Source organism: Nocardia cyriacigeorgica, from assembly GCF_029868385.1.
Taxonomy (GTDB): domain Bacteria; phylum Actinomycetota; class Actinomycetes; order Mycobacteriales; family Mycobacteriaceae; genus Nocardia; species Nocardia cyriacigeorgica_F.
On the sequence record NZ_JARWNX010000052.1, the window covers coordinates 1 to 57,671 of the forward strand.

At 66.5% G+C, this 57,671-nt stretch carries 46 protein-coding genes (1 of these 46 running past the window's edge); 22 read left to right on the forward strand and 24 right to left on the reverse strand.

The genetic code is table 11. The features are described from left to right. The first annotated feature begins 21 nt into the window (after positions 1–21). The 8 genes from QH168_RS16405 (at position 22) to QH168_RS16440 (ending at position 11,244) form a co-directional block, all read left to right on the forward strand. Entirely contained in the window at positions 22–7,353 is a 7,332-nt protein-coding gene (locus QH168_RS16405; RefSeq protein ID WP_280235524.1) for a toxin glutamine deamidase domain-containing protein, read from the forward strand. Next, complete coding sequence (locus tag QH168_RS16410) at positions 7,350–7,805, forward strand: hypothetical protein (RefSeq protein ID WP_280235525.1); 456 nt, start codon at positions 7,350–7,352, stop codon at positions 7,803–7,805. Before QH168_RS16405 ends, QH168_RS16410 begins: the two co-directional genes overlap by 4 nt. Before the next feature lie 3 nt (positions 7,806–7,808). Continuing rightward, positions 7,809–8,393, forward strand: a complete 585-nt coding sequence (locus tag QH168_RS16415) for a hypothetical protein (RefSeq protein ID WP_280235526.1) — start codon at positions 7,809–7,811, stop codon at positions 8,391–8,393. A gap of 241 nt (positions 8,394–8,634) precedes the next feature. Next, positions 8,635–8,973, forward strand: a complete 339-nt coding sequence (locus QH168_RS16420; protein WP_280235527.1) for a hypothetical protein — start codon at positions 8,635–8,637, stop codon at positions 8,971–8,973. 229 nt (positions 8,974–9,202) lie between these two features. Then, a complete protein-coding gene (locus QH168_RS16425; protein WP_280235528.1) occupies positions 9,203–9,598 on the forward strand; it encodes a hypothetical protein in 396 nt (131 codons plus the stop codon). Between the two features lie 33 nt (positions 9,599–9,631). Next, positions 9,632–10,381, forward strand: a complete 750-nt coding sequence (locus QH168_RS16430; RefSeq protein ID WP_280235529.1) for a TNT domain-containing protein — start codon at positions 9,632–9,634, stop codon at positions 10,379–10,381. Beyond that, positions 10,378–10,647: a hypothetical protein gene (locus QH168_RS16435; RefSeq protein ID WP_280235530.1), complete on the forward strand. Its 270-nt coding sequence runs from the start codon at positions 10,378–10,380 to the stop codon at positions 10,645–10,647. Before QH168_RS16430 ends, QH168_RS16435 begins: the two co-directional genes overlap by 4 nt. Before the next feature lie 51 nt (positions 10,648–10,698). Further along, positions 10,699–11,244, forward strand: coding sequence for a hypothetical protein (locus QH168_RS16440; RefSeq protein WP_280235531.1), 546 nt, complete (start codon positions 10,699–10,701; stop codon positions 11,242–11,244). A 23-nt stretch (positions 11,245–11,267) separates the two neighbouring features. On the opposite strand, the gene QH168_RS16445 is transcribed toward QH168_RS16440, so the two are convergent. The 9 genes from QH168_RS16445 to QH168_RS16485 form a co-directional block, all read right to left on the reverse strand. Further along, on the reverse strand, positions 11,268–12,371 hold the full coding sequence (locus QH168_RS16445; protein WP_280235532.1) for a Fic family protein: 1,104 nt from the start codon (positions 12,369–12,371) through the stop codon (positions 11,268–11,270). A 27-nt stretch (positions 12,372–12,398) separates the two neighbouring features. Then, positions 12,399–13,703, reverse strand: coding sequence for a helix-turn-helix domain-containing protein (locus tag QH168_RS16450; RefSeq protein WP_280235533.1), 1,305 nt, complete (start codon positions 13,701–13,703; stop codon positions 12,399–12,401). A gap of 800 nt (positions 13,704–14,503) precedes the next feature. Beyond that, the gene (locus QH168_RS16455) at positions 14,504–15,277 is read right to left on the reverse strand and encodes an ESX secretion-associated protein EspG (RefSeq protein ID WP_280235534.1); all 774 of its coding nucleotides are present in this window, start codon (positions 15,275–15,277) and stop codon (positions 14,504–14,506) included. 15 nt (positions 15,278–15,292) lie between these two features. Further along, a complete protein-coding gene (locus tag QH168_RS16460; protein ID WP_280235535.1) occupies positions 15,293–16,663 on the reverse strand; it encodes a hypothetical protein in 1,371 nt (456 codons plus the stop codon). Further along, the gene (locus tag QH168_RS16465; RefSeq protein ID WP_280235536.1) at positions 16,663–17,037 is read right to left on the reverse strand and encodes a hypothetical protein; all 375 of its coding nucleotides are present in this window, start codon (positions 17,035–17,037) and stop codon (positions 16,663–16,665) included. Before QH168_RS16465 ends, QH168_RS16460 begins: the two co-directional genes overlap by 1 nt. A gap of 14 nt (positions 17,038–17,051) precedes the next feature. Further along, a complete protein-coding gene (locus QH168_RS16470) occupies positions 17,052–17,567 on the reverse strand; it encodes a DUF3558 domain-containing protein (RefSeq protein WP_280235537.1) in 516 nt (171 codons plus the stop codon). 132 nt (positions 17,568–17,699) lie between these two features. Next, entirely contained in the window at positions 17,700–18,494 is a 795-nt protein-coding gene (gene cobM, locus QH168_RS16475) for a precorrin-4 C(11)-methyltransferase (protein WP_280235538.1), read from the reverse strand. 177 nt (positions 18,495–18,671) lie between these two features. Then, a complete protein-coding gene (locus tag QH168_RS16480) occupies positions 18,672–19,097 on the reverse strand; it encodes a PPOX class F420-dependent oxidoreductase (protein WP_280235539.1) in 426 nt (141 codons plus the stop codon). A gap of 285 nt (positions 19,098–19,382) precedes the next feature. Further along, complete coding sequence (locus QH168_RS16485) at positions 19,383–19,676, reverse strand: hypothetical protein (protein ID WP_280235540.1); 294 nt, start codon at positions 19,674–19,676, stop codon at positions 19,383–19,385. A gap of 29 nt (positions 19,677–19,705) precedes the next feature. On the opposite strand from QH168_RS16485, the gene QH168_RS16490 reads away from it, so the two are divergent. Then, positions 19,706–19,864, forward strand: coding sequence for a hypothetical protein (locus QH168_RS16490; protein ID WP_280235541.1), 159 nt, complete (start codon positions 19,706–19,708; stop codon positions 19,862–19,864). A 699-nt stretch (positions 19,865–20,563) separates the two neighbouring features. Here the strand turns inward: QH168_RS16490 and QH168_RS16495 are convergent. After that, the gene (locus QH168_RS16495; protein WP_280235542.1) at positions 20,564–21,523 is read right to left on the reverse strand and encodes a LysR family transcriptional regulator; all 960 of its coding nucleotides are present in this window, start codon (positions 21,521–21,523) and stop codon (positions 20,564–20,566) included. Between the two features lie 100 nt (positions 21,524–21,623). Between QH168_RS16495 and QH168_RS16500 the strand changes: the two genes are divergently transcribed. Together QH168_RS16500 and QH168_RS16505 are read left to right on the forward strand one after the other, a co-directional pair. Beyond that, positions 21,624–23,033 carry an MFS transporter gene (locus QH168_RS16500; RefSeq protein ID WP_280235543.1) on the forward strand — a complete coding sequence of 470 codons (1,410 nt, stop codon included), beginning with the start codon at positions 21,624–21,626 and terminating at the stop codon, positions 23,031–23,033. A gap of 130 nt (positions 23,034–23,163) precedes the next feature. Next, entirely contained in the window at positions 23,164–23,910 is a 747-nt protein-coding gene (locus QH168_RS16505) for a 3-hydroxybutyrate dehydrogenase (protein ID WP_280235544.1), read from the forward strand. Between the two features lie 40 nt (positions 23,911–23,950). Here QH168_RS16505 and QH168_RS16510 read toward each other — a convergent pair whose 3' ends face one another. Beyond that, positions 23,951–24,544 (reverse strand): SACE_7040 family transcriptional regulator, encoded by a 594-nt coding sequence (locus tag QH168_RS16510; protein WP_280235545.1) that lies wholly within the window; start codon positions 24,542–24,544, stop codon positions 23,951–23,953. A 93-nt stretch (positions 24,545–24,637) separates the two neighbouring features. Between QH168_RS16510 and QH168_RS16515 the strand changes: the two genes are divergently transcribed. From QH168_RS16515 to QH168_RS16550, 8 genes are all read left to right on the forward strand, one after another. Further along, positions 24,638–26,254: a carboxyl transferase domain-containing protein gene (locus QH168_RS16515; protein WP_432421113.1), complete on the forward strand. Its 1,617-nt coding sequence runs from the start codon at positions 24,638–24,640 to the stop codon at positions 26,252–26,254. Positions 26,255–26,259: 5 nt separating this feature from the next. After that, positions 26,260–28,350 carry a biotin carboxylase N-terminal domain-containing protein gene (locus QH168_RS16520; RefSeq protein ID WP_280235546.1) on the forward strand — a complete coding sequence of 697 codons (2,091 nt, stop codon included), beginning with the start codon at positions 26,260–26,262 and terminating at the stop codon, positions 28,348–28,350. 8 nt (positions 28,351–28,358) lie between these two features. Next, the gene (locus QH168_RS16525) at positions 28,359–29,519 is read left to right on the forward strand and encodes an acyl-CoA dehydrogenase family protein (RefSeq protein ID WP_280235547.1); all 1,161 of its coding nucleotides are present in this window, start codon (positions 28,359–28,361) and stop codon (positions 29,517–29,519) included. Then, a complete protein-coding gene (locus QH168_RS16530) occupies positions 29,516–30,049 on the forward strand; it encodes a MaoC family dehydratase (protein WP_280235548.1) in 534 nt (177 codons plus the stop codon). The genes QH168_RS16525 and QH168_RS16530 overlap by 4 nt, the downstream gene beginning before the upstream one ends. After that, the gene (locus tag QH168_RS16535) at positions 30,046–30,861 is read left to right on the forward strand and encodes an HpcH/HpaI aldolase/citrate lyase family protein (protein WP_280235549.1); all 816 of its coding nucleotides are present in this window, start codon (positions 30,046–30,048) and stop codon (positions 30,859–30,861) included. Before QH168_RS16530 ends, QH168_RS16535 begins: the two co-directional genes overlap by 4 nt. 27 nt (positions 30,862–30,888) lie before the next feature. Further along, positions 30,889–32,838 carry an acetoacetate--CoA ligase gene (locus QH168_RS16540; protein WP_280235550.1) on the forward strand — a complete coding sequence of 650 codons (1,950 nt, stop codon included), beginning with the start codon at positions 30,889–30,891 and terminating at the stop codon, positions 32,836–32,838. 61 nt (positions 32,839–32,899) lie between these two features. Next, the gene (locus QH168_RS16545) at positions 32,900–34,147 is read left to right on the forward strand and encodes a TetR/AcrR family transcriptional regulator (RefSeq protein ID WP_280235551.1); all 1,248 of its coding nucleotides are present in this window, start codon (positions 32,900–32,902) and stop codon (positions 34,145–34,147) included. A 188-nt stretch (positions 34,148–34,335) separates the two neighbouring features. Next, positions 34,336–35,577: a TetR/AcrR family transcriptional regulator gene (locus QH168_RS16550; protein ID WP_280235552.1), complete on the forward strand. Its 1,242-nt coding sequence runs from the start codon at positions 34,336–34,338 to the stop codon at positions 35,575–35,577. A gap of 31 nt (positions 35,578–35,608) precedes the next feature. On the opposite strand, the gene QH168_RS16555 is transcribed toward QH168_RS16550, so the two are convergent. From QH168_RS16555 to QH168_RS16605, 11 genes are read right to left on the reverse strand one after another with little or no spacing between them, the layout of a single operon-like run. Next, positions 35,609–36,271, reverse strand: a complete 663-nt coding sequence (locus tag QH168_RS16555) for a hypothetical protein (protein ID WP_280235553.1) — start codon at positions 36,269–36,271, stop codon at positions 35,609–35,611. A 12-nt stretch (positions 36,272–36,283) separates the two neighbouring features. Beyond that, positions 36,284–37,462, reverse strand: coding sequence for an MCE family protein (locus tag QH168_RS16560; protein ID WP_280235554.1), 1,179 nt, complete (start codon positions 37,460–37,462; stop codon positions 36,284–36,286). Further along, positions 37,459–38,571 (reverse strand): MCE family protein, encoded by a 1,113-nt coding sequence (locus QH168_RS16565; RefSeq protein ID WP_280235555.1) that lies wholly within the window; start codon positions 38,569–38,571, stop codon positions 37,459–37,461. The genes QH168_RS16560 and QH168_RS16565 overlap by 4 nt, the downstream gene beginning before the upstream one ends. A 5-nt stretch (positions 38,572–38,576) precedes the next feature. Further along, on the reverse strand, positions 38,577–39,677 hold the full coding sequence (locus QH168_RS16570; RefSeq protein ID WP_280235556.1) for an MCE family protein: 1,101 nt from the start codon (positions 39,675–39,677) through the stop codon (positions 38,577–38,579). After that, positions 39,674–40,687: an MCE family protein gene (locus tag QH168_RS16575; RefSeq protein ID WP_280235557.1), complete on the reverse strand. Its 1,014-nt coding sequence runs from the start codon at positions 40,685–40,687 to the stop codon at positions 39,674–39,676. Before QH168_RS16575 ends, QH168_RS16570 begins: the two co-directional genes overlap by 4 nt. Beyond that, entirely contained in the window at positions 40,687–41,709 is a 1,023-nt protein-coding gene (locus QH168_RS16580; RefSeq protein WP_280235558.1) for an MlaD family protein, read from the reverse strand. The genes QH168_RS16575 and QH168_RS16580 overlap by 1 nt, the downstream gene beginning before the upstream one ends. After that, positions 41,706–43,358: an MCE family protein gene (locus tag QH168_RS16585; protein WP_280235559.1), complete on the reverse strand. Its 1,653-nt coding sequence runs from the start codon at positions 43,356–43,358 to the stop codon at positions 41,706–41,708. The genes QH168_RS16580 and QH168_RS16585 overlap by 4 nt, the downstream gene beginning before the upstream one ends. A 6-nt stretch (positions 43,359–43,364) precedes the next feature. Next, positions 43,365–44,228: an ABC transporter permease gene (locus tag QH168_RS16590; RefSeq protein ID WP_280235560.1), complete on the reverse strand. Its 864-nt coding sequence runs from the start codon at positions 44,226–44,228 to the stop codon at positions 43,365–43,367. Position 44,229: 1 nt separating this feature from the next. Then, the gene (locus QH168_RS16595) at positions 44,230–45,084 is read right to left on the reverse strand and encodes an MlaE family ABC transporter permease (protein ID WP_280235561.1); all 855 of its coding nucleotides are present in this window, start codon (positions 45,082–45,084) and stop codon (positions 44,230–44,232) included. A 3-nt stretch (positions 45,085–45,087) separates the two neighbouring features. Beyond that, positions 45,088–45,294: a hypothetical protein gene (locus tag QH168_RS16600; protein WP_280235562.1), complete on the reverse strand. Its 207-nt coding sequence runs from the start codon at positions 45,292–45,294 to the stop codon at positions 45,088–45,090. Then, positions 45,294–45,518, reverse strand: coding sequence for a hypothetical protein (locus QH168_RS16605; protein ID WP_280235563.1), 225 nt, complete (start codon positions 45,516–45,518; stop codon positions 45,294–45,296). Before QH168_RS16605 ends, QH168_RS16600 begins: the two co-directional genes overlap by 1 nt. Positions 45,519–45,851: 333 nt before the next feature. Between QH168_RS16605 and QH168_RS16610 the strand changes: the two genes are divergently transcribed. From QH168_RS16610 to QH168_RS16620, 3 genes are all read left to right on the forward strand, one after another. Next, positions 45,852–46,760: an oxygenase MpaB family protein gene (locus QH168_RS16610; RefSeq protein ID WP_280235564.1), complete on the forward strand. Its 909-nt coding sequence runs from the start codon at positions 45,852–45,854 to the stop codon at positions 46,758–46,760. A 13-nt stretch (positions 46,761–46,773) separates the two neighbouring features. Beyond that, positions 46,774–49,002 (forward strand): molybdopterin-dependent oxidoreductase, encoded by a 2,229-nt coding sequence (locus QH168_RS16615; RefSeq protein ID WP_280235565.1) that lies wholly within the window; start codon positions 46,774–46,776, stop codon positions 49,000–49,002. Positions 49,003–49,322: 320 nt separating this feature from the next. After that, entirely contained in the window at positions 49,323–49,934 is a 612-nt protein-coding gene (locus QH168_RS16620) for a hypothetical protein (RefSeq protein WP_280235566.1), read from the forward strand. Positions 49,935–49,987: 53 nt separating this feature from the next. Here QH168_RS16620 and QH168_RS16625 read toward each other — a convergent pair whose 3' ends face one another. Beyond that, positions 49,988–50,206, reverse strand: a complete 219-nt coding sequence (locus QH168_RS16625) for an MbtH family protein (protein ID WP_280235569.1) — start codon at positions 50,204–50,206, stop codon at positions 49,988–49,990. Positions 50,207–50,238: 32 nt separating this feature from the next. Next, on the reverse strand, positions 50,239–57,671 hold the 3' portion of the coding sequence (locus QH168_RS16630) for a non-ribosomal peptide synthase/polyketide synthase (protein WP_432421114.1). It continues 18,151 nt past the right edge of the window; the window shows 7,433 of its 25,584 coding nt (coding positions 18,152–25,584); its start codon lies off the right edge, out of view; its stop codon occupies positions 50,239–50,241.

Consider the following 57,671-nt stretch of genomic DNA (forward strand, 5'->3'; position numbering starts at 1 on the left):
CTGGTCATCTTCGCCGTCGAAATGGCCGCCGCACTCGCTGCGGCCGCCACCGGGGTCGGTGCCCCCGCCGGAGCCGCCGCCGGCGCCGCCGCCCGCGTCGCCACCCAAGCCGCGATCCGGTTGACGATGAAACAACTACTCCAGCGGATCCTGTCCCGAGTCGTGAAAGAAGCCGCGCTCGGTGCGTTGGAAGAAGGCGGCCTCGACCTCGGCATCCGACTACTCCAGGCCGCCAAAGGCGACCGCGAACTGTCCCGCGATGATTTCACCTCGGTCTGGCAGTCCGCCGCCGGCGGCGCCATCGGAGGCGCTCTCTCCGGTGGACTCGGCCGCGACGGGGGACTCACCAACGGCGTCGGCGACAACGCCGGCGAAGGCCTCAGCAACGCGTTGGGTAACCGGGCCAAACAATTCGCCACCGACTACACCACCGAAGTCGCCTCCGATGTCGGTTCCCAAGCCGCGATGGCCGCGATCACCGGTGAAGAGTTCGAACTCACCGCCGACACCTTCACCAGCGCCGCCGCCGGAGCCGCCCAAAACCAGTTCGACCGCGGCGGCAACGACAACGACGGCGACAACGCAGACGGCGACGACGGCCCAGACAACAACGACGACGGGCCAGACAACAACGACAACAACGACGACGGGCCCGACAACAACGACGACGAGAGCGGCAACAACGACCGCGGCGGCAACGACGACAGCAGCGGCGGCGACCGCAACGAAGACGACAACAGCAGCGGCGGCGGCAACGACGACCAGCCGAACAACAACCCCCAAAGCAACAACCCCGACCGCGGCAACAACCAGAACCCCGACAACAACGCGGACAACGACGGCAACCGCCCTGAGAACAACCCCACCGACCGCAGCGGAAACAACCCACCCAACACCACCAACAACGACCAACCCGGCCAAACCACCCCCGCCAACGCCAACAGCAACAACGACTCCGGCAACGGCAACGAGCCACCCGCCCGCACCCAACCCACACCCACCAGCGACCCCAACACCAGCGCAAACAACAACCCCACCCAACCCGCCTCCGCAGGCGACCCCACCAACACCAGCGCCGGCAACCCCACCCAACCGGCCTCTACCAGCGACCCGAACAACACCCCGACCTCCGCCGAAAACAACAGCAACGAACCTCCCACCCACACCGCCCCCGCTGACCACGACAGCGGCAACAACCACAACGACGACAGCCAGAACAGCAACAATCCCCCCACCGACGAACCACCACAGCCCACACCCACCACCGACACAGCCGGTAACACCAACGGAGACAACAACTCCGGCGGCAACAACCCACCCGCCGACCGCCCCCAACCCACCGCGCCGACCTCCGACGAGCCCACCACCACCGGCTCCGACAACGATAACGCCGCCGACTCCCCTGTACGGCCGGACCCGCAGCCCAGCTCCTTGGACCTGCCCACCCAAGACCCCACTTCACCCTCGACTCCCACCACGCCACCGCAACAAGCGCCGACCGAGCCTGGCAACGCCACTCAACCGAACCCCGGCTCATCCAACGGTGCGCAGCCCACCTCACCCACAACTCCGCCCGCGCCTTCGGCCCCCACATCGCCGACCTCCCCGGCCGAGTCGGCCCACTCGAGGCCGAGCCCCACGACCACACCGGACAGCCCTTCCGCGACCCAACCCGGCCAATCGACTCCGACCCCGGCAAACCAGCAACCACGCCCCGGCGACCTCCCCGCGCAGGATGCCCCCGTCGGCTCCTTGGATCTCCCAGACCAGGATTCCCCGAACACCTCTCCTGACCAGGCTCGGAGCCCGCTGGACCTCCCGCCCCAAGAACCAGCGCCGACCCAGGAACCAAGCCCGCTCGACCTCCCGCCCCAAGAACCAGCGCCCACCCGGGAACCGAGCCCCCTCGACCTCCCCGACCAGGAACCGACACCCACCCAACAACCGAGCCCGCTCGACCTCCCCAACCAGAACCCCGCACCGAATCGGACCTCCGATCCGCTCGATCTACCCGCCCAAGACGCCCCACCCACTCAAACGCCGCACCCGCTGGATCTGCCACCCCAGGACGCCCCTGTCGAGCAGCAACCAAGTCCCCTCGACCCGCCGAATCAGGACGCGCCGTCCGAGCACCCCTCGAGCCCACTCGACCTACCGGCCCCGAACTCCCCCACCGACACCGAGTCACAATCCACGACCGGCGCACCCCTCCCCAACGCCGCCCCGGCGAACACCACCGCCGCCGCCGCAACAGCCACCGCACCCCCACTCGACGCAGGCACCCAGCCGAGTTCGCCCGCCTCCCCGGCCACCGCCGCGCCGACCTCCACCACACCCCCGCAACCCCAGAACCCCACGCCCACAACACAACCCGGCCTCGCCCCACAGACCACTCCCACATCCGGCCGCACCCCAACGCGCACGAACAACACCGAACGCCCCACCACCCCCGACGCAATCACCGGCAGGCCGACCACCGGCACCACCCAGGTCACCGACGCCGCCCATCCGCCACAGTCACACCCGAACCCCACGACAAACCGCCCAGCCGCCACCCCCCGAACCGACTCCTCACCTCCCCCCAACCGCCCCGGCTACGACCCAACCATCCACAAATACGTAGCCCACTTCAACGACGGCCGCCCCATCCCCCGCGACCCCTTCTACACCGGCCAATACAACCCCCACACCGGCCGCTACCAACCCACCGAAGCCGAATACCAGGCCGAACGAGCCCACCTCGCCGCCAACCCACCCACCGCCACCACACCTTCGCAGCAGCCGAGCACCTCCACCGCGGACCCAACGCGCCCCGACACGGGCGCAACCAACGGCACGGAGCCCACCTCACCCGCACACAACGGCGCAAACGACTCCGTCCCCTCCGCCAACGACGACGCCCCCACCACAGACACCCCGACGAACTCAACTCCCGCCGCCGCACCCCTCCACGACTTCACCAACCCCGAAGCCCACCGCGCCCGCACCCAACTCCCCAGCTGGTGGCCCAACCCTGCCCGCGATCAAGCGAACAACCCCACCGACACCAGCCCCCGATCACCGGGCCCTTTCACCACAAACCGCCCGAACCCGACCTTCCCGGACGCCCGAGCCCCCGGGTCGGCATCGCCGCCCCGTCCAACTCGGAACGAATCTCCTTCGACGCCACCCCAGGATCGACTCAACCCGATCACACCCGCGCGCCCTACTGAAAGCGATCACACCAGCACGCGAACAACGGACCCTCGAAGCGCCACTCCCAGCCACTCTCGCGGCGATCTCGGCTCCCACTACCAAGGACGACCAACCCATCCAGGTCATGGGGCACCCGAATCGACTACTCCTGCAACCCATTCCAACGTCAATCAAGCACCCACGCGTAGCTCCCAACCGAACCCGAACGCCACCCCTCACTCCACAAACCCCCAGCGCGCCCACACCCCCGACCAGCCCCGCGACACCCCCAGGCCGGACCCAGGCCGCACCCGAAACCCCGACGCCAACTCTCCGGGCACACAACCGCATTCGCCCCGCCACCCCGCCACCCCCGCGCCCCAAACCCCTGCGGAGCAAGCTCGCGCGGTCCGCCAGTTTTACCGCAACCAACCACCGGTCGACGGCCGAGTCACGAGCGTCCCCTCGAACCACACCGGCCGCCCCGCATACGAAATCCGCCGCCACCGCCTCCCCTCCGGCGAACACGTCTCGGTCCTGACCGTCCGAGTCCACCTCACCCCGGGCTCGAACATCAGCTCCGCAGACATGCAACGCCTGATGGCCAACACCGAATACGCAATCGACCACTCCTTCAACACCGCACCCCAACTCCTCGGCGGTGATCGGCTTTTGGTCGATGTCGAATTCACCAGCAATCCCGCCGATGCACACCTACAGGCCGGTTCCAGCCGCGGGATCGGCGACTTCAACAACTGGTCATTGCACGACAATCCCACCCACCTTGCAGACAATATTCGAATTCAACTCGGTCTCGCCCCAACGGGCGACAGCTCCATCGGCCTTACGACGGGTGAACTACGCCAGCTCAGCAATGAGATCGCGATAGCCCGCGCTGGGTTCAATTTCGAGAACCCCTCAGACACTCGTATAGAGGGCCCGCAGCGATTGAGCCGGGTTGAGAATTCTTCGTACCAACACGACGTCGAAGACGCCCTACGTAACGGCAGCGACTTCACCGTAGGCGCCGACCCCCGCACCCACCCCTACGGCCGATTGATCAACGATGGCGGACCAACCGTCCAAGGCCGCGGGAACAACTGCCTGGACTGCTCGCTTTCTGCTCTATCGTCGTTCTACGGAAACCCCCAGGTCTCCGCCCCGCGCTACCCTGACGAACTCCCGGATGGCACCATCGACGACGACGGCGAACACGATGGCGACCGACGCGCCCGCACTTGGCTCAACAGTGACTGGCAACGCTTCGACAGCAGCATGTCTATTGCTGAGCAAGCAGCAGCGATACACGACCATATCGCTCGTCTCGGACCGGGTTCGTCAGCGCTTATCGGAAATGACTGGCACGCTCTCGACGCTGACGACAACCCGATGTTCGACGAGGACGGTCGGCCTATAGCTGAAGGCGGGCACGTCACGGTCATCGTCTATCCCTACGGCGCCAGCGGCCCGGTCTGGTGGGACCCACAGACAGGGGCGACCTTCGATGTTCCACCCGCCGCGCTAATAGACGAATCGTGCTTGCTGGAATTCATCCCAATCGGCCCCGGAGGACCAAACGATGCCGGAATCGCTCCAAACACCGGAACAAGTTCAGCAATACCTGGCTCGGGCACTCGAGACGACTCGAACATTCTCGGTTCGCCCGACCGAGTACGGATGGGTGTGCCGTCGAATCCTGACGCCGGAGGAACAAGCAGCGGGCAGGGGGCGCGGCCAGGGGAACTACGTCGTCAACAGGGCGACCGGAGTGATCACAGTTCACACCAGCCTGCATCCGCGGACGATCGGGCAGCAATACGACGAAGCGATTCGGACGGGACAACCAGTCCAAGGACGCCAGGTGTACCCACCGACATGGCGAGTGCACGTCGACCGGATTCAGGAGACTCCCGACGAGATCCAGTACCGAGTCCAGACCGAGTCGCTGACCCAACCACCCATGGAACTACCGGCACAACACCATCTCACGATCAACAAACGCAACCTCCAACACCACACGAACACCCCGGCAATCCATCCCACATGCACCCGAGCGATGGCATGGGCGGAAGCCCGCAGCCGCAAGAACGGGACCTGGCCCCAGACCGGGACCTTCGAGTTCTAGACGATAGTCATCGCCCGGAGACTGCCCCGCAGAACGCCCAGTCACTCGCGGCTCCGAGCGACCAGAACACCGCTGGGGCATCCCGATCTTCTGATCAAACAACCAGCCAGGACCGTAATTCGACGACTGGCCCTAGCGGCACTCCGCCAGCAGCCCCCGCGGGGCGACCCGGATCCTCCGCATCGGACAGCACGCCAACAGACCCCTCCCAACCATCGACCGCAGCTGATCACATGGATCTGGTGCCGCGCCGGCCGCTCGACGAGGTTCGCCCCTTCGAACAGCCCGGAGGACTGCGGCCTGTCGAACCCGAGTTTCAGCAGGCTGTCGAGAATGCGGTACCGCGGGGGCCCGACGGGGAACCGCTGGTACACCCTCCCGTCAGCCACCCATGGGTGGATGAGGTCAACGACGGCGGGCCATGGGCCGACTCGGGCCGCGGCATCAACTGTGTCGATGCGACCAGGGCAGGATTGTCAACATTTTATGGTGAACCGCACGCCGCTGCCGCGCGGATGCTGGAGACCGACGAGTTCGGTCGGCCGGATTGGGCCGGGGAGATCGATGGCATTTCCAACATGGAAGAGTGGGCGGGCGCGCGGTATTCGCACGCCGGAAGTGGCGACGACGGACTCGATGAGGCTATCCAGCAGGTAGCGGACGCCGGGCCGGGGTCGACCGCAGCGGTCCTCGTCGAATGGGCACCCTCGGATCCGCCTCAGATTGATCCGTACACCGGTCAGCCCAGCGATCCCGGATCGCATCAGCTCGCATTGATCAACGACAATGGCAGACTGCTGTGGGTCGATTTCCAGTCGAGGACGATAACCGACTACTTTCCGTTCACAGCTCCTGTCGGTGACGTGTGGGCGATAACGATGGATCCCGACCGGAATCCTGTTGTCGATCCTGAGCACAACTACTCGGATGCGCCCGACGACCCTCCCGAAGGGCCGCCGAAGCAACCCGGGGACAGCCCAGCCGACGACCATCCCGACGCAGCCGATCCAGCAGCGGACAGCAGGCCCACACAACCGTTGCTCAGCCCAGAAGAGTATCTGAGCCAGGCTCACGTAGTGGAGGCCCTGGATCGCGCTGACGGGCAAGGCACAACGATCGTAGTGGACGGCGTCGAGACGCCGATAGGCCAAGCGGTTCGACACCTTCTCCCGCAGCACCCCGAATTGGCTGTGTTGCTACAGGAAACCGGTTACCTCGAAAACTCACTCCTTGCACGCCCCAAGACACTCGCGTCTCTGATGAATCACCCCGAGTCGATCCCGGTTTTGGTAGATGCCGCGCATGAAGTGCGCGACCGCGGGCCCGACGAGATTCTGACCGAACACGAATCCGCGTCCGGACCTGAGCCGACACCACTCACATCGACACAGCGCGCCATATCGGAATTGTTGCGCACGGCAACCGAGGACTACTTGGAAACCGACCGTCGGCAACCGGATTTCGACGTGAATAGGCAAGGAGATCCCGACTACAGGCGCCAGTATCTCGATCGTCAATACCAACATTGGCAGTCCACACAGGATTCCCTGAACAACGTTGTCCGCGAGGTGTCTCGGGAAACAGATGGGCAGCCCGGATGGCGTAACGAGCCGAAAGACAGGAGCCGCGCCGAGGACAAAATTGCCGGGTACGGAGGAAACGTGTCCAGATTGACGGACCTCGTAGGCGCGAAGATCGTGTTCAACAGCGTGGCAGATATTTATCGCGCGGCTGATCTACTGGCAAGCGATGAGAGGATCGAGATCGTGGATTTCGACGACCGGTTCAGTGAACCCGTCGGCTCGGGATATCGCGATCTCCAGATGAAGGTGAGAATGCCTGACGGACACATCGCCGAACTCCGACTGCATCTCAGCCACATAGACGAAGTCGCAGACTACGAACATGCCCTGTACGAAGGAAGGCGTGATCTCAAGTCACTTGCCGAATCCGAAGGCCGGCAACTGACACCGAACGAATCCGCGCTGAATGCCGCGCTCGAACGCCGCTCGATCGAGATGTTTCAGACGGCACTGGAAAGGGGATTGCAATGATCGCGGGCCACCTGCGCTACTACCGCTACTTCGATCGACCGATCGTACTGGAAAGAACTCCAGACGGACGGGATATCGGCGCCATACTGAATATCAGGACAGGAAGATTCGAATCCGCACCTTTCGATATAGTGGAGGAAATCCTCGGCGCCCGATCCGAAAGCAATATCAGAACTTTCAGGTCCCAGCGAGAGTTCATCAGGGCAACCGAGGAGGCCCGGATGGAACACCTCCGCGGAACCGGTCCGGTTTTCGCGCTGTACGACACGATCACGGCAATCTTTGAACAGCGTCGGACGGAGCAGCGGCATCTGAGCCCCGACGAACGAGCACTCATCACCTCACTTTTCCAGCGGACTTACAAGATGTGGGAAGACGAGTTCGCGAGGCAGGATGCCGGTCAGGCACCGTCGTTCAGCTACACCAGCGCACTCCCGCCAACGAAGGAGTAATTCGTGCCCGGCCATGTCGAGTACTTCATCCGACGGAGTATCGCAGAACACACCGAAATCGTTCGGCGCCTATCTACTGACCGTATCGAATCGTTCGGCTCCACCGGGACCTGGGAACCAGTCGAGCCACCAACCGACGTCGAAGAATCAGCGTTGACGCCGATCAGCGCCGAAACGGCTGCGCTCGAGTTATACAGACTCCGCGAAAGTGGAGAGGTCCCGAAGGTAGAAGGCGTGGTGATCCCACTCCTTCCACGCAACACGGAACCAGCTCCTCGGCCTGGATCCGGCCCGGTCGACATCTACCAGGCTCAAGCCATAGCCGACGAATGGATGGGCCGCGGCAACAACCCTCACAACCCGATCCGCGGCGGGGTGTACGAGTTCGACCTAGGTTTCGTCGTCTATCCGCTGGCCCCTATCGTCCGGGACGACTCGGCCAGCGGGTCGAAGCCTCGCCCCAGATCCAGCCGAGTCGGATCAGGTGTCGGAGTGATCGACAGGCACACCGGCGAACTCTCACTATGGCCGAATCTCCCACATGGAAAAGTGGCGGAGATGTACCGCAATTCCCGCTCGCAGGAATGAGTTCTCTTCGACTGCCGCACGCCTGGCCACCCGAGCGCCGAGCGACCCCGACGCGGTTCAAGTTCCGAACCCAAGATCCCGGCCGAGCGAACTCGAAGGTCGCCGCCCTGCGCCCACTAGGCGGTCGCATGCCGACTACCGACATCCTCACCGGACCGTGTCCGAGACACCACCCCAGGGATGGTCGGTAACTCGGTGACTGTGGATTTCATCCCCATACCCGCCGACCAAGGAGTAATGAATGCCGACACCGTATAAAACCAAGGATCAGGTGGAACAGTATCTGGCACAGATCCTCGGTCCCAGCCAGAAATACCGCATCGGTCCGATTCAATTCGGGTGGTTGTGCAGTCCGGAGCCGGCCCCGGGAACGACATTCAGTCAGACCGTCGGGATGACCAGCCTGGTGGTCAACGCCGAGACCGGGGTGGTGACCCAGTATCCGAGCTGGCCGGGACCGATGATCGCCGAAGACTACGCCGAAGCGATGCGGACAGGTCGGCCGCCAGCAGGCGGTCAGATCTACCCACCACGAACACAGATCAGGAAAGATTTCACCGCTCGCCGACTGCGGGGGTGAAAGTGCAATACTAATCGCCGAAGACGAATCCGTCGTGCAGGAATGGTCCGGCGGTATTCGATTCCTTGGTGGAGACTTTCCCGAGGAACTTGATCTGGCGATCCGACGATATAAGTGGCCAGAATCAATAGTCGAGTTTCGCAACAGCGAGTGAAGCTTCGCGTTCGAAGATTCCGGCAGATGGTAGAGAATCGATCCGATTCGATTGGAAGGCCCTAGACCGATGTACATGCTGCCCGATTTCGACGAGGTCGTGGACCGGCTCGATGACGCAGATGACGAAGCCCCTTTCGAGCAGGTCTCCGTTCGCGAGCGCCTGGACCGACTCGATCAGGATCTACGCACTCCGCTGGCCGCCTACCTCGACGAATCCAGCGCCCTGTGGGTCACTGCATCCATCGACGACCCACTGAATCCGACCAAGAAGAGAGTGGTGTCGATCGGCTACTCGACCGATGGGACGTGGGCCTGGCCCTCGTACTGGGGATACTTTGTGCGCGAGTACGGAGTCGAGGTCCCCGCTGCGTTCATTGCTCATGCGCAGGGCCAGAACTTCGCCCCGGCTGTTCTCGATCCGGAGGCGTTGAGAGCCGCCGAACGAGAGTTCGACAAGCTATTCGATTGAGGCCGACCGAAAGGCCTTCAGAAAGGTCAGGACGTGGATTACAACGAGCTGGATATGATCCTGCGCGGCCTCGGCGTGCCGGAGTCGATCTTCTCGATCGGCAGATTCGCCGACGATCATTATTGCCTCGTCCCCATGGAAGACGGCACCTATGAGGTCTTCTGGTACGAGCGCGGGGGCCGCCACGACCGGTGCGTGTACAACAGGCAGGACGCGGCGTGTTGGGGCATGCTCGGAATGATCGGCGGCGGGTTGGACGGTACGCAGCCGCTCGCACCCGGCAGGGGAACCGCCGGTGCGCTCGGTGGAGTACCGATCACCCATCCCGCAGTGCAATCGCTGCTGCATGATGATTCCGGCGGTGTCTTCGGCGAACTCACCGAGAGCGACTGGATACAACAATTCGTGGTGGCCGAGGACCGTGGGCTGCCGATGGGCGAACGTCGGCTGGTCTGGCCGGACCCGAATCAGCATCCGGATGGTTTCGCCGACCCTGCGGGCCGGGCACCGATCCGTCTCGAACCCGGACGAATCGTCGACTCGTTCGGATCGACCTACACCCGCCTGTTGTACGACATCGGCACACCGTTCGTCGAACGCTCACTCCCCCTCGACTACGCGCACTCCGGCTACCGGCGATGGCGGGTCATCAAAGAGACGCCGGTGTGGTCGGGCGCGGTGGCGCCCTGGTTCGAACAGCCAGGCGGCGGCACCCAATACTTCACGCTCCTGCCCGCCGTCGACCTGGTGGGCTCGGGATTCATCGAGGAGATGGCACTGTGACCACCGGAGGCGAACTCTTCCCGCAGGACCCGACCAGCCAATTGGCGCAGTTCTCCAAGGTCAGCACACCGGATTCGCTTGTCTCCGAGGGCAGAACACGAGAACAGGCGTGGTGTGTCATCGAGGCCGAGGACGGCTGGTGGGAAGTCTTCTACTACGAACGCGGTTCCCGGACCCAGAACCTCGGTCGCGCGAACTCGAGATTCGCCGCCCTGCGACTGTTGGGCGGTCGCATGCTGACCACCGATATCCTCAATCGGAGCTAGCAGTTCCAGAACGAACCCGAGTCCACTTTCCCCGCGACGAAAGAGCCGACGATGCAGGCACAACCGGTCCCGACCAGGGAACAAGTGGAGCAGTACCTCGCCACGATCTACCCGAGCCGGGAACTGACGATTCTGGAGACCGAGTTCGGGTGGGTGGCTCGCCCGGTCCTGACCGCGGAAGAGATCGCGAACGGGCAGGGCCTCGGTTTGGGGAATTACGTGGTGAACAAGCAGACCGGCGTGGTGACGGCGCATCGGAGCCTGCCGCCGAAACTGATCGGTGAGGAATACGACGAAGCGATCAGAACGGGCGGGCAGGTTCAGGGCTACCAGGTCTATCCGCCGATGTGGCGAGCCCATATCGAACGGACTCGGGAAACCCCGGAGGAGATCGAATACCAGGTCCGAGCCCAGTCCCTGACCGAACCACCCGCAGAGTCTCCGACCGAACACCACCTGGTGATCGACAAACACACCCTGGCGACCAGAACCGACACCCGCGCGATCCACGTAACGGTCCAGCACGCGACAGCATGGGCGGAAGCCCGCAACCGCAAGAACGGAACCTGGCCCCAGACGGGAACATTCGAGTTCTAGAGAGGACGCGTCGCCGATTTCATTCAGAGTCTGCGTGAAGGGCGACGCGGTACCGGACGTTTGGGTGGTGATGGGCGTGTGTCACCGTCAGGGCTGGCGAGGCGGCGTTCCAGTGCGGTGAATGCTGTGATCACGTCGGGGGATTCGAATGCCCTGTTGCGGCGACCGATCGTGAGCTGTCGCAGGATTCCGGCGGCGGTCAGACGCTCGATGGCCGCGTTGGTGGCGGGGTAGCTGCGTTCGATCAGCGTCGCGGCTGTGGCGACGGTGAGGATCGGGGCGCCGATGAGTTTGCCAACCAATAGGTCGAGTGCGGAGTTCGCGCGCACGGGCGCTAGTCGAGTACGCCAGGAATGTTGCAGATCGGCAGCTCGATGTTCGAAATCTGTAGCGTCGCCGGCCGCGCGAGTACATGCGGCCGCGAAGCGCGCGACCCAGATGTTCAGGTCCTCGATTGCCTGCTCCGAGTCGGGCGGGCCGAGATGACGGAAGCGATTCAGCCCGTCGATGTAGCTGTCGCTCCATGTCGCGAGGATCAGCGACACCGGTACGACGATACGTTCGGCGACGCCGCGGCGACGCAGAACGAGGTGGAACAACGCGCGGCCGGTTCGGCCGTTGCCGTCGATGAATGGGTGGATCGTCTCGAATTGGGCGTGCGCGATCGCCGCCTGGGCGACAGCGGGCAGATCGTCGCTGTTGCAGAAGTCGAGCAGGTCCCGCATCAGCTCGGGCACATCTTCCGGGGGTGGCGGAACGAACTCGGCCGAGCAGGGATTGTAGGAGCTGCCGCCGATCCAGTTCTGCACCTCCCGCAGATTTCCGCCATGTGCTGCCAGCTTGGTGCCCGCGAGCAGTCTGCGATGCACCTCCAGGAGGGCGGTCTCGGTGATCGCATCACCGGGTCCGACCACGGTGGTAGCCAAGGCCATCGCGTCGATATTCGCCAGCACCTCGGCAGCAGTCACACCCGAGGATTCCCCCTCCAAGTCACGAGCCACTTCCGCGCGCAGCAGCCGCCGGGCGCCGATCTCCAGTCCTTCGATTCGTGAGGAAGCGATGGCCTCGGCGCGCAGCAGCAATCGAGACAGCGCCTCCGTCTCGACGAGTGCCGTCGCGACCCGCACGCACGAGACGATCACGGACCCGCCGCGTCAGCGCCGAACGCTGACCAGCCCGTCATATCGGCGACAGAACGAGGCGGCTCGATCGGTACGGTCGTGCTGGACCGCGCTCCGGATGGGGCGAAGTTCGGCCAGTAGCCGTGGGGATTGGACGGGGCCGTCGAGTAGATCGAGGGCCGAGTGGGCGGCGGTGAGGGCTTCGGTGGTGTCGCCGAGGCCAGCGAGAGAGGCGGCGTAGTAGGTGCGGTAGGAGGCTTCGTCTCGGGGGAGGTTGGTGGGGCGGTCGATGCTTTCGCGGAACAGGGTGGCGGCGCGGTGGTGTTGGCCGAGCATTTTGTGGCCCTTGGCTTCTTGGACGCGTAGCTCGGGTTCGGTGACGAAGGCCAGCCAGACCGGGTCGTCGGCGTCGTCGAGTCCGCGATCGACCTCACGCCAGACCAAGTTCGTCGCACGCTCGAACTCCCGGCGGTCGCCGACGGCAGCGTATGCACTCGCCGATCTCGCGGTTCGTAGCGCGTTGAGACGGGCAGAGGGAACTTGTCTGGCCAGCTCACTCGTCCGCTGGGTCAGACGGACCGGTTCGCGGCTGTTCGTGGGGCGGTCGGTCAGGATGATGCTCAACCCGCCCAGGGCGCCCGCCATCATGTCGTCGTCGCCGCTTTGTTCGGCCAGCACGATGGCGTCGGTGTAGCAGCGGCGGGCGATAACCGGCTGGTTCGCGTCGTACGAGAGCCACCCGACGCAGCTGGACAGGCGGCCGGTCGCGCCGATCAACGCACTACCTGTTCGCGGCCCGTACTCACCGAAGTCGAGCAATTTCCGCGCCAGCCGGTACTGCTCCAGCGCGTACCGCGCGATCGCTCCCCCACCGAATCGGTTGTCGTGGTCCCACAATCGACGGGTCACGTCTTCGATATAGGCGATATGCGGAGCGCCGATCTGCACCGGTTCCGCAGAACTTCCGGCCGCTCCGGCGAGGGCGACCGTCGTGGCCAGGCCGAATTGTCTGCGGTTCACGTCCTCGGCTCCTTCATCCCCGCTTCCGATGGTCCTCGGATCGGCGGATCCGAGCAAGAGCGGAGTCAGGGCCGAGCGAGGGATGCCCAATGCGTCGGCGGCGCGACACAGTTCGCGCAGATCGAAGATCGTGCCGACTTCGCCGCGCTCGACACGGCCTGCATGTGCGCGATCCCAGTGCAACAGCCGTCCGAAGTCGGCTTGCGACAAGCCCATGCGCTTGCGGACCAGCGCCAGCGCTCGGCCGGGCTCACCGGCGGCGAGCAGTCTGCGAAACGCTGGTATTTCCCATGCAGCCGTGAGCTTTTCATCGTCCATCAACTGCCCCCTGCGAATTGTGGTCAGCGAACTCTAGACCCGAAACCGCACGTCAGGTGTGTCAACGGCAGATTCTGCACATCTGGTCTGCGCACTTTCTGCCGTCGACTCACCCATGGCCGCCACGCGAGGCTGATTCCGCACCCGGCGCCGGGCCGATGCCGACACCCGATTTCGGCACACCGACCCGCACAGCCGCCGGCCGGTGGCGAAAGCCCCCGGCGCTGAGTGCCCGACTCGAAAGGCGACCATGACCCCGACACCACCTACGGCACTTCCACGACGTGGACACGAGGCTGGCGACAGACCCTCGAGCCCTTCCTCATGTCCACCTCGTACGAATCCGATGGACGAGACGAGCCGGCGAGAGGTCGCGTTGTTGCGGGCTGTTCGCGACGGGCTGCTGCGTATGGACGCGGTGGGTGGTCGGGGATGAACGCCGCGGATTCTTGGCATGTGTTGACCGCCATCGTGTCCGCGCTTGCGGGGTGCGGGGTCGCGGTGCTGATCGTCGGGTGCGTGTGGCCGGTCGATCGGCCGACGCCACCTGCGCCGGCGCATCGCCGGGAGCTTGCACACCGGTCGGCGGAGCGGGCCTTCGATACGACCGCGTGGACGTGCGGTCTGCCATTGGCGCCGTTATCGCTCGACGATGCACATCGCGCCATGCAGCACCACCGCGCGCATGACTGCGCCCGCAAACGGGCCGCGTTCGCCACGCTGATCGCGGCCGGGCGCATCACACCGGACTCGAGGCGGCAGCGATATCGGGTGGCGCGATGATCGCGGCGGCTCAGCACTCAGCGCGGCAGGTAGACGCCGTCGCGTACCGCCGTCACGGTCCGGGAGATCATGTCCTGCAATGTGGTGGTGATTCGGTCGCTGGTGGTGGGTTTGGTGACGATGGTGTTGTCGCCGACGGTGACGTAGCGGCCGTCGTCGTCGAAATCGGTGATCTGGAAGTCCTTGCGGCCCTCGGTGTGCCGGTTGTCGGGGCTGCCGAGTGCGTAGACGCCGATATGTGCGATACACGTGGTCGGGCGGGCGAAGAAGCGTTCGAGTTCTTGACGCGGGGTGGTTCGCCAGGAGTCGCGGACGGGCGGAGGGGGTTTGTCCAGGTCCTCGGCGGCGACCCGCAATTGCTCCGCACGGCCGGGACCGCAATCGGGCAAGACAGCGACGATTTCCCGTGCCACACCGGTATCGGGCAGAAAAGCCAGTGTGACATCGCCACCGTGGTCGTTGTCCGGGCCCGGTTCCTGCACCGCGATCGCGCCGTGCTCATGGTGTACACCGGCGTGCGCGCGCAGTTTCCGGTCCCGACCGGTGCCGGTGAAGCCCGCCAATTCCACTCTGGCCTCGGGGACGATGAGAACGTGCACCGCACGTAACAGGTCATCGTCGAGTTGCGGTTGCAGCGTTTTCGCGGCGGCCTGACGCAAACGCAGTGATTCCGAACGGAATTCGGTGGTGAATTGATGCTGCAACGGATAGGGCAGGACGTCACGGCCGGTGGCGTCCCACAGCGTCCGGAATTCGAGCGCGGTGAACCGCCACCGCCGCACAGTATTCACGCGGATATCCTCTGGTTACTCGCCGATGACCGGTGGCACCGTTTTTGCCATGGAATCGAGCCCGGTGAGTTCGTTGCCGTTCTCCTGATTGATCAGGTAGTCCGGCACGCCCTTCGACGATTCTTCCTCGGAGGAATTACCGCCGCGCGCGCCCGGCGACATCATGCCCGGCATACCGGACCGCCCGAGGCCACCCGCACCGGAACCCGCGCGGGCCGCGGCGGCATTCGCCGCGGTACCGCCGGCGCCCGGACCGCCGGCCAGCGATCGACCGGCCCCCGGTGCGGAGCTACCCGAACCGCCCGAACCCGAACCGCCACCTGCGGATCCACCACCCCGGCCGGGGAAACCGGTCGTCGACGCACCACCGGGCAGTCCGGAGGTAGACGTCGAAGCGGGGGTGGTCGATGCGGGCGTCGTGGACTGTGGGGTTGTGGTGCCGGTTTCGGTGCTCGCGGCGGTGGTCGACGGGTCCGGTGACTCGGTGGTCGTTTCCTCGCCCGATTCCGTCGGCTGCTCCGGCTCTACCGACGCGCCGCCGCCGGAAGTGCCGCCACCGCCGCCGTTTCCGTTTCCATTACCGTTTCCATTGCCATTCCCGTTCCCATTACCGTTGCCGTTCCCATTACCGTTGCCATCGTCCGACAGTGGGTTGTGTGGGCGCGGAATGTAGGGAACGCCGGTGTCGGACTCCTTGATCACCGGGGCGTAGACAGTGCGAAGCACCCGCAAAGCCTCGGCCTTGGCGTTGTAGTTGGCGACGTCGTCATTGCGCCAGCCGCGACCGGCGATGAAGGCGCGGGCATTGTCGGTGCCGCTGCGGTGTTCGGGCGCATGTGGCACGAGAGCGAGCGTCGGCTCGAGACCGGTCTGAAGTTCGGCGAGCTTGCTGGCAGTCAACTTCGCCGCATTGGTCAGCTGCGCGGATTTGGTGGTGTATTCGCGCACACCACCCAATGCGGCGTCACGGGAGGCGCCTTTCCAGATGCTCTCATCGGTGGCGCGCTGCATGGCGGTGTTGAAGGTGTCGATGGTCGTTTTCGCGCGATCGCCGATCGTGTTCCACGTCGAGACGAGGTTGGATACCGACTCGATGCTGATCTGGTCGACCTTCGCGCGCAGAGTGGCGATATCGTGGCGTTCGAATTCGTCGGGGCCGGCCACCACCATCGGTGGGCGAACCTCGCCGTCAAAACCGAGTTCACCCGCCTTGGTGCGCACCCCATCCCGTTGCAGGTTGTACTTGTCCTGCACGGCGGCGGCATCCACCTCGGGCTCCAGATCCTCGCCGGAGATGAAGTTGGTGATCGCGATACCGACATCCGACGCCATATCGCTGAAATCCCAGCCGAGGATGCCCAGTTTCGACGAGGGGATGTACACCATCACTTGACCCCGGTGGACGAGATGGTGGCCGTGTTCTCGATTTCCTGGCCGGTGATGCGTTTGAAGGAGAGGGCGAAGACTTCGCGCATGTCCTTGACGACCTCGATGTGTTCGCGGATGACAGCATCGATCGAACGGTCCTCGCCGGTTGCTTGAGCGAGGAACTTCTTGACCAGGTCGTCGGCCATCTTGAAGTTGCCGAAGCCGGAGACGTTCTGGACAGTCGCGGTCGACTGAAGGATGCCACGCAGGTCCTCGAGGTGCTGATCGCAGGCCTTCGCGCAGCTCAACGCAGCCTGCTCATCGTCAAGGTACAACTCTCCGGCGCGCGCCTTGCCCGCGAGTTGGTCCCATAGCGCTACGTCCTGACTCATTTCATTGCCCCCGCTCAGTTGGGAAGGATAGGAACTATCGATTTCCCGACGTCTTGAATGGTTACGCACGGATCGGCTGGATCGTCCAGCAATACATTGCTCATGACCCGCAGCTGGACAACTCCCTGCTCGGCGGGGAAGACGACGTCGCAGAGCAGGTCTTTCGATGCCCCGGCAACTCTGAATTGCCGGCCCTGACGTCCGCCGACTGTCACGTCCTCGAACTCGACATTCCCGGGCTTCTGCTCGAAATCCTGGACGGTCAAACCCGTCGAGAACACAGTCACTGAGTGTTGCCGCCCCTGCCACGTGCAGATCTCCCAACCGGCTTGATCCACTCCCGCCGCCCCCTTCTCGACGGCCGCTGGATCGACGCCGGCCGTGGTCAGCGCCTCGTCGGGAATCGCGGTGCAAGGATCGAACAGTGCAACCGGTGCGGCGCTCGCGCTCCCCTCCGCCGTCGGCGACCCCTCAGTACTCCCCCCACAAGCCACAATCCCAGGCACAACAACACCCGCAACCAGCATCATCTTGATAAGGCGCCCCATCCCCACCCTTTCGACCTGTGACGGCTCAGGACGCCCGACCTTAACAGACGACCAGTTGGCGGCCCGTGCCGATCCATGCGGGCCGGACGGGACGGAGACCGAACCAGAACGTCTCTACCTGCGGTGATATCCATCCGAGCCGTCCGCCGGGTCCGAATCGGTGTGATGCCGATCCCGTGCTGGGTCGTACAGATGGGAACTTGCACAGGAAATCCCCGATTCCAGCGCTCGCCCGACGAGAATCACCGCGGCCTGGCGTAGCCCCGCTGCCTCGACCTGATCGGCGATATCGGCCAGGGTTCCGCGCAGTACCAGTTCCTCGGGTTGGCTGGCTCGGTAGACGACGGCGGTGGGGCAATCGGGGCCGTGGGATTCGGCGAGTTCGGTGGCCAGGGGGCGGATTCGGGTGATGGCCAGGTGGAGGACCAGAGTTGCTCCGGTGCGGGCGAATTCGGTCAGTGACTCCGATTCCGGCATGGCGGTGGAGCGGGCCTGGGTTCGGGTGAGGACTACCGATTGCACGACTTCGGGGACGGTGAGTTCGGCGCCGAGGATCGCTGCTGCCGCGGCGTAGGCGGGGACGCCGGGGGTGACGTCCCAGGGGACGCCGTGGGCGTCGAGGCGGCGGGTCTGTTCGGTGAGGGCGGAGTAGATGGACGGGTCGCCGGAGCACAGGCGGGCGACGTCGCGGCCGGATTCGTGGGCGCGTACCAGATGGTCGGTGATCTGGTCGATGTCGAGGTGCTGGGTGTCGACGAGTTCGGTGTCGGGGGCGCAGTGGGCAAGTATCTCGGGGTCGAGGTAGGTGCCTGCGTACAGGCAGATCGGTGAGCTGCGGAGCAGGTTGACCGCGCGCACGGTCAGGAGGTCCGCCGCGCCGGGGCCCGCGCCGATGAAGTGCACCGTCATCGCATGCCGCCCGTCACGTCGGTGCGCGATGTTGCCGATGCGTACCGTGTCGCGGACGTATCACCACGGCCCGCGCGGCTGTCGCGACGGGGCGCGGGCACGCTGGTCGGTGACTCGGGCATGCGCTGTCCTCTACTCTTCGGGGCACCGGCGTCGCGTCGGCGCCGACGAGTCTATTCACCCCGTCATATCGAATGCCGCGATGACCTTGTCCGGCCGCACCCGCACTACCACCTCGCCGGGGACACCGTTGCGCTTACCGAATTCCTCCGCACGGTCGGCGCCCATATAACGGGCACCGATCGCGGTGGCGGTGCGCACCAACTCGTCCAGATCCTCCGACAGGGTCACCGTGCCCTGGACTTGCACGAACGCGTACGGCCGCTCCTCGAGATCGACGCACAACGCGATCCGCCCATCACGGGCGAACGCCTTACCCTTCGCGGAACTCTTGCCGGTGTTGAACACCAGTTCCTCGCCTTCGACCACGAACCAGACCGGAACCACCACCGGCCGCCCATCACTCGCCGTGAACGCCACCTTCGCGGTCCGCGTGCCGTATGTGAGAAAGTCCCGCACCGCGGGATCGGTCAATGCCGCCATCGCCCCACCCTAAAGGCGACCTCCACCCACACCCGCGCACGACATGACCCAGCCGACCGCCGATCCCCCGTCGCCGACCACACCAGCACCAGCCCGCGCCACGCACCGCCCGCCAGTGACGCGCGTCGAGTGGCACCCGAGCGCGGCAAACGTCGAGTAGCCCCCCGCTCAGGTGCCACTCGGCGACGGCCGTCGGAGCGCACGTGCTAGCGGACTGGCTTTTATTTTTTTCTGACGTATGGTCGAGGTGGTTGGAACTTCGAAAGCAGGAGCGACAATGTCTGATTAATCTCGTGGTAAGGCGCCGAAGAAACCCGCGACCACCATCAAGGAGCGGCGGGCGGCGAAGCGGGAGCGGGCAACCGGTGCATCGGCGATCAGCCGGAAGCGTAAGGGCTGAGCGATCTTTCGCCTCGACACACGTTCACACCCTCGGCTGCTGTCGCCGGTGATTCGGGGGGAAAGTTTCCGATTCGATATGCACCGAATCAATTTTCCATGGTGCCGGATCAGCACCTGACCGAAACCGGGATCAAGCGGTGTCAATTTTCTCGAGATCGACACGTAGAAAATAGCCACGCATATATTTTCACCTTTCAGGAGTAGCCATGACTTCATCCGGAACCGCCGACCGAACGGCCGAGCCCGGATCAGGCTTCAGCACCACCGAGATCAAGGCCCGGATCAAGGAGATGTTCGACGCCAGGACCCAGCCCATCCGAGTAGACGGGAACGGCAGTCGTGATCGCGACGAAGGCGAACCGTAAGGGCGAACGCGATACCAACCCCCGACGCCACCGGCCCTCGATGGACCGGACTCCCGGTCCATCACCGGTGATCATCGGCCGACCGACTCGGCTGCTGGATACCGTGATCACCGCCTTCCACCGCACCGGCATACCGGCGAGTTATGGTGGAGCACCGGATATCTCACGGCCACTGCCCGCATACGCGCAGGTTCACGATCGTAGCGTCCGACGACGAGACCCACTCCCGGCGGAGCAGGGCCCGATCGGCTCGGCCCACCAGACCGCAGGTGAAACCACCGCATCGATCATCGTCATCGCTGACAGGCCACTGATCGCCGACCTGTTCGGCGAACACACCGGCAGTGGAGCGGGAATCCGACTGTTCCACCGCGCCCGAAGAGTGCGGTCGGTCGAACGCCAGATCTGCGATATGGCCACCAGCACAGCGCTGGCGATCGCAGCGCGCCGACTCCTCATCGTGTGCGACGCCGGACGAACGTCCCCGGCCGAACGGACGCGCGCGATCCGCTGGGTTCGAGGCTTGGCGCACCGGATCGGCTATGAATGCGCGATGAACGGGCTGCCCGCTCTCGCCACGTCGTACACGATGGTGGTGTCCGAGACCGAGGTGGAACACTCCGCACGCATCGTCGTCGATTGGTGCCGGTGCGGGCAGGGCCGCTGATGTCTTCGGGGCATCGTCGGCCTGGTACGGCCCTACGCCTTGCCGAGCAGAACCGGTTGCTGTTCGCGGATCAACTGGACGAGCGCGTCGACCACCGCGGCCACCTCGGGGCGGCGCAAGGTTTCCGGCCGGGCGACCAGCCAGTAGGACAGCGGGATCGTGACGGCATCGGGCAGCACTCGGATCAGGTCGTCGTGGCGGTCGGCCATGAAGCACGGGAGTAGGCCGAGACCGGCTGCGGCGCGGGTGGCTTCGACGTGGACGAAGACATTCGTCGAGGTCACCGACTCGCGCATGGCGGGCGCGAAGCTCGAAGCCAGATCCAGATCGTCCACCTGGAGCATGGAATCGATGAAGTACACCAGTGGGTGAGCGGCGAGATCGGCGATGGTGCCCGGCGTCCCGTATTCGTCGAGGTAATCGCGGGACCCGTAGAGGCCGAGACAGTAGTCACCGAGCCGAATCGCCTTGGCGCGCTGCACCTGCGGTTCGCCGACGACGACCTCGATATCCAGACCGGACCGCTGCTGTGAGGCCCGCCGGGTGGTGGCGACGATCTCGACGGCGACCCGTGGATGCTCGCGCCGGACCCGCGCGGCGGCGGGTGCGGCGAGATAGGCACTGAACCCGTCGGTCGCCGACAAGCGCACCACACCCTCGAGCGTCCGGCGGTCCGGTGGGACTGCGATGAACTTGACCGCCGCCTCGATGGATTCCGCCGCAGCCAACGCCGCACTGCCGAGTTCGGTGAGTTCCCAACCACCCGCCGAGCGGGTGAGTACCCGACCGCCGAGGGCATGCTCCAACGCGGCGATGCGGCGGGCGATGGTGGTGTGGTTGATGCCGAGTTCGTTCGCGGCGGTGACGTAGCGGCCCGAACGCCCGACGGCCAGCAGCACCAGCAGATCGTCGGCGCTGGGACGACGAGCCGGACCGGACGCGGACGCATTCACGTCTGCATTTTTGCAGACATACCCTGCGCATCTGGCCATTGCCGCCGATAACCCTGTGCACTGATACTCATCGTCATGACCTGTGGCGGCCATCACATCCGATCGATGGGTTGGTCGCGCTGATGAGGGAGTTTCAACGATGAGCGTGCACGACGCGGCGAAGCAGACCGCCCCAGCAGCACCGACCGGCCTACGCAGAGTGGTCGCCGCGTCGATGGCGGGGACGGTGGTGGAGTGGTATGAGTTCTTCCTGTACGGCACCGCCGCGACGCTGGTGTTCAGCAAGGTGTTCTTCGCCGAGGGCACCAGCGATCTGGACGCGATCCTCGCGGCGTTCGTCACCTATGCGGTGGGCTTCGCGGCCCGGCCGCTCGGCGGCGTCGTCTTCGGCCACTTCGGTGACAAATACGGACGGAAGAAGCTGCTCCAGTTCAGCCTGCTGCTGGTCGGTGCCGCGACCTTCCTGATGGGCTGTCTGCCGACCTTCGGGCAGGTCGGCTATTGGGCGCCGACCTTGCTGGTCATCCTGCGCTTCATCCAGGGTTTCGCCGTGGGCGGCGAATGGGGTGGTGCGGTGCTGCTGGTGGCCGAACACAGCCCCAACCGCAGCCGCGGATTCTGGGCGAGCTGGCCGCAGGCGGGTGTGCCCGCGGGCAATCTGCTGGCCACGGTCGTCTTGCTGGCGCTGACCTCGACCCTCTCGGACGCGGCATTCCTCAGCTGGGGGTGGCGGGTCGCGTTCTGGCTGTCGGCGGTGGTGGTGCTCGTCGGCTACTACGTGCGCACCAAGGTCACCGACGCGCCGATCTTCGTCGCCGCGCAGCAGGAGGCCGAGCAGGCCCGCGCCACCTCGTTCAGCGTGGTCGAGGTGCTGAAGCGTTATCCGCGTGGCGTTTTCACCGCGATGGGTCTGCGCTTCGGCGAGAACATCATGTACTATCTGGTCGTCACGTTCACGATCACCTATCTCAAGGTGCAGGTCGATGTGGATACCGACACCATCCTGTGGTGGTTGCTGATCGCACACGCCATCCACTTCTTCGCGATCCCGATGGTCGGCAGGCTCAGTGACCGGTTCGGCCGGCGGCCGGTATATCTGATCGGCGCGATCACCGCAGGCACCTGGGGCTTCTTCGCCTTCCCGATGATGGACAGCGGCCATAACGCGATCATCCTGTCCGCGATCATCATCGGCCTGCTGTTCCACGCACTCATGTACGCCGCGCAGCCCGCGATCATGGCGGAAATGTTCCCCACCCGGATGCGGTACTCGGGCGTCTCGCTGGGCTATCAGGTGACCTCGATCGTCGCGGGCTCGCTCGCCCCGATCATCGCCGTGCGGCTACTGGACACCTTCGACTCCTCGGTGCCGATCGCCTGGTATCTGGCCGGTGCCTGCGCCGTGACCGCCGTCGCGGTGATCGTCGCCAGGGAGACCAGCGGCCTCGACCTCGCCGATATCGACTCGGCGGATGCGGCGAATCTGGCGGATGAGGCCGAGCGGGCCGCGACGATCGCGCCTACGCCCGTACCGGTGATCGCGAAATGAGCGCATTCGAAGGAGGCTGCGAAATCGTGTGGGGCCGCCGGTCGACCGGCCCGGTCAGTAGCACCTGTCAGTGGGTTCGCGGGAACACGCCCACCACGGCCCAGCACGTGCGAACTCGGGCGGCGGTTCGATGAGCACGCTCGAGGGGCGCCGCGCGCTGGTGACCGGCGGGGCGAGCGGAATCGGTGCGGCCTGCGCTCATGCCCTCGCCGCGCGCGGTGCCCACGTCACGGTCGCCGATATCGACGAGGTCGGTGCGAAGACGCTGGCCGAGGAGATCGGCGGCACCGCATGGGCGGTGGATCTGCTCGATGTCGCCGAACTCGAGGACTTGACCCTCGACATGGACATCCTGGTGAACAACGCAGGCGTCCAGCGCATCGACCCGATCACCGATTTCGCGCCGGAACGGTTCCGCACCCTGATGACGCTGATGGCCGAGGCGCCGTTCCTGCTGATCCGGGCCGCACTCCCGCATATGTACGAGCAGGGGTTCGGCCGAATCGTCAACATCTCCTCGGTGCACGGTCTGCGGGCCTCGGAGTACAAGGTCGCCTACGTCGCCGCCAAACACGCCTTGGAGGGCATTTCCAAGGTGACTGCGTTGGAGGGCGGCAGGCACGGCGTGACGAGCAACTGCGTCAACCCCGGATATGTGCGCACCCCCCTGGTCGACAAGCAGATCGCCGATCAGGCCAGAACTCATGGCATCGCCGAAAGCGAAGTCCTGGAACGGATTCTGCTCACCGAGAGCGCGATCAAACGGCTGGTGGAGCCGGAGGAAGTCGGTGCGCTCACCGCATGGCTGGCGGGGCCAGACGCTGGGATGGTCACGGGCGCCTCCTACACGATGGACGGAGGTTGGAGCGCCCGGTGATCGGTCGAATCCGGCGGTGAGGCGCCGAACAGCGACCGCGTCAGCTCAACGCCGCGATCGCCATCTCCCGCAGAATCGCCCGAGCACGTGCCGCGGTCGCCGGGGTCGCACTGTGTGGGGTGGAGTTCAGCAGGCCGAAGGTGGCGTGGGCCTTCACGCGGGCTGCGTCTTCGGGCAGGTCGGGGTGCAGTTCGCGCTGTACGCCCACCCAGATCTCGACGTAGCGGCGCTGGAAGCGGCGCACTTCGCGGCGGGCGGGTTCGGGGACGTTGTCGAGGTCGCGGTCCTGGATGCGGATGAGTTCGGGCTCACCGAGCGCGAAGTCCAGGTGGAAGTCGACCAGACGGCCCAGCGCCGTGAGCGGCGACTCCGCATCGGCCACCACGGCCTCGCCGCCCTCGAACAGGCGGCGGCTGACCCCGACCAGCAGTTCGACCAGCAGCGCCTCCTTGTTCGGGAAGTGCCGGTACACGGCGGGGCCGCTGATACCGACGGCCGCGCCGAGATCGTCGAGGCGCATGCCGAGGAAGCCGCGGTCGGCGATGAGCCGGGCGCCCGCATCGAGCAACTGCCGCCTGCGCTCGGCTTTCTGCTGTTCACGGCGCGTGAGCGTGCCGGTTTCCGTGCCGGTCATCGGCGCTCCTCCCAGCCGGTCTGGACAACTCGGTTAGTAAAGATTAACCTGAATTCCAGTTATCAGCGATTAACTGACTGGCAGGATGGCGTGATGACGATGACCATGGACCCGCGCGCGAGCGCCGCGGTCTCCGACAATTACGCGGCGCATCAGGCGCTGGTCGCCGATCTGCGCGCCCGGCTCGCCGCGACCGCGCTCGGCGGTCCCGAGAAGGCCAGGCAGCGCCATATCGCGCGCGGCAAGCTACTGCCGCGCCAGCGGGTGGATCAGCTGCTCGACCCGGGCAGTCCGTTCCTGGAGCTGTCACCGCTGGCGGCGACCGGGATGTACGACGACGAATGCCCCGGCGCGGGCGTCATCACCGGTATCGGCCGGGTGTCCGGGCGCGAATGCGTGATCGTCGCCAACGACGCGACAGTCAAGGGCGGCACCTACTACCCGCTATCGGTGAAGAAGCATCTGCGTGCCCAGGAAGTGGCGTTGCAGAACCATCTGCCGTGTGTCTACCTGGTCGATTCGGGCGGGGCGTATCTGCCGCATCAGGACGAGGTGTTCCCCGATCGCGAGCATTTCGGCCGGATCTTCTACAACCAGGCGAATATGAGCGCCAAGGGCATCGCCCAGATCGCCGCGGTGATGGGTTCGTGCACCGCGGGCGGTGCGTATGTGCCCGCCATGAGCGATGAAGCGGTGATCGTGCGCGATCAGGGCACCATCTTCCTCGGCGGTCCACCGCTGGTGAAGGCCGCGACCGGTGAGGTCGTCACCGCCGAGGAACTCGGCGGCGGCGCACTGCATTCCCGCACCTCCGGTGTCACCGATCATCTCGCCGACGACGATCAGGACGCGTTGCGGATCGTGCGCCGCATCGTCGCCACCCTCGGCCCACGCCAGGACAGTCCATGGGAGGTGCGGCCGCCGGTGGAGCCAGCGGCGCCCGCCGAAGGGCTGTACGACGTGGTCCCGGTCGATCTGCGTACGCCCTATGACGTGCGCGAGGTGATCACCCGCATCGTCGACGGCGATCCCGGCGGCGGTAGCGGCTTCCACGAATTCAAGGCCGAGTACGGCAAGACCCTGGTCACCGGCTTCGCCCATATCCACGGCCATCCGGTCGGCATCGTCGCCAACAACGGCGTGCTGTTCAGCGAATCCGCCATGAAGGGCGCCCATTTCATCGAGCTGTGCGATAAGCGCAAGATTCCGCTGCTGTTCCTCCAGAACATCACCGGATTCATGGTCGGCCGCGATTACGAGGCGGGCGGTATCGCCAAGCACGGCGCCAAGATGGTGACCGCGGTGGCGTGTGCGCGGGTACCGAAGCTGACCGTGGTCATCGGCGGCTCCTACGGTGCGGGCAACTACTCCATGTGCGGACGCGCGTATTCACCGCGCTTCCTGTGGATGTGGCCCAATGCCCGGATCTCGGTGATGGGCGGCGAACAGGCGGCCTCGGTGCTGTCGACGGTGCGCGGCGACCAACTCGACAGCAGCGGTAAGCCGTGGACCGAGGAGGATCAGGAGGAGTTCAAGGCGCCGATCCGCGATCAGTACGAGCGGCAGGGCAATCCCTACTACTCCACCGCGCGGATCTGGGATGACGGCGTCATCGACCCGGCCGACACCAGAACCGTGCTCGGCCTGGCCCTTTCGGTCTGTGCGCAGGCTCCGCTGGAACCTGTCTCCTACGGCGTCTTCCGGATGTGATGACCATGTTGAACAAGACTCATCCCGTCGGTTTCGACACCGTCCTGGTCGCCAATCGTGGCGAGATCGCGGTGCGCGTCATCCGCACGCTGCGCGCCATGGGCATCCGCTCGGTCGCGGTCTACAGCGATGCCGACGCCGACGCCAGGCATGTCCACGAGGCCGATATCGCGATCCGGCTCGGCCCCGCACCGGCACGGGAGAGCTACCTCGATATCAGCAAGGTGGTCGACGCCGCCGTGCGCACCGGTGCGCAGGCCGTGCATCCCGGCTACGGATTCCTGTCCGAGAACGCCGCTTTCGCCGCCGCACTGGCCGAGAAGGACATCGTGTTCCTCGGTCCGCCCGCGAAGGCGATCGAGGTGATGGGCGATAAGATCACCGCCAAGAACACGGTCTCGGCCTTCGATGTGCCGGTGGTGCCCGGTATCGCCGAACCCGGACTCGATGATGCCGCGCTCATCGCGGCCGCAACCGAGATCGGCTATCCGGTGCTGGTCAAACCGTCCGCCGGTGGTGGCGGTAAGGGTATGCGGCTGGTCACCGACCCGGCCGAACTGCCCGCCGCGCTCACGAGTGCGCGCCGCGAGGCCGGTGCCGCATTCGGTGACGACACCCTGTTCCTCGAGCGGTTCGTCACCCGGCCGCGCCATATCGAGGTGCAGATCCTCGCCGACCAGCACGGCAATGTGGTGCATCTGGGCGAACGCGAATGCAGTTTGCAGCGCAGACATCAGAAGGTCATCGAAGAGGCACCCTCACCGCTGCTGGACGCGACGACCAGGGCCAGGATCGGCACCGCGGCCTGCAATACCGCGCGCAGCGTCGACTATGTGGGTGCGGGCACGGTCGAGTTCATCGTGTCGGCGGACCGTCCGGACGAGTTCTTCTTCATGGAGATGAACACCCGCTTGCAGGTGGAGCATCCGGTGACCGAGATGGTGACCGGCGTCGACCTGGTGGAATGTCAGGTGCGGGTAGCCGCCGGGCAGCGGATCACGTTGGCGCAGGAGGATATCCGGCTCATCGGGCATGCCGTGGAGGCCCGCGTCTACGCCGAGGATCCCGGCCGTGGTTTCCTGCCGACCGGTGGCACGGTCGTCGATCTGGCCGAGCCGAGTGGCAATGGCGTGCGGGTGGATTCGGGGCTGCGCGTCGGTACCGTCGTCGGCAGCGATTACGACCCGATGCTATCGAAGGTCATCGCGCACGGTCCCGATCGCGCGGCCGCATTGGCGACGTTGGACCGGGCACTGGCCGATACCGCGGTGCTCGGTGTGACGACCAATATCGAATTCCTGCGCTTCCTGCTCGCCGATCCCGATGTGGTCGCCGGTCGGCTGGATACCGCACTGCTGGATCGCCGGGCCGTCGATTTCACCCCGGCACCGGTCACCGATGACGCGTTCGCCGCGGGCGCGGTCTACCACTGGTTGCGCCGCTGGCCCGCGACGGTGCGCGATCCATGGCAGTTGCCGACCGGCTGGCGGGTCGGGGCCGCCGCCCCCACCTCGATCCGGCTCGACGGCGGCGATCGCATCGAACACGTCTACCTCACCGGTACGCCCGCGGCCGCCGAACTGCGGGTGGGTGCGGATGGTGCGCCCGTCGCGCTGCGCGCCGAACTCACCGCACCGGATGCGCTGACGATCACCGTCGACGGCCTGCGCCGCGACTACCGCGTCGCCGAACACGATCATCGCCTGTGGGTCGGCGGCCCGTTCGGGGTCATCGCGCTACGTGAGGTGGCGGAGGTGAATGTCCGCGCCGGTGATGCCGAGGCGGGCGATACCGAGATCCGCAGCCCCATGCCGGGTTCGGTGATCGCGGTGGTGGTGGAGCCGGGTGCGGAGGTCGCCGCCGGTGCGCCCGTTGTGGTGGTGGAGGCGATGAAGATGGAGCATTCGCTCACCGCCCCCGCCGCGGGCACTGTGGAGCTGCTGGTCCGCCCCGGCGATCAGGTGAGCCTCGACCAGGTCCTCGCCACGATCCACGCCGCCGATCCGGCGCGATCCGGCCCCGAATCCACCGCCTCGGCAGTCACCGGCACAGCACCGGACACGGTATCGACCGCCGATCACGCCTCAGACCGATAGGACTCACGATGACCGATTTCCTTTCCACCGGAACACTTCCCGACGAGTACCGCGATCTGGCGCTCACCGTCCGCGATTTCGCCAACCAGGTGGTCGCGCCGGTCGCCGCCGAACACGATGCCAACCACACCTTCCCGTACAAGGTCGTCGAGGGCATGGCCGAGATGGGTCTGTTCGGCCTGCCGTTCCCGGAGGAGTTCGGTGGTATGGGCGGCGACTATTTCGCGCTGTGCCTCGCGCTCGAGGAACTGGGCAAGATCGACCAGAGTGTGGCGATCACCCTGGAAGCGGGCGTCTCGCTCGGCGCCATGCCGATCTACCGGTTCGGCAACGACAAACAGAAACAGGAATGGCTGCCGCAACTCACCAGCGGCCGCAATCTGGCCGCCTTCGGCCTCACCGAACCCGGTGCGGGCAGCGATGCGGGCGGCACCCGCACCACCGCGGTCGCCGACAGTGGTGATTGGGTCATCAACGGCAGCAAACAGTTCATCACCAATTCCGGTACCGACATCACCAAACTGGTGACGGTGACCGCGGTGACCGGCGAAACGGGCGGCAAGAAGGAGATCTCCACCATCCTTGTGCCCACCGACACCCCCGGTTTCGTGGCCGAACCCGCCTACAACAAGGTCGGCTGGAATGCCTCCGACACCCACCCGCTCTCGTTCACCGATGTGCGGGTGCCGGAGGAGAACCTGCTCGGTGAACGCGGGCGCGGCTACGCCAACTTCCTGCGCATCCTCGACGAGGGCCGCATCGCCATCGCCGCGCTGTCCACCGGCGCCGCGCAGGGCTGCGTCGATGAGAGCGTGCGCTATGCCAAGGAGCGCGAGGCCTTCGGCCGGGCGATCGGCACCAATCAGGCCATCGCGTTCAAGATCGCTCGCATGGAGGCCCGCGCGCACACCGCCCGCGCCGCCTACTACGACGCGGCCGCGCTGATGCTCGCGGGCAAACCGTTCAAGAAGCAGGCCTCGATCGCCAAACTGATCGCGGGTGAAGCGGCGATGGACAATGCCCGCGACGCCACTCAGATCTTCGGCGGCTACGGCTTCATGAACGAATACCCTGTGGCCAGGCACTACCGCGACAGCAAGATCCTGGAGATCGGTGAGGGCACGACGGAGGTGCAGTTGATGTTGATCGCGCGGGAGCTTGGACTGTGAGCGCCGAGCACGACGCCGGGTCCACCGAGCCGGGCGCCGAGATACGCCGAGTGGTCCAGACGGGGCTGTGGTTCGAGGAGCTGGAGACCGGGGTGATCTATGAGCACCGGCCCGGCCGCACCATGACCGAAACCGACAATGTGCTGTTCAGCACGCTCACGATGAATCCGCAGGGCCTGCACATCGACGCCGCCTACAGCGAGGCGCAGGAGCCGTTCCATCAGCGGCTGGTGAATTCGCTGTTCACCCTCGGCACCATGGTCGGCCTCGCGGTCGCACATCTGACCCAGGGCACCACAGTCGCCAACCTGGGCTTCAGCGAAGTGAAGTTCCCGGCGCCGCTGTTCCATGGCGACACCATCTACGCCGAAACGGTTGTACTGGACAAACGCCTGTCCAAGAGCAGGCCGGGTGAAGGCATCGTCACCTTCCGGCACACCGCGCGCAACCAGCACGGCACGGTGGTCGCGGTGGCGGTACGCAACGCGATGATCCGGGTGCGCCCACAGCCAGGCGATGGTGTGGCGTGACCGGGGCCTGGATTCCCGCTGGACCCGCCTGGCTGTTCTGCCCGGCGGACCGGCCCGAGCGTTTCGCGAAGGCGGCCGCCGCGGCGGATGTGGTGATCCTCGATCTGGAGGACGGCGTCGCCGCGAGCGATAAGGCAGCCGCCCGGACCGCGCTGGTGGAGACGCCGCTCGACCCGGAGACCACGATCGTGCGGGTCAATGCCGCCGGGACCGACGACCATCGCTACGACCTGGCCGCGCTGATCGATACCGGGTACCGGCGGATCATGCTGCCGAAATGCGAGTCGACGGCCCAGCTGGCCGCATTGTCGCCGTACGAGGTCATCGTGCTCGTGGAATCGCCGCTGGGCGCGCTCGAGGTGGAGCGCACCGCGGCGGCCGAGAACACCATCGGCGTCATGTGGGGTGCGGAGGATCTGGTCGCCGGGCTCGGCGGCACATCGAGCAGGCACTCCGACGGCGGCTACCGCGACGTCGCCAGACATGTCCGGTCGAAGGCGTTGCTGGCCGCCAAGGCACACAACCGGTTCGCCCTGGATTCGGTGTACCTCGATATCGCCGATCTGGGCGGGCTGCGCACCGAGGCCGAGGACGCGGTCGCCGTCGGATTCGATGTCAAGGTGGCCATCCATCCGAGCCAAGTGGCCGTCATCCGGGATGCCTACACCCCCTCCGATGATGAAATCGACTGGGCGCGTGGGGTTCTCGAACAGGCGCCGCAGCATCGCGGCGTATTCGCCTATCGAGGCCGCATGGTCGACGCCCCCGTGCTGCGCCACGCCGAACAGCTCGTCCGACGCGCCCGCAGCTGATCCACACACCGAACCAGGAGAACCACGATGCAGCCACAGTGGGTGCCCACCGACCGGGATATCGCCGAGGCGAGGGTCACCGATTTCGCCCGCTTCGTCACCGCACGCACCGGCGTCCCCACGCCCGACTACGCGGCGCTGTGGCAGTGGTCGGTGGATGATCTGCCCGGTTTCTGGCGCGCGCTGTGGGATTACTTCGACCTCGGTGAGGTCGCGGGCGAGGTCCTGGCCGAGGAGACCATGCCCGGCGCGCGCTGGTTTCCCGGCACCCGGCTGAACTATGTGGATCAGGTGGTGCGCCGGGCGCGCGCCGACCGGCCCGCGATCGTGCAGCTCTCGGATGGCGGCGAGGAGGTCACCGAGGTCTCCTGGACCGAATTGATCGACCGCACCGCCGCATTCGCACGGACCCTGCGAGCCCTCGGGGTGCGGCCAGGCGACCGGGTGGCCGGGTACCTGCCCAATGTCGCCGAAGCCGTGATCGCATTCCTGGGCACAGCGGCGATCGGCGCGGTGTGGAGCGCATGCGGGCAGGACTACACCGCCAAGGCCGCCCTCGACCGGCTCGGCCAGCTGGAACCGACCGTGCTGGTCACCGCCGACGGCTACCGTTTCGGCGGTAAGGCGCACGATAAACGCGCGGACATCGCGCAGTTGCGGGCCGGGCTGCCCACCGTGCGCGAAACCGTCGTGGTGTCGCGGCTCGGCCTGGAGGTTCCCGATGCGATGGCGTGGGCCGATGCCGTCACGACCACCGAGGCCGATGCCGTGATCGACACCGAGGCCGTCGATTTCGATCATCCGCTGTGGATCGTGTTCTCCTCCGGCACCACCGGACTGCCCAAGGGCATCGTGCACGGCCACGGCGGTGTGCTGCTCGAACATCTGAAAGCCGTGGCGCTGCAATCCGATATCGGGCCGCAGGACACCTTCTTCTGGTACACCAGCCCCAGTTGGATGATGTGGAACTTCCAGGTCGCCGGACTGCTGGCGGGTGCGACCATCGTCTGCTTCGACGGCAGCCCGACCCATCCCGAGCCGGACGCGCTGTGGCGGATCGCGGCGAAGGTGCGCGCGACGGTGCTCGGCACCAGCCCCGGCTATGTACTGGCCTGCATCAAGGCGGGCGCGGTGCCGCAGCACGAGCACGACCTGTCGGCCCTGCGGCTGATCGGCATCACCGGGTCCGCGCTGCCGCCCTCGTCGGCGCTGTGGTTGCGCGACAATGTCGGCGCGCATATTCCGGTCTCCTCGATCAGTGGCGGCACCGATGTGGTGTCGGCGTTCGTCGGCGGTGTGCGCACGGTGCCGGTGTGGCCGGGTGAACTGTCGGCGCCCTATCTCGGTGTGGCACTGGATGCTTATGACGAATCCGGTCGACCGGTGCGCGGCGAGGTGGGTGAGCTGGTGATCACCCGGCCCATGCCGTCCATGCCGGTGAGTTTCTGGCGCGATCCGGACGGAAAGCGTTATCACGACGCCTATTTCGACACCTATCCCGGTGTGTGGCGGCACGGTGACTGGATCACCCTGACCGAGCACGGCTCGATCGTGGTGCACGGACGCTCCGATTCCACCCTCAACCGGCACGGCATCCGAATGGGCAGCGCCGATATCTATCAGGCCGTGGAACGGCTGCCCGAGATCGCCGAAGCCCTGGTGATCGGCGCCGAGCAGCCCGACGGCGGCTACTGGATGCCGCTGTTCGTGGTGCTCGCGCCCGGCGCCGAACTGACCGATGAACTCACCGAGCGGATCAAGACGGTGATCCGCACCGAGGTGTCACCGCGGCATGTGCCCGACGAGATCCGGTCCGCGCCCGCCGTCCCACACACCCGCACCGGCAAGAAGCTCGAGGTACCCATCAAGAAGCTGTTCCAGGGCGCGGACCCGGCTCGGGTGGTCGAGCGCAGCGCCGTCGACGATCCCGATCTGCTCGACTGGTATTCGCGGATCCGTCCGCCCGGCCGCCGGTGATCCACGACGCACGGCGGGGAGCGCCACATTGTCGCTGGTTACCGGGCGATACCATGTCGGAATGAGTGTCGACAATCGCCGTACGGTGCGCGCGACGAGCAACGGCGACTCGGCGCCACGGGAGATCCGGCGCAGGCCGAAGAACCGGCGAGCCCAGATCGCGGCGGCCGCGGCGTCGGCTTTCGGCTCCCTCGGCTATCACGGTGTCAGCATGGAGGACATCGCCTCGGGTCTCGGTATCAGCTCGGCCGCGCTGTATCGGCATTACCCCAGCAAGTACGCCCTGTTCCGGGAGGAACTGCTGCGGGTGGGCCGGGCCATGACGGAGTCGGTGCGGCTACCGGACGACGTCGCCGACCACTCCCCCGAACAGCGGCTGCGCCGCGTGCTCGACGCGCTGATCACCGCGACCATCGACAACCGGGCCAGCGTCACCCTGGTGCGCTGGGAGGGTCGCTACCTCACACCGGAGGATCTGGATCTGCTCAACGAGCAGCAGACCACCGTCCTCGATGCACTCGGCGCCGAACTCATCGCACTGCGGCCCGCGCTCACCGAGGACGATCTGCGGGTGCTGCGCGCCGCCATGCTGTCCACCATCACCAGCATCGCCGATCATCACGCCGCACTGCCCGCGAAATCGCTTGCCCGCCTGCTGTCCTCGGCCTGCTGGGATATCGCACAGGCGGAGCTGCCCGCCGTCGGCGACGCGGTGGAACCCGCCGCGGCGGCGGAGATCCCGGATTCGTTCAAACACGAACTGCTGCTGCGCAAGGCCGTCGAACTGTTCCATGATCGCGGCTATCCGAACGTCAGCGTGGAGGATATCGCCACCGCCGCCGGACTGTCGGCGGCGTCGGCGGTGTACCGGTTCTATCGCGGTAAGAGCGATCTGCTCGCCGCGGCGTTCCGCCGTGCGGCCGAACGGGTTTCGAGCGCCATCGGTCCCGCCGTCGCCACAGCCGACAGTGCGGAGGCGGCGCTGGTATCACTGATCGACCAGTACGTGGAGGGCTCGTTCACCGAGCGCGCGCTGACCTTCGTCTATTACACCGAGTTCCAGCATGTGCCCGCCGAGGAACGTACGGTGTTGCGCAATATCCAGCGACTCAGCGTCGAGGAGTGGGCGCGGCTGGTGCGTGAGGTTCGACCGGAACTCGCGCCCGCGGAATCGCGGTTCCTCGTCCATGCCGCATTCGCCCTGGTGGTGGATCTCGGGCGGTCGTTCGGCACCGCGCCGATCGCCTCGCAGGCCCGCGTCGCGGCACTGATGCAGATCGTGCTGTTCGGGCGGCCCGCCCAGCTCTGACCGCGCACCATCCGGTGGTCGATCACGGCTGAAACCTGCCGACCCCGCGTCTCGTATGTTATGGCTCATTCTTTCTATACACATGGTAATAGTACTCGTTACCGGCATATTTGTGATTTGCAATTCACTTCTCCCACACGGCGGTGAAGTCGCCGTGAACCGGGGCGCGACAGGGCTATCATCGCCGCATGGGAGCCCGGAATCGCCGTTCGACGCGGGAGACGACCGCGGGCGAGACCACCGGATCACGGACGCCTCGCCGCAGACCGCGCGACCGCCGGGCACAGATCGCCGCGGCCTCGGCCGAAGCCTTCGGATCACTCGGCTATCACGGGGTGAGCATGGAGGACATCGCGTCTCGCCTCGATATCAGCTCGACCGCGCTGTACCGCCACTATCCGAGCAAATACGCGCTGTTCCGGGCGGAAACGCTGCGTCTCGGCACGCTCAGTGTCGAGGCGGTGCGCCTACCCGAGGACGCGGATCAGTGGACCGCGCGCAACCGACTCGACCATGAACTCGACGCCCTGATCAGCGCGTCCATCACCAACCGACGCAGCGCCGCGCTACTGCGTTGGCAGCGTCGCTACCTCGAACCGGATGACGCCGCGATGCTGGCGACCCAGCTGGCCCTCGTCGACAGCGCCTTGCGGACCGGCCTCGGTGAATACCGGCCCGCCCTGCCCGCGCGCGACCGGGCGGTGCTGTCGGCGGCGCTGTTGAGCGTGCTGAGCAGCATCGGCGATCATCACGTCGCCCTACCGGTGCGGGCGCTGACCGAACTGCTCGGCGCCGCCTGCCGCGCGCTCACCGACACCCGGCTGCCCACACCGGCCGACGACACCGAGACCACCACCGCGCGGGAGATCCCGCTGACCTTCAAACACGAACTGCTGCTGGTGCGCGCGGTCGAGCTGTTCCACGAGCGCGGATACCCGAATGTGAGCGTCGAAGACATCGCCGTCGCCGCCGGGCTGCCCGCCTCGTCTGCGGTGTACCGGTTCTACCGCGGTAAAGGCGATATCCTCGCCGCCGCGTTTCGCCGTGCGGCCGAACGGGTTTCGGCCGCCATCGGCCCCGCCGTCAGCGGTTCCGACGGACCGGAACAGGCGCTGTGCACGCTCATCGACCAGTTCGTCGAGGGTTCCTTCGCCGAACGCGAGCTGACCTTCGTCTACTACGCAGAGATGAGCAATGTGCCCGCCGAACAGCGCTCGGTGCTGCGAAACATCCAGCGGCTCAATGTCGACGAGTGGGCCAAGCTGTTGGTGGCCGCGCGCCCGGAACTCGCCGCACCCGCCGCGCGAGTGCTCGTGCACGCCGCGCTGGCGATGGTGGTCGATCTCGGGCAGCGGTTCGGCTCGGTCGACCCGAACTGTTCCCGCACGCGGGTGACGACACTGATGCGGCAGGTGTTGTTCGGCCGGTGAGGGATTCGCGCCGCCGCGCCGAGGCGGTGGGTCAGGGCCGCGGTGCGGGAGCCAGCGGTGCGTTCATCTCGTTGACCAACCAGCGATCACCCGATTTCTCCATCCGCATGACCATCGACAGCTGGCCGGGTGCGGGCTGGCCCTGGGTGCCGAGGCTGGTGATGGTCTGCCCGATCACCACGATGGCCTCGGCGGAGGTCTCGTCACCGGATGTGATCGCGCACTGCACATCACTCACGGCCGAGACCACCTGACCTTCGGCCAGCACCTCCCGCAATTCCTGACTGGTGGATTCGAACTGTTGATGCCAGTCGCCCGTCGCGCCGTCGAGCACGGCCGCGAAATACGGGTCGAGATTCTTCGCGTCGTAGTTGGCCAGTACCGGCGCGTACTCGCAGGCCGCCTGCCGCGCCTTCTCCTGCGCCGCGAGTACGGCGTCCTTATCGCGGTCCTGGAGGTAGAAGTACAGCGATGACGCGGCGGCCGCGACGAGCAGCAGCGCGACGGCGCACCGCGCGGCGAGCACACGCGGTGCGGGGAGCTTGCCGCGTGGTCGCTCGGTACCCGGCACCGCGGCCACCGGCTCGTCCTCGGTTCGGTGTGCGGATCGGTTCCGTTCGACGGCGACCGACAGCTCGTTCAGCGACGGCTTCCCGCTGGCCGCGGCGGCGGAGTCGATGTCTTTGGTACTCATACTGTTTCGGTCCTATCTGCCGGGGATCGGGCGGGAGAGTTCGTTGCCGGTGACGCCCGGTGGCGGGCCCGCGGTGTTATCGGGGATGTTCGGGCGTGGGGCGTTGGCGGAGCCGCGGATCTGCAAGGCCGGGTTGCTGGTGATGCAGTAGTTGTAGAGGCGGGTGCGGGTGTCGGCCGTCGGTGTGGTGGGAACGACGGGGATGGTGTCGTATTCGCAGGTCGGACGCGGCCAGGGGTCGACGAGGGTGTGGTACGCACCGTCGTGGGCCGGTATGCCGATGGCTGCCGCACCTTCCCGCAGCGCGGGGAAGAGCGCGGCGATGGCGGGGGCGCGGAGTTTGGCGGCCTTGGTGATGGCCACGAAATTGGTCACCAGGTTGGTGATCGGGTCCTCGGTGGCCCGCACGAACCCACCGAGGGTGGCGAGCTGGTCCGGTGCCAGCTCGAGGAATCGACGCACCTCCGCATCGGCGGCGGTGAGCTGCTCGAACAGCGCTCCGGCGCCGGTGGTGAGGGTGCTCAGATCGGGTTGGGCATGCGAGGTGGTCTCGGCGATGACGCCGAGGTTGTCGATGAGCTGACGGGTCTGCGGCAGCAGATCGTCGAGACCGGCCATGGCGCGGCTGATCCCGGAGATCATATTGCGCAGGCGGTCCGGGCCACCGGCGAGCGCCTTGTCGAGTTCGTTCACGATGACGGTGAGCCGCTGCGGGTTCAGTCCGCCGATGAATCCGCTCATATTCGTCAGCACCGACTGCACCGAGACCGGCGTCGAGGTTCGCGAAACATCCACCACCGCACCATCACCCAGATAGGGCCCGGTATCGGCGTCCGGCCGGAAGTCCAGATACTGCTCACCCGCCGCGGACAGCCGACCGACCGCCACCGTGCCGCCCACCGGAATCTGTGCCGAGGAGTCGATTTCGGCCACCGCGGCGATACCGGATTCCGATACCCGGACCTCGCTGACCCGGCCGACCCTGGTCCCGCGGAAGGTGACGTCATTGCCCGTCAGCAGTCCACCGGAACCATGCAGCTCGACGGTCACCGAATAGGAGTTGGGCAGCGGATTGATCCGCAGTACCTCGGCGCCCAGATACCAGGACCCGAGCACCAGGATCACCACCAGCCCGAGATTCGCGACCGCGACGCGACGGCGAACCAGGTAATTCCACAGCGGAATGTTCATCGGCCACCGTCCTGCGGGGCGGGCGCCGGTCGCGGTGGGCTGGTCACCCGGCCGATCACCTTCTGGATCACCTGCGCGAGGCTGCCGATGAACGCGGGCACGTCACCGAGTTCGGGCAGCCTGCTGCCGGTCGGGTCGGTGAGCGCGCCGACACTGAGATAGGACACCGTCGCGGCCACCGCCAGCGTCGGGCCCTCCAGGGTGGCGTCCAGCGATGGGTAGAGCTGATGGAACCGCTCGAGGGTCTGGCCGAGATCGTCGCCCATCCCGGTGAAACCCGACATCAGCCGCTGGATGCTGTCGAACAGGCTCACGAAATCCGGTCCGGTCGTCCCGGTGAAATCGCCGAGCGCGTCCATGGTGACCGCCACCTTGCCGATCAGCGCGGAGATATCGCGATTGTTCTCCGCGACTAGCCCGAGCAATGCGGGAAAGGTGTCGGCGGCCTGGCCGAGTTCGGCCTTGCGCGCGGCGAGTTCACCGGTCAGCACGTTCACCCCGGACAGCACACTGTCGATATCGCCGGTGCGGGCATTGAGCGCCGCCAGCACGGCGGTCAGCTCGGTGATCATGTGTGCCAGCTGCGGTGCGCGCCCGCCGAACATCGAATCCATCTGCGCGGTGATCTCGGCGGCCTGATTGAGCCCGCCGCCGTTGAGCAGCAGCGAGACCGCCACCATCAGCTCCTCCACCGAGGCGCCAGCACCGGTGTGCTCGGTGGTGATGACCTCTCCCGGTTGCAGCAGCCGGGTGTCCGGTGCGGCGGGTGGCAGCGTCATCGCGACGAAGACGTCACCGAGCGGGGTGGCCTGGCGCAGTTCGGCGGTGGTGCCGCGGGGCAGCTGGATGTCGTCGCGGATGAGCATTTCCACATCGGCCACGAAATTCGTGGTGGAGATGGCGGTGACGACGCCGATATCGGTGCCGCCGATCTTCACATGCGCGCGATCGGGCAGATTGAGCGCGTCGCGGAACGCGGCCCGGATGGTGTAACCGGGCCCGCCGATACCCGGTTCGGGCATCGGCACACTGTCCACCGTCACCCCGCAGCCGGTGGCCAGTCCCGCGGTGAGGGTCAGGGCGACGGCGCCCAGCTTCCGGCGAATCATCACGCTCATTTCGCGAGTCCGAGCAAGGCGGCGGTGAGCCCGAAATCGGGTCCGAAATCCTGGATCTTGCCGGTGCGGCAACCATCGGAACGCAGCTGCACGCGTTCACAGAACAGCGAGAGCACCTCACCGTCGAGCACTGCCTTGTCCAGCAGGCCGTGCAACCGCAGGGCCCGGTGTTCGCGGCTGACCGCATTCGAGAAATTCTCGAAGAACAGCGGCGCCACATCCACCAATTCGGTGAGCCCGCGCGCATTCGCCCGCATCTGCGCGGTGATGGTGGTGAAACGCTGTAGTGCGCCCGCCAACTGGTCGGAGTTCTGACCGACCACGGTCGAGGTGTTGTTCACGAAATCGTTGAGCTGGGTCAGCACCGCCTGTAGGCCGGGTGACTGCTCGCCCATCAACTGCACCAGTTCGGTCAGCCTGCCGCTGAAATCGCGGACGGTCTGATCGTTCTGGGCGATGATCTGGGTGATCTCGTTGAGCTTGATGATCGTATTGGCGATCTGGTCCTTGTTGGCGAAGGACACCTCGAACGCCGAGGACAGCGCGTCGAGGGTGTCGCGGAGCCGATCACCATTGCCCTCCAACAGCGGAAACAGCACCCGGCTCGCCATCGGCCCCTGTGCGTTGTCACCTTTCAACGCGGCGCCGAGCTGATCGAAATTCTCCAGGATCCGGTCCAGTTCCACCGGCACCCGCGTGCGTTCGAGCGGGATATGCGCGCCATCGGCGAGCAGCGGTCCCGCACCGGAATAGGCGGGCGCCAATTCGACGTGCCGGTTGGTGATGAGCTGCGGCGAGATGAGTGCGGCCATAGCGTTCTCCGGCACCGCGACGCCCTTGTCGATGGACATGGTGACCTGCACGTAGCTGCCCTTGGCCGTCACTGTCTCCACTCGCCCGACCGGTACACCGAGAATCGCCACCTCGTTACCCGCGTACAGTCCGGCGACATTCTCGAAATCGGCGCTGATCCGCAATTGTTCACCGAGGTACCGGTCGGGTAGCGAGCTGATGCTGTCGGGCAGCAACGCGCATCCGGCCGCGAAGGTGGCGGCGAAACACAGTGCCGCCGTGCGCATGATCGTGCGAATTCTCATCGGCCGCACCCCTCGACGACCTGCGCGAAACACAACCAGTTGTCGGGCAGGAACCACGGCGCCCAGACATCACCGTACGGTCCGTTGCCGAGCGCATTGTTGAACTGGCGCAAGGCCACCGGCATGATCTCGTAGAGCCGGTCCAGATTGTCGCGGTTCTTCTCCAGTCCCTGGGTCATGGTGTTCAGGTTCTGGATCAGCGGGCCGAGCTGACCGTTGTTCTCGATACCCATCTCGCTCAGCAGCCCCGACAGTGCGGCCACATTGTCGAGCAATTGGCGTAACAAGTTCTGACGCAACGACACCGCATTGCCGATGGCTTCGCCGCGGGTCAACAGCAGCAGCACGCTGTTCTGATTGTCGGCGGCCAGCTGCGAGACCTGGTCGAGGCCCTTCAACAGCACGTCGACCTCATCACGACGATCATTGATCACCTTGGCCAGTGCGCCGATACTGTCGAGCGCGGTCACCGCCAGTTCCGGTGACTGGCCCATCTGCTGGTCGAACAGATCCAATGCCGTGCGCAGTTTCGCCGGGTCGATGCGCTCGATCCGTTCGAACGACGAGGTGTATTTCGGGTCCTGGATGACTTTGCCGAGGTTGTACGGCACCGAGGTATTCGCCAAGGGAATACGATTGTCCGGCAGCCCTTTACCGTCACCGGGCGTGAGTTCGATATGCAGCCGCCCCAGAATGGTCGACATCTTGATCGCCGCACGCGCGTTCGGGCCGAGCCGCAGATCGCGGCGTACCCGCAGATCGACAACCACCTTGTCGTCGACGAGTGTCACCGCCTGCACCGCACCGACCTCGATACCCGAAACATCGACCGTTGCTCCGGGACGCAACCCGGCGGCCTGGGCGAATTCGGCCCGAATCGTCTTGTCCGACAGCCTCGCCTCCGATATCACACTGGAGCCGATCAGCAGCAACACCACCGCGGCCGCCGCGCCGACACCGAGCCACAGAAATCGGTTCGCCGAATAATTCGGCAGTCCTATCCGCGCCATCACCGGCACACCTCCGATTGAGAATCCCCGCCGACCTGTGAGAACAGTCCCGGCGGCAGCAGTACGCCCCACAGCGAGACATCGAGGCGGCAGATATAGGCATTGGCATAGGCGCCGTAACCGGTGAAACGGGCCAGCCCATTGAGTACATTCGGCAATTCGATCGCCGCTTGATCCAGTGCGGCGCCATTGAGCAGCAGCAGCGCCACCCCGCTGGTCGCATCGTTCTGCGCCCTGGCCATATCCGGTTTGACCTGGGTTATCAGCCCGACCAGCGCATCGGTGGAATTCGCCACCCGATCGACCGAACTCTTCAACGACTCCCCCTCCGCATACAACGCGTCGACCAGGGATCTGGCCTGTGTGATGAGCGTTTCCAACTCCTTGCTGCGATTGGCCAGACCGGCGATCACACTGCTCAGATTGGTGATGACCTGGCCGAGGATCTCGTCGCGCTGTCCGAAGGTGGTGGCCAACTCGGCGGCCTGGGTGATCAACGCGCTCAACGACACCCCGTCGCCCTGGAGGGCCTGGATCAGCGTCTCCGACAACGAATTCACCTGATCGGGTTGCAGCACACTGAACAACGGCTCGAAACCCGACAGCAGGGCCGACACATCGAAGGAGGGTTCGGTGCGCTCCAGCGGGATATGCCCGCCGGGTTCGAGCGCGGTGCCATCGCCCTCGCCCGGAACCAGCGCGATATAGCGCTGCCCGATCAGATTCTGATATCGCACCAGCGCCTTGGTCGTGGTGGTGAGCCGCTGCCGATCCTGGATACGGATTTCCAGCCTGGCCTTGTAGTCGGGTTCGAAGTCGATGCTGTCCACCCGGCCGACCCGCACACCGGCCATCCGCACATCGTCACCTACACGCACCCCGAGCACATCGGAGAAGGTGGCCGAATAGGTATGGGTGGGGCCGGGCACCGAACGCTGCAAGGTCGACCAGATCGTGTACGTCAACACCGTCGCGAGCACCGCGAACAGGCTGAACCCGAGCAGCGCTTTCCCTGATCTCACGCGTAGACCTCCACGGTTCCACCCGCCAGCAGCGGCGTCAGCAACAGCAGCTGCGCGGCATTCGGCCGACCGCCCACCACCTGGGCGACCGCGGCATGACCGCGCACCGTCGCCACGGGGGCCCTGCCCGGTGTCGGCACGACGCGCCTCGGCCCGGCGACCGTGGCGCCGGTCGAGCCGGACGCGCCCAGCGTCGGTAAGGCGGCCGCGGCACCGTTCGATGCGGACCCGGCAGGCGCGGTCGCGCCAGGCGACGCACCCACAGGCGCAACACCGTCTCGCGTGGACTCTCCGGGCGCGGCGTCAGCGGGCGGCCCACCGGCAGGCGCAATGCCGTTCGGCGTGGTCGCTTCCGGTTCGGCTTCGCCCGGCGCAACATCGGCGGACGCGGGTGCGCCGGGCACGGGTGCGGTGATTCCGGGGATCGCGGGCAATCCGGGTATGAACGGCAGACCGGGGATGGCGGGGGCTCCGGGCTGGGCCGCAGCGATGCCGGGAACCGGGACCGGTGCGGGAGCGGGCCCGGCCGAATCGAGCCGTCGCGGCAGCATCTGCGGTGGGAACTCCTGCGGCGGCGCCACCTGCGGCACGGTCGGTCCACCGCAGCGGGGGCCGTACATCTGGCCGTAGCGCGGGCAGTCCTCGGCCGTGTACTGCTGGAACGGGGTGAAGGAGACGTCCATCTTCCACACCATCTGCTTGCGTGGGCCGAAGCCGAAGACCGACTGCATCTTCTGCAAGGTCGCGTTGAGGTTGGCGGCGGTGGCGGGGATGGCGTCGGCGTCACGGGCGAGTGAGCCGAACAGTTCGTCGAGGCCGGGCACGAGTTCCTTGGCCGCGTTCGGATTGCGGGCGAACAGGCTGTTCACCGCGTCGACGGCACCACTGGCATTGGCGAGCAGCGCGATCAGATCGTCCCGGCGTTCGGTGAGGGTGCGCGCGGTGGTCACCGACTCCGACAGCACACCGACCAGTTCCGGCGCCGACTGACTCAACGCGGTGGTGGCGCGGCCCAGATCGCCGAGCAGCTCACCGATGCCGTCGATCGAACGCACCTGGGTGATCCAGTTGTCGAGTCGTTCGATCGTGGAGCCGGGCACGCGAGCGCCGGGATCGAGGGCAGCGGAGAAGGTCGCGAGGACGCGGCCGAGCTTATCGGGCTGGATATTGTTCAGCACATCGCGCAGCACCGTCAGCGTGGTCTGGAGTTGGACCGTACCGACGCTCGTATCCTCGGCGATGGCCGAACCCGCGTGCAGCACGCCGTCGGACGGGCCGTTGTCGACCAGTTCGATGGCGGTCACGCCGAACAGGTTGTTCGGGATCACCCGCGCGGTGACATTATCCGGGATGGTCTCGGCCACCATGGGTTTCAGATCGACGGCCACTTCCTGGCGTTGTCCGGCGGCCACCACGTCGACCGCGCTCACCGCGCCCACCACCATGCCGCGGAACTTCACATCCGCGCGGGCGGGCAACCCGTCGCCGGTGCTGGTCAGCGTGACGGTGACGGGCACCCTGGCCTCGAAATAGCCGGTGTAGCGCAAGGCCAGCAGGCCGAGCAACATGACGATGGTCGCCATGACCGCGAGCCCGGACAGGGTGAGCTGGCGTGCGGTGGGACCGCGTCCACTCGGATCGAGAATCATCGCCGCCTACCCGGAGATCCGGAATCCGGGGTCGATACCCCAGATCGCGAGGGTCAGGAAAAGATTCGCGAACACCATGACGACGATGACCATCTTGATCGCCCGGCCCGCCGCCACACCGACACCTTCCGGGCCGCCGGTGGCGAAATAGCCGTAGTAGCACTGGATGAACGTCGACAGCATCACGAAAACGATCACCTTGAGCAGAGAGAAGAACACATCGGGGCCGATGAGGAATTGGAAGAAGTAGTGGTCGTAGGTGCCCGCCGAGGTGCCGCCGAGAAACAGCACCGACAACTTCGTCGCGAGATAGGCCGTGGCCAGTCCGATGCTGTAGAGCGGGACGATGGTCAGCGTCGAGGCGATCATCCGCGTCGTCACCAGATACGGCAGCGGCCGGATCGCGATGGACTCGAGCGCGTCGATCTCCTCCGAGATCCGCATGGAACCCAGTTGTGCGGTGAAACGGCAGCCCGCCTGGATGGCGAACGCGAGGGTGGCCAGGATCGGGGCGAGCTCACGTGTGGTCGCGAAACCGGAGATCGCGCCGGTCAACGGCCCCATTGTGAGCAGATTCAACGCCGTGAACGATTCCATTCCCACGGTGATGCCACCGAAGGCACACAGGATGATCACCACGCCGACGGTGCCGCCGCCGACGATCAGCGAACCGTTGCCGAAGCCGACGTCGGCGGTCAACCGCAGCACTTCCTTGCGGTAGTGCCGCAGGACGAAGGGAATCGCCGCCACCGCCTGGACGAAGGTGATCGCCTGATGGCCGACCCGGCGATTGGCCTGGAGGGGAACCGCGGCCGCCGCGCCCGCCATCCGCACCGGTTTCAGCGCGGGCGGGGTGTAGGAGCTGCCCACCTCAGATCACCTTCGCCGGAAAGAGTGTGTTGTACAGCTGGGTCAGGATGATGTTGGTGGCGAACAACATCAGCGCCGAACTCACCACCGCGGAGTTCACCGCGTCGGCGACACCACCGGGCCCGCCCTTGGCGTGCAGTCCGATATCGCAGGCGATGATGGCGGTCAGCACACCGAATACGGCCGCCTTCACCAGGGCGACGATCAGATCGTTGGCGACGGCGAAGGAGGCGAACGAGCCGATGAACGAACCCGGTGTGCCCGACTGGGCGTAGACGTTGAACATATAGGCCGTCGCGAACCCGACGAAGACGATGAAACCGCACAGCAGCATGCTCACCAGCACCGCCGCCACCAGTCGCGGCGCGACCAGTCGGCGCACCGGGTCGACGCCCATCACCATCATGGCGTCGATCTCCTCTCTGATGGTGCGCGATCCCAGGTCGGCGCAGATGGCCGAGCCCACCGCACCCGCGATCATCAGCGAGGTCACCAGCGGGGCGCCCTGACGAATGATGCCGAGCCCGGCAACGGCGCCGATGAAGGTCGTCGCACCGACCTGATTCACCAGCGCGCCGACCTGAATGGAGACCACCACCGCGATCGGAATGGCGACGAATACCGTCGGCGCGGCGGACACACTGGCCATGAAGGCGCACTGTTTGATGAATTCCTGGAACGGAAAGCGTCGCGCGGTGATGGCGCGGAAGGTTTCCAGGAGCGCATCGCGGCCGAGGGTGACCTGGCGGCCGAGCGTTTCCAGTGAACGTTGCGGATGGCGTTGCCACAGGCCCTTGACATCGGCCATCGCCTTCTCGAGATCGGTTTGCTGCGAGGGCTTTTCGATGATGGCCATCGGCTATCCGATCCCGCGGGCGGTGACCTCACCGCTGAGCTGGTGCTGGAGTTCCACCAGCCCGTAACCCACCACCGCGATACCGGCGGCGACGGCACTGAGCACCGCGAGCCACAGCCCGAATCGCAGAACCGGATTCACTGTCGTCCGCCCACCGAGGATCTTTACGCCGCTCACCACGATGTCGATGAGCCACACCAGGATCATCATCAGGTCATGCACACATTCGCGAAGGTGAGCACGGGCCAGCACACGATGGCGCCGAGAAATGAGATGACGACGTCGATTCCGTGCATATCGCGTAGATGGCTGGTGTGCGTCAGCGTCCAGATGACACCGATCGCGCCGTATGGAATGCCGAGGATGACGAGGGTCCCGATGAATTCGGAGACCTTCATCTCGTAGCTGAATATTCGATCCAGCTTCTTGAGCATCGCCTGAGTCCTTTCCTACGCCGGTCGACCCGCCCGGCGCACGATCCCCGCCGCCGTGCGCACCGCTGCGTGCTGTCTGCCCGGCGCGTCTCCCCACCGGTCCGGCTGGATCGGTATGTTACGCACCATTCCGCTCGCGAAGGAAGAGATTCGACAAGATTCCATCCAGCAATGGCGTGATTGACCAGACCAGCCAGGCGATACGGGTTCGATGTGCGAGCAAAAGTTATCGACTGTTCACTAGTCGAACTGCCCTTGCCAGGAAGAATTACCAGTAACATAATGGGTCCGGTGGCACCCTTCGAGCCCCATCGGAAGCAGGAGAGTTCGATCATGACCGCAGTCGCGCGAACCCACGAGCACGATGACCTTCCGCCGCTGACCACCGAGCAGACCCGCATCCGCATCAGCGCCGAACATCGCCCCTTCACCAAGCGCCCGCTCGCGCTGACCGACGCCCTGGATTTCTGGAGCTTCGGTGGCGCGGCGGCCAATGTCGTGATGCAGATGGCGCGGCCCGGTGTCGGCTACGGGGTGGCCGAGAGCCGGGTGAAGTCCGGTGCGCTCATGGTTCATCCGTGGAAGCGGGCCAGGACCACCACGCAATATCTGGCCGTGTCGATCCTCGGCACCCAGGACGAGATCGACGCCTTCCGCGAGGCGGTCAACGTGGCGCACCGTCAGGTGCGGTCGGGACCGGACAGCACGGTCAAATACAACGCCTTCGACCGCGACCTGCAACTGTGGGTGGCCGCCTGCCTGTTCATCGGCTTCGAGGACACCTACCAGCTACTCAACGGCAAGATGACCGAAGAACAGGCCGAGCAGTTCTATCAGACCTCCTCGACCCTGGCGACGGGGATGCAGGTGACCAGGCAGACGTGGCCCGCCACCCGCAAGGATTTCGATACCTACTGGAACGATCTGGCCCGCCGGGCCGTGCTCGACGATTTCGTGCGCGGATATCTCGACGATCTGCTGAATCTGCGAATGATCCACTGGTATCTGCGGATCCCTTTCCGCGGGCTGTTGCGATTCCTGACCATCGGCTTCCTCGCCCCCTACTTCCGCGAACAGCTCAGGGTGGAGTGGACCGACGCCGATCAACGGCGGTTCGAACACCTTTTCCTGTTCGTCGGGTTCGTCAACCGGTTCATACCGCGATTCCTGCGGTTCGGCGGGTCCTATGCGCTGATGGCGGATCTGCGCAGGCGGATACGCAAGCAGAAGAATCTGATCTGAGCGACCATGAGATATGGCCACGCGCACGTCCTCGCTCCCAGCCTCCACCGCCGACCTCTCGCCGGGTGAGAACACCCGGCTCGGACTGCGCACCTGCCCGCTGTGCGAGGCGGTGTGCGGGCTCGAGCTGACTCTCGACCGCGACGACCACGTCCTCTCGGTCCGCGGCGACCGGCAGGACCCGTTCAGCGCGGGTTTCCTCTGCCCGAAGGGCGCCAGCCTCGGCGCCCTCGACGCCGATTCGGACCGCTTGACCGAACCGATGGTCCGCGACCGCGCCACCGGCGACTGGCGCACCACGTCATGGGATGACGCGTTCGACCTGATCGCCGAGCGGTTCCCCGCGGTGAAGGCCGAGTACGGCAACCAATCGGCCGCGCTGTACCTCGGCAACCCCAACGCGCACAGCGTGGCGGGCGCGCTGTACGTCCCGGCGCTGATTCGTGGACTCGGCACCAGGAACCTGTATTCGGCGAGCACCGCCGATCAGATGCCCAAACAGGTCTCCTGCGGCCTGATGTTCGGCGATCCGCTCGCCATCCCGGTGCCCGATCTGGATCGGACCGACTACCTGCTGATGCTCGGCGCGAATCCGCTGGAATCGAACGGATCGATCTGCACCGCGCCGGACTTCCCCGGCCGCTTGAAGGCGCTGCGGGCGCGCGGTGGGCGGCTGGTGGTGGTCGATCCACGCCGCACCCGCACGGCCGACGCCGCCGACGAGCATCTGTTCATCCGGCCCGGCAGCGACGCCTATCTGCTGTTCGGAATCGTGCACACCTTGTTCGCCGAGGGCCTCGTCCGGGTGGGCGTGGAGGTGCGCGGTCTCGACGAGGTCCGCGCCGCCGCAGCGGATTTCACGCCGGAATCGGTCGAGCGACGCACCGGGGTGCCCGGCGACACCGTGGTGCGGCTCGCGCGTGAAATCGCCGCGGCGGCCACCGCCGCCGTGTACGCCCGCATCGGTACCTGCACCACCGAGTTCGGCACGGTGACGCAGTGGCTCGTCGACGTGATCAACACGCTCACCGGGAACCTGGACGCTCCTGGCGGTGCCATGTTCGCCGCGGCCGCGGCGCTGGGCATCGTGCGCAGCAAACCGTTCCGCACCGGCCGCTGGGCCAGCCGGGTTCGTGCACTGCCCGAGGCCATGGGCGAACTCCCCGTGGCGACCCTCGCCGATGAGATCAGCGCACCGGGCGAGGGCCGGGTCCGGGCCTTGATCACGGTCGCGGGTAATCCGGTGCTGTCGGCACCGAACGGCGCCAGGCTCGACGCGGCGTTCGCCGAACTCGACTTCATGGTGAGCGTCGACTGCTATCTGAACGAGACCACGTGTCACGCCGATGTGATCCTGCCGCCACCGCGCCCCTTGCAGTCACCGCATTACGACTTCGCGCTGTTGCAGTTCGCGGTCCGCAATTACGCCCGCTATTCGCGGCCGCTGGTGCCGCTGGGCGATCGGCCGTCCGAGGCGGCTGTCATCGCCCGGCTCGCGGCGGCGGTCACCGGAGGTTCGCATCGCGGCGCCGATGGGCGCGACGCGCTCGACGCGTTCGACGAATTCGTGATCGCGGGCACCCTGCACAAAGCCGGGCTCGCCGAGCGCAGATCCGAACTGGCCGGTGCGAATACGACCGAACAGCGCCTCGACATGATGTTGCGGCTCGGTCCCTACGGTGCGTGGAACGGCGGCACGCTCACTCTGACGACGCTGCTGGACAACCCGCACGGCATCGACCTCGGACCCCTGCGGCCGCGGCTGCCCGAAGTGCTGCGCACCAAGTCCGGCCGAGTCGAGCTGGCGCCGCCGCAATTGCTCGCTGACGTCGAACGGCTGCGGGCCGGTCTGGCCGCGGTGGCGCCGGAGATGGTGTTGATCGGCCGCCGCCATCTGCGTTCCAACAACAGTTGGATGCACAATATGCCGCGTTTGGTGAGCGGGACGAACCGCTGCACCTTGCACATCCATCCCAGCGATATCGATCGACTCGGGCTCGGCGATCGGGCCGTGGTGAAATCGGCCGCCGGTGAACTCGCTGTGGATCTGGAACCCACCGAGGCGATCATGCCGGGTGTGGTGAGCTTGCCGCACGGTTGGGGACATACCGGCGACGGTCAGCGCGTGGCGCGTGCACATGCCGGGGTGAACACCAATGTGCTCACCGACGATGCGATTGTCGACATCCCGTCGGGTAATGCTGTGTTCAACGGTGTGCCGGTATCGGTGTCCCCGGCTTAGTCGATATCCAGCGGCTATACCGCTACGTACCGAAAATCTCGGGCCGCGAAATCCGCCACAGGCGTTGCGGCATCCGCGCCACACCAATCGAACGGCGCCCACGTCGAAGTTGTTCCCGTGCAGCGAAACACGCTGACAGCAGGGTCGATCGCAATGTCTCGGCTGTGGAGCGACGAATTGTCCGAGACGTTCGCAGCATTGTCATGATTGGCATGGAATCGGGTATATCCGTTATGTTTCGCACGGCACTGGCTGTGCTGTCATCGGTGTTCGGCACACGATGGCATACCCACATGATCTGGATAGCAGGAGCGGCAACGATGGCCAAGAGATTCACCGATGCGGAAAAAGCCAGGGCGGTCAAGAAGGTGGAAAAGGCCCGCGCCGAGGGAAAGTCGTTGAACGCGGCGTGCGAGGAAGTGGTGCAGAAGGCGGGCTGGCCGTCGGTGGGCGCGCTGACCAACTGGGTGAAGGCGGCCGAAGCGGCGAACTCGGCGCCCGCCGAGGAGACCGTCGCCGTCGAGGAGGCCCCGGCCCCCCGTAGGCGCGCCGCGAAGAAACCGCGCAAGCCGCGTCAGGCCACCACACGTAAGCGCGTCGCCTCGACCAACGGCTCCGCTCCCGAGAAGACCGCGGCCCCCGCCCCCGAGGCGCCGGTCGCCGCGACTCCGATCACGATCCCGGAACCCGTCACCGTCGACACCGCGACCGAGGCCACCGAGGCGTCCCCCGCCACGGACAAGCCCGCCGCCGAACTCGTCGCCGTGGCCAAGGCAGCACCCACCGTAACCCCGGCCGCGGACCCGGAATTCGGCCACCGCTCCCCCGACGATCTCGCCCTCGAGGTCCGGCGCCTACGCATCGCCCTCGAAGAACTGCACGGCGAGAACCGCGCCCTCAAAGACCTGGTGGGGATCTACGTTCGCCGGTGAACCCGACCAATACCCGGCGAACGCACTGAGCGTTCGCCGGGCCCGCGGCGCGTTCAGTTCGCTTCGGCGGACATGGCCCGGATGAGGGAGGCCGGGCGCATGTCGAGCCAGTGGGTTTCCACGTAGTCGAGGCAGGTTGTGCGGGGGGACGGGCCGTGGGCGATGGTCCAGCCGCCGGGGACGGTGGCGAAGGTGGGCCACAGGGAGTGTTCGCCTTCGTCGTTGATGAGGACGTAGAACGGGGCGTTGTCGTCGTCGAACGGGTTGGTCACGGTGGTGCCTTTCTCGATATGGCCGGTGCGGTTCATGGGCGGTCGTGGTCGGGGCGGCGGGTGGTGAGGACGTGGCCGATGCGGGCCAGTGCGGCATCGGTGGTCATCCGCCAGTGGGTGGTCTGGACGGCATGGTTGTGCACGGTGCCGTCGACGGCGTCGGACCAGGTGGCGGCGCCGGTGGCGCCGGTGGGGTCGTCGGCCGCGGCGGTGAAGTACACCAGCTCGCCTTTGTAGGGGCGGGGGTGGTAGCGGGCGATCAGACGCAGCGCATCGGCGCCGGAGTCCAGGATTCGGGTGAGCCGGTCGAGGCCGAAGGAGGCGAACGGTTCCGGGAGCCGGGACAGGTGGTCGGCCAGTTGGTCACGATCGAGTTCGGCGGTGCTCCGGTCGTCGAGCAGGCCGCCGAGCAGTTCGGCGACCGGGATCGGCGCCGAGGAATCGACGTCGATGAGCAGCGGGCTGTCCATCATGGCCAAGGTCGCCACGTGCTGGCCCTGGTCCTGCAACAGGACCGCGATGGCGTGGGCGAGCACACCGCCGAGTGACCAGCCGAGCAGATGGTAGGGGCCGTCGGGCTGCACCGCGCGGATCTCCCGGACGTAGCGCTGCGCCCATTCCTCGATCGAACCCGCCTGCGGTTCATCGGAATTCAGCGCGGGCGATTGGAGCCCGTACAGCGGACGGTCCGGTTCGATATGCGCGGCCAGTCCCGCGAACGACCAGGCCACACCGCCGACGGGGTGCACGCAGAACAGCGGTTCCCGTGAACCGCCGGGCCGTAGCGGCAGCAATACCTCGAACGCGGCATCGGCGTCGATCCGACCGCGACCAGCCCGGCGCTGTTCGATCTGGGCGACCACACCCGCCGGGGTGGGGGCAGAGAACAGCCATACGACCGGGATCTGTTCATCCAGTGCGGTACCGAGCTTCGCGGCCACACGGGTGGCCAGCAGGGAGTTGCCGCCGCGCTCGAAGAAGTTGTCATCGAGACCGATATCGGCGCGGGAACCGTCCCGAACAGCGGCTTCATCCGATCCCACGTCGAGCACTTCGGCGAAGATCGCGCAGACCGCACGTTCCAGCTCGGTGACCGGACCGCGGAATTCGCGCGTGCCCAGCTCCGGCCGCGGCAGAGCGTTGCGATCGACCTTCCCGTTGGCGGTCAACGGCAAAGCTGCCAACTGCCACAGCACCGCCGGAACCATGTAGCTGGGCAACCGCTCCGACAGCGCGGTCCGGAGAGCGGCTTCGGTGAGCGGCGCGACCGTAGTGAAATAACCGGCCAGCATAGCGTTCTCACCGCCGGTGCGGTGGGCGATGACGATGGCGTCCGCGATCTCGGGTCGAGAACGCAGGGCGTGCTCGATCTCGGCGAGTTCGATACGGTAACCGCCCACCTTGACCTGGAAGTCACGGCGCTCGACGTATTCGAGGTCGCCGCCGGTGTTCCAGCGCATCATATCGCCGGTGCGGTAGAGGCGGGCGCCGGGTGCGCCGAACGGGTCAGCGATGAAGCGCTCGGCGGTGAGGTCCGGGCGGGCGTGATAGCCGCGGGCCAGCTGCGCGCCACCGAGATACAGCTCGCCGATCACTCCGGCGGGAACCGGATGCAGGCGGTCGTCCAGCACGTACACCCGGTTGCCGGATTCGGGGGTGCCGATCGGCACGACCGGCTGCCCGGAGCCACGTTCGGTGCGGAACCTGGTCACCGATACCGCCGCCTCGGTGGGACCGTAGAGGTTGTCCACCCGCGCGGTGGTCTTCGCGGTGATCCGCGCGAGGGTCGCGGCGGGTAGTGCCGCACCGATCACCAGCAGCCTGCGCAGTGATGCGGGCAGCCGCCGGTCGCCCGCCGCCTCGGCCAGCATGGCCAGGAGCGACGGGACCACCGTCAGCGTGGTGACCGAGGTGAGGTCGAGCAGTCCGAGCAGCCGATGCGGATCGCGGTGCGCGCCCTGCGGTGCGAGCACGATGCGGGCTCCGGTGCGGGTGGCCCACCACAGTTCCCAGATCGACAGATCGAACGCGGCCGAGGTCAGGTGCAGGACCGAATCACCAACACCTAGGCCGTATTCGGTTTGCATCCAATCCAGCTGATGTGCGACGGCGGCGTGCGAGACCGCCACACCCTTCGGCGTGCCGGTGGAACCGGAGGTGAAGATGACGTAGGCGGTATTCGACGGCGTGAGCGGGGCCCGGCGCTCATGCGCGCGCACCGGCCCGGACTCGTCCGCGAGAGAGTCGACGGTGCGGATGTCGAGCACCGGCGGCTCCAGCGCGTCCGGCAGCGCCATCCGCGCACGCTCCGAGGTGAGCACCAGCGCGGGCGAGGCCGCCGCCAGCACCGCGGACGTACGATCCAGCGGATGCGCCGGGTCCAGCGGAACGTAGGCGCCGCCCGCGGTCACCACCGCGTACATGGCGACCAGCTGGTCGATGCTGCGTGGAATCGCCAACGCCACCAAGGTTTCCGGGCCGACACCGTGCCGGATCAGGACGCGGGCCAGCTGATTCACCCGTGCCCCGAACTCGCCGTAGGTGAGGCCGGCATCGGCGGCGAGCAGCGCGATCGACCGCGGCGTGCGCGCCACCTGCGATTCGAACGCCGTGGTGAGCAGTGCGGGAGCGAATTCGTGCTCGGCGTGGTTCCAGGTGCGCAGGACGCGTTCGGCCTCGGCCGGGTCAAGCAGCGTCAGATCGCCGACGGGCGCGTGCGGGGTCGCGCAGATCGCGGCGAGCAGGCGGTGCAGTCTGCCCGCGAACCCGGCGACGGTCGACTCGTCGAACAGTGCCGTGGCGTAGGTGAGCGAGGCCGCCATACCGGCGGGTGTTCCGTCGGCGTGGTAGCGGTCGGTCACCACCAGATGCAGATCGAACTGGGAGACCTCGGCATCGAAATCGGCTGCGGTGACAGTCAATCCGTCGAGGGCGAAATCGGCTTCCACCTGGTTGTGGAAGGAGAAACCGACCTGGAACAGCGGATGACGCGCGGTGGAGCGCTCCGGGTTGAGCACCTCCACCAGCCGTTCGAACGGTACGTCGGCATTGGCGAAGGCGGCGACATCGCCCGCGCGCACCCGATCCAGCAGTTCGGTGAATCCGGCGGCGGTATCGACCTCGGCGCGCAGGACGAGAGTGTTGACGAACATGCCGACGACCTCGTCGAGTTCGGCCTCTCCACGGCCCGCGACCGGCGTGCCGACCGCGATATCGGTCGTCCCCGACAGTCGGGCCAGCAGTACCGCGAACGCGGCGTGCACGACCATGAACAGGGTGGCGCCACCGTCGCGACCGAGTTCGGCGAGCCGGGTGTGCAGTGCGGCGTCGATGGTGAAATCGAGATGCCTGCCCTGCGTGGACACCACCACTGGGCGTGGCCGGTCGGCGGGCAGGGTGAGCTGGGCCGGGAGCCCGGCCAGCGCGTCGGTCCAGAAGTCGAGCTGGCGTGCGATCAGCGATTCGGCGTCGTCCTCGCTGCCGAGCAGTTCCCGCTGCCAGCGGCTGTAATCGGCGTACTGCACCGGCAGCGGCGCCCAGTCCGGTGCGGCGCCGCGCTTGCGGGCGGCGTAGGCGGCCATCACATCACGCGCCAGCGGCGCCAGCGAGGACCCGTCGGCGGCAATGTGATGCACCACCACCACGAGCACGTGCTCGTCCGGGCCAAGCGCCAGCAATCTGGCGCGGATCGGCACCGTATCGGTGACGTCGAAGCCGTCGCCGACGAAGTCGGCCACCGCGGCGGTGAGATCGTCGGCGGTGACCGCGATCGCCACCAGCACCGGTGTGCCCGCCCGCTCGATCGGCAGCACGATCTGCACCGGACCGGTCTGCCGCTGCGGATAGACGGTGCGCAGCACCTCGTGTCGTCGCACCACATCGGTGACGGCGGCATTGAGGGCGGCGATATCGAGGGCACCGGTCAGGCGCACGGCCAGCGGAATGTTGTAGGCGGTGGACTGGCGGTCGAGCCGGTTCAGGAACCACATGCGCTGTTGGGCGAGGGAGAGCGGGACGGGAGCGTCATCGGTGCGGCGAACGAGCGCAGGCCGTGCGGATTCTCCGGCACCTCGGGCGGTATCGAGGGCGGCGGCGAGTGCGGCGACGGTGGGGTGCTCGAATATCGTCCGCACCCCGACGGAGACGCCGAGCGCGCTCCCGAGTCGAGCGGCCAGCTGCGTCGCGGTGAGCGAATTTCCGCCGAGGGCGAAGAAATCGTCGTCCAGGCCGACAGCGGACGGCGAATGCCGGTCACCGGTCACGGGTGCGCCGTCGAGACCGAGTACCGCGGCGATGACGGCGGCGACCGTGTGTTCGGTCGACGTGACCGGTGCGCGGAACTCCGCCGTGCGAATCTCGGGCTCCGGCAGCGCCTTCCGGTCCAGTTTGCCCACCGGTGTCAGCGGCAGCTCGTCGAGGACCATGATGACGCTCGGCACCATGTAGGCGGTCAACGATTCGGCGGCGTGCGCAGTGAGATCCGCGGTGTCGATGGTGTGGCCGACCGCGGCGACGACATAGGACACCAGGGTGGTCGCCCCTGCGCTGTCGGTGTGGCCGACGGTGGCCGCGTATTCCACGCTCGGATGCGCGGCGAGCACCGCATCGATCTCACCGAGTTCGATGCGCAGTCCGCGCACCTTCACCTGCTGGTCGGAGCGGCCCACGTACTGGATGGCGCCGGATGCGGTCCAACGCACCAGATCGCCGGTGCGGTACAGCCTGCCACCGGCCGGGCCGTACGGGTCGGCGACGAACCGCTGCGCCGTCAGCGCCGCCCGCGCGTGATAGCCGCGGGCCAGACCGGGTCCGCGCAGATACAGCTCACCGGTGACGCCCACCGGCACCGGCTGCAACCGCGCATCGAGCACGACCCCGGACATGCCGTGGATCGGCGTGCCCATATCGAAGGGATCGCCGGGGCGCATGGGTGCGCTGATCGTGGTGATGATGGTCGTTTCGGTCGGGCCGTAGGTGTTGTGGAAGTGCCGCTCGCCGAAAGCCCAGCGCCGAACCACATCCGGGCCGAACGATTCGCCGCCGACGGTCAGTCGGACGAGGCAGTCGAGTTCGGTGCGATCGAGTGTCCGGAGGACCGCCGGGGTGAGGAAGGCGTGGCTCACCCGCTGATCCCGGATCAGGGCGGTCAGCTCGCTGCCGCCGTAGACACCGGGCGGTGCGATGACCAGTGTCGCGCCAGCGGCGAGCGCCAGCAGGAGTTCCAGCATGGACGCGTCGAAGCTGGGTGAGGCGACGTGCAGAATCCGCGAATCCGGGCCCACCTGATACCGATCACGTTGTGCGACGGCCACTCCGGCGATCCCGGTATGCGTGGCGACCACACCCTTCGGCACACCGGTCGAACCGGAGGTGTAGATCATCCAGGCCGGGTTGGCGACCCGCACCCGGCGCACCAGTTCGGTGGCGGCGATCGGCGCCGGACTCGAATGCCAGAGACGAGTCGCGGTGGCGGGCGCGTCCAGCACCAGCCATTCGACGCCGTCGGGCAGCGCCGGACGGGAGGCGAGGGTCGTGAGGCCGAGCGCGGCGCCGGAATCGCTCAACATATGGGCGATGCGGTCGGCCGGATAGGTCGGGTCGACTGGAACGAACGCGGCGCCGGTCTTGGCCACCGCCCAGACGGCGAGCATCGATTCGGCCGAACGGGGAACGGCGACGGCCACCACGTCTTCCGCGCCGATCCCCGCGGCGATGAGCAGGCGGGCAAGTCGCGAGGACTGCTCGTCCATCGCGCGATAGGTCAGCTCCCGCTCACCCGCGACGACCGCGATGGCATCGGGATCGGCCGCGACGGCGCCGGCGATGAGCTGGGCGAGGGTGCACGGCGGCACCGGTGCGGCACCACGGCGCGCGAGCAGTTGTGCGCGTTCGATGGGGGCGAGCAGTTCGACGGTGCCGATGGGTCGATCGGGCTCGGCGGTGAGCGCACCGAGCAGGCGACCGAATCGGCGTAGCAGACCGGCCGCGGTGGCGCGGTCGAACAGGTCGGTGGCGTAGTCGAGTTCGATGCCGAGGTGGCCGTCGTCATCGAGGTCGGCGGCGACGGTGAACTGGAGATCGAAACGCGCGACGGGTTCCTCGAACGGCACCGGCGTCAGGTCGAGGCCGGGGACCGAGAAGGTGTCACCGCCGGTGTTCAGGTAGTTGAGCGCGACGGTGAACAGCGGGTGCCTGGCCTGCGAGCGGTCGACACCGAGTTCGTCGACGACCTGGTCGAACGGCACCGTCGCATGGGCGAAGGCCGCCAGATCGACATCGCGAGTGTGCGCGAGGAGTTCGGCGAAGGACAGGTCGAGTTCGGGCCGGGTGCGCAGCACCAGGGTGTTGACGAACATGCCGACCAGATCGTCCAACGCCTCTGCCCCGCGTCCGGCGACCGGCGTCCCGATGGCGATATCGGTGCCACCCGAGAGCCGGGCCAGCAGCGCGGCGAGCGCGGCATGCAGCACCATGAACGGGGTGGCGTCGTGCGCGGCCGCGATCTCACGCACTCGCGCGCCGACACCGCCGCCGATCCGGGCCCGGACGCTGCTCCCCCGTGTGGAGGCGACGGCCGGACGCGGCCGGTCCATCGGCAACGCCAATTCTTCGGGCAGGTCACGCAAGGTTTCGGCCCAGTATGCGAGCTGCTCGGCCGCCACCGAATCCACCGCGTCGTGCTGCCACAGTGCGTAATCGGCGTACTGCACCGGTAGCCGCGGCCACATCGGCGCGCTGTCGAGCACTCGGGACAGGTAGGCGGCCAGCAGATCACGCAGCATCGGGTGCATGGAGTAGCCGTCGGCGGCGATATGGTGCACCACCGCGACGAGCACATGACTGCTGTCGTGCTCACGCAGCAGCACCGCGCGGATCGGCGCCTCGGCGGTGACGTCGAATCCCGCGCCGATGAAGGCGGCGATACGGTCCTCGACCGATCCGGTGAGCGATTCGACGGTGAGCCGCGACTGTGCGGATTCGACCGGCAGCACGACCTGATGGCCGGTGCCCGTGCCGTCGACGGGGTAGATCGTCCGCAGCACCTCGTGCCGGGCGACCACATCACCGAAGGCGGCTACGAGCGCGCCGGTGTCGAGTTCACCGCGGATGCGCATCGCCACCGGAATGTTGTGCGCCGCCGACGCCGGGTCGAGCCGGTTGAGGAACCACATGCCGCGCTGTACCGGCGCCAAGGGAATCCATTCCGGTCGTGGGCCCGCGACCAGGGCGATCACGTGTTCGTCGGCTTCGCCGAGGCGCGCGGCCAGCCCGTGCACCGTCGGCGCTTCGAACAGCAGCCGCACCGGCACCCGGCGACCGAGCCGCTCCCCGAGTCGCGCCAGCACCCTGGTGGCGGTGAGCGAGTTGCCGCCGAGGTCGAAGAAGCCGTCGTCGGCGCCGACCGGCCCGGTACCGAGCACGCTCTCGAAGGCCTCGGCCACCAGCCGTTCGGCCGTGGTCGTCG

Excerpts from the sequence above, each read along its gene's own strand:
- QH168_RS16405 (WP_280235524.1), top strand. The coding sequence starts at position 22 with ATGGCCGCCGCACTCGCTGCGGCCGCCACCGGGGTCGGTGCCCCCGCC.
- QH168_RS16410 (WP_280235525.1), top strand. The coding sequence starts at position 7,350 with ATGATCGCGGGCCACCTGCGCTACTACCGCTACTTCGATCGACCGATC.
- QH168_RS16420 (WP_280235527.1), top strand. The coding sequence starts at position 8,635 with ATGCCGACACCGTATAAAACCAAGGATCAGGTGGAACAGTATCTGGCA.
- QH168_RS16425 (WP_280235528.1), top strand. The coding sequence starts at position 9,203 with ATGCTGCCCGATTTCGACGAGGTCGTGGACCGGCTCGATGACGCAGAT.
- QH168_RS16440 (WP_280235531.1), top strand. The coding sequence starts at position 10,699 with ATGCAGGCACAACCGGTCCCGACCAGGGAACAAGTGGAGCAGTACCTC.
- QH168_RS16450 (WP_280235533.1), bottom strand. The coding sequence starts at position 13,703 with ATGGACGATGAAAAGCTCACGGCTGCATGGGAAATACCAGCGTTTCGC.
- QH168_RS16460 (WP_280235535.1), bottom strand. The coding sequence starts at position 16,663 with ATGGTGTACATCCCCTCGTCGAAACTGGGCATCCTCGGCTGGGATTTC.
- QH168_RS16465 (WP_280235536.1), bottom strand. The coding sequence starts at position 17,037 with ATGAGTCAGGACGTAGCGCTATGGGACCAACTCGCGGGCAAGGCGCGC.
- QH168_RS16470 (WP_280235537.1), bottom strand. The coding sequence starts at position 17,567 with ATGATGCTGGTTGCGGGTGTTGTTGTGCCTGGGATTGTGGCTTGTGGG.
- cobM (WP_280235538.1), bottom strand. The coding sequence starts at position 18,494 with ATGACGGTGCACTTCATCGGCGCGGGCCCCGGCGCGGCGGACCTCCTG.
- QH168_RS16480 (WP_280235539.1), bottom strand. The coding sequence starts at position 19,097 with ATGGCGGCATTGACCGATCCCGCGGTGCGGGACTTTCTCACATACGGC.
- QH168_RS16490 (WP_280235541.1), top strand. The coding sequence starts at position 19,706 with ATGACTTCATCCGGAACCGCCGACCGAACGGCCGAGCCCGGATCAGGC.
- QH168_RS16495 (WP_280235542.1), bottom strand. The coding sequence starts at position 21,523 with ATGGCCAGATGCGCAGGGTATGTCTGCAAAAATGCAGACGTGAATGCG.
- QH168_RS16500 (WP_280235543.1), top strand. The coding sequence starts at position 21,624 with ATGAGCGTGCACGACGCGGCGAAGCAGACCGCCCCAGCAGCACCGACC.
- QH168_RS16505 (WP_280235544.1), top strand. The coding sequence starts at position 23,164 with ATGAGCACGCTCGAGGGGCGCCGCGCGCTGGTGACCGGCGGGGCGAGC.
- QH168_RS16510 (WP_280235545.1), bottom strand. The coding sequence starts at position 24,544 with ATGACCGGCACGGAAACCGGCACGCTCACGCGCCGTGAACAGCAGAAA.
- QH168_RS16515 (WP_432421113.1), top strand. The coding sequence starts at position 24,638 with ATGACGATGACCATGGACCCGCGCGCGAGCGCCGCGGTCTCCGACAAT.
- QH168_RS16520 (WP_280235546.1), top strand. The coding sequence starts at position 26,260 with ATGTTGAACAAGACTCATCCCGTCGGTTTCGACACCGTCCTGGTCGCC.
- QH168_RS16525 (WP_280235547.1), top strand. The coding sequence starts at position 28,359 with ATGACCGATTTCCTTTCCACCGGAACACTTCCCGACGAGTACCGCGAT.
- QH168_RS16540 (WP_280235550.1), top strand. The coding sequence starts at position 30,889 with ATGCAGCCACAGTGGGTGCCCACCGACCGGGATATCGCCGAGGCGAGG.
- QH168_RS16545 (WP_280235551.1), top strand. The coding sequence starts at position 32,900 with ATGAGTGTCGACAATCGCCGTACGGTGCGCGCGACGAGCAACGGCGAC.
- QH168_RS16550 (WP_280235552.1), top strand. The coding sequence starts at position 34,336 with ATGGGAGCCCGGAATCGCCGTTCGACGCGGGAGACGACCGCGGGCGAG.
- QH168_RS16555 (WP_280235553.1), bottom strand. The coding sequence starts at position 36,271 with ATGAGTACCAAAGACATCGACTCCGCCGCCGCGGCCAGCGGGAAGCCG.
- QH168_RS16560 (WP_280235554.1), bottom strand. The coding sequence starts at position 37,462 with ATGAACATTCCGCTGTGGAATTACCTGGTTCGCCGTCGCGTCGCGGTC.
- QH168_RS16565 (WP_280235555.1), bottom strand. The coding sequence starts at position 38,571 with ATGATTCGCCGGAAGCTGGGCGCCGTCGCCCTGACCCTCACCGCGGGA.
- QH168_RS16570 (WP_280235556.1), bottom strand. The coding sequence starts at position 39,677 with ATGAGAATTCGCACGATCATGCGCACGGCGGCACTGTGTTTCGCCGCC.
- QH168_RS16575 (WP_280235557.1), bottom strand. The coding sequence starts at position 40,687 with ATGGCGCGGATAGGACTGCCGAATTATTCGGCGAACCGATTTCTGTGG.
- QH168_RS16585 (WP_280235559.1), bottom strand. The coding sequence starts at position 43,358 with ATGATTCTCGATCCGAGTGGACGCGGTCCCACCGCACGCCAGCTCACC.
- QH168_RS16595 (WP_280235561.1), bottom strand. The coding sequence starts at position 45,084 with ATGGCCATCATCGAAAAGCCCTCGCAGCAAACCGATCTCGAGAAGGCG.
- QH168_RS16600 (WP_280235562.1), bottom strand. The coding sequence starts at position 45,294 with ATGATGATCCTGGTGTGGCTCATCGACATCGTGGTGAGCGGCGTAAAG.
- QH168_RS16605 (WP_280235563.1), bottom strand. The coding sequence starts at position 45,518 with ATGCTCAAGAAGCTGGATCGAATATTCAGCTACGAGATGAAGGTCTCC.
- QH168_RS16610 (WP_280235564.1), top strand. The coding sequence starts at position 45,852 with ATGACCGCAGTCGCGCGAACCCACGAGCACGATGACCTTCCGCCGCTG.
- QH168_RS16615 (WP_280235565.1), top strand. The coding sequence starts at position 46,774 with ATGGCCACGCGCACGTCCTCGCTCCCAGCCTCCACCGCCGACCTCTCG.
- QH168_RS16620 (WP_280235566.1), top strand. The coding sequence starts at position 49,323 with ATGGCCAAGAGATTCACCGATGCGGAAAAAGCCAGGGCGGTCAAGAAG.